40 protein-coding genes, 3 tRNA genes and 1 pseudogene (1 of these 44 running past the window's edge) are annotated in these 57,671 nt (G+C 66.4%); 11 read left to right on the top strand and 33 right to left on the bottom strand.

Annotated elements, in window-relative coordinates:
• A protein-coding gene (locus EII35_RS07145) for a DUF222 domain-containing protein (protein ID WP_125227777.1) crosses the window boundary here: on the top strand, positions 1-931 show its 3' portion. 410 nt of this gene lie to the left of the window's left edge; the window shows 931 of its 1,341 coding nt (coding positions 411-1,341); the start codon falls outside the window, past its left edge; its stop codon occupies positions 929-931.
• A 256-nt stretch (positions 932-1,187) separates the two neighbouring features.
• On the opposite strand, the gene EII35_RS07140 is transcribed toward EII35_RS07145, so the two are convergent.
• Positions 1,188-1,859: a DNA alkylation repair protein gene (locus EII35_RS07140; RefSeq protein ID WP_125227776.1), complete on the bottom strand. Its 672-nt coding sequence runs from the start codon at positions 1,857-1,859 to the stop codon at positions 1,188-1,190.
• A gap of 167 nt (positions 1,860-2,026) precedes the next feature.
• On the opposite strand from EII35_RS07140, the gene EII35_RS07135 reads away from it, so the two are divergent.
• Positions 2,027-2,998 carry a hypothetical protein gene (locus EII35_RS07135; RefSeq protein ID WP_125227775.1) on the top strand — a complete coding sequence of 324 codons (972 nt, stop codon included), beginning with the start codon at positions 2,027-2,029 and terminating at the stop codon, positions 2,996-2,998.
• Here the strand turns inward: EII35_RS07135 and EII35_RS07130 are convergent.
• Positions 2,991-4,217: an acetyl-CoA hydrolase/transferase family protein gene (locus EII35_RS07130; protein ID WP_125227774.1), complete on the bottom strand. Its 1,227-nt coding sequence runs from the start codon at positions 4,215-4,217 to the stop codon at positions 2,991-2,993. The two genes, EII35_RS07135 and EII35_RS07130, sit on opposite strands and share 8 nt — an antisense overlap.
• A complete protein-coding gene (gene ypfJ, locus EII35_RS07125; RefSeq protein WP_125227773.1) occupies positions 4,214-5,143 on the bottom strand; it encodes a KPN_02809 family neutral zinc metallopeptidase in 930 nt (309 codons plus the stop codon). Before ypfJ ends, EII35_RS07130 begins: the two co-directional genes overlap by 4 nt.
• A gap of 217 nt (positions 5,144-5,360) precedes the next feature.
• On the opposite strand from ypfJ, the gene EII35_RS07120 reads away from it, so the two are divergent.
• Positions 5,361-6,056 carry an NUDIX hydrolase gene (locus EII35_RS07120; RefSeq protein WP_125227772.1) on the top strand — a complete coding sequence of 232 codons (696 nt, stop codon included), beginning with the start codon at positions 5,361-5,363 and terminating at the stop codon, positions 6,054-6,056.
• On the opposite strand, the gene EII35_RS07115 is transcribed toward EII35_RS07120, so the two are convergent.
• The 13 genes from EII35_RS07115 to EII35_RS15875 all read right to left on the bottom strand — a co-directional run bounded on the left by EII35_RS07115 (position 6,038) and on the right by EII35_RS15875 (position 16,345).
• Positions 6,038-6,919 (bottom strand): Bax inhibitor-1/YccA family protein, encoded by an 882-nt coding sequence (locus EII35_RS07115; protein ID WP_125227771.1) that lies wholly within the window; start codon positions 6,917-6,919, stop codon positions 6,038-6,040. The genes EII35_RS07120 and EII35_RS07115 overlap by 19 nt on opposite strands.
• 207 nt (positions 6,920-7,126) lie before the next feature.
• Entirely contained in the window at positions 7,127-7,774 is a 648-nt protein-coding gene (locus EII35_RS07110) for an ATP-binding cassette domain-containing protein (protein ID WP_125227770.1), read from the bottom strand.
• Between the two features lie 17 nt (positions 7,775-7,791).
• Entirely contained in the window at positions 7,792-9,768 is a 1,977-nt protein-coding gene (locus tag EII35_RS07105; protein WP_125227769.1) for a hypothetical protein, read from the bottom strand.
• Positions 9,769-9,853: 85 nt separating this feature from the next.
• The gene (locus EII35_RS07100) at positions 9,854-10,195 is read right to left on the bottom strand and encodes a lactococcin 972 family bacteriocin (RefSeq protein WP_125227768.1); all 342 of its coding nucleotides are present in this window, start codon (positions 10,193-10,195) and stop codon (positions 9,854-9,856) included.
• Positions 10,196-10,428: 233 nt separating this feature from the next.
• A tRNA-Leu gene (locus EII35_RS07095) sits at positions 10,429-10,502 on the bottom strand.
• On the bottom strand, positions 10,493-11,413 hold the full coding sequence (locus EII35_RS07090) for a Ppx/GppA phosphatase family protein (protein ID WP_125227767.1): 921 nt from the start codon (positions 11,411-11,413) through the stop codon (positions 10,493-10,495). Before EII35_RS07090 ends, EII35_RS07095 begins: the two co-directional genes overlap by 10 nt.
• Entirely contained in the window at positions 11,410-11,907 is a 498-nt protein-coding gene (locus tag EII35_RS07085; RefSeq protein WP_125227766.1) for a DUF501 domain-containing protein, read from the bottom strand. The genes EII35_RS07090 and EII35_RS07085 overlap by 4 nt, the downstream gene beginning before the upstream one ends.
• Entirely contained in the window at positions 11,904-12,521 is a 618-nt protein-coding gene (locus EII35_RS07080; protein WP_125227765.1) for an FtsB family cell division protein, read from the bottom strand. The genes EII35_RS07085 and EII35_RS07080 overlap by 4 nt, the downstream gene beginning before the upstream one ends.
• Before the next feature lie 30 nt (positions 12,522-12,551).
• Positions 12,552-13,829 (bottom strand): phosphopyruvate hydratase, encoded by a 1,278-nt coding sequence (gene eno / locus EII35_RS07075; protein ID WP_125227764.1) that lies wholly within the window; start codon positions 13,827-13,829, stop codon positions 12,552-12,554.
• 72 nt (positions 13,830-13,901) lie between these two features.
• On the bottom strand, positions 13,902-14,201 hold the full coding sequence (locus EII35_RS07070; RefSeq protein ID WP_125227763.1) for a hypothetical protein: 300 nt from the start codon (positions 14,199-14,201) through the stop codon (positions 13,902-13,904).
• The gene (locus tag EII35_RS07065) at positions 14,191-15,762 is read right to left on the bottom strand and encodes a TROVE domain-containing protein (protein WP_125227762.1); all 1,572 of its coding nucleotides are present in this window, start codon (positions 15,760-15,762) and stop codon (positions 14,191-14,193) included. The genes EII35_RS07070 and EII35_RS07065 overlap by 11 nt, the downstream gene beginning before the upstream one ends.
• A gap of 114 nt (positions 15,763-15,876) precedes the next feature.
• Positions 15,877-15,935, bottom strand: a tRNA-Ser gene (locus EII35_RS15880).
• Positions 15,936-16,192: 257 nt separating this feature from the next.
• Positions 16,193-16,345, bottom strand: a tRNA-Ser gene (locus EII35_RS15875).
• Positions 16,346-16,820: 475 nt separating this feature from the next.
• On the opposite strand from EII35_RS15875, the gene EII35_RS07060 reads away from it, so the two are divergent.
• Positions 16,821-17,702, top strand: a complete 882-nt coding sequence (locus EII35_RS07060) for a type IV toxin-antitoxin system AbiEi family antitoxin domain-containing protein (RefSeq protein ID WP_125227761.1) — start codon at positions 16,821-16,823, stop codon at positions 17,700-17,702.
• A 103-nt stretch (positions 17,703-17,805) separates the two neighbouring features.
• Here EII35_RS07060 and EII35_RS07055 read toward each other — a convergent pair whose 3' ends face one another.
• The 14 genes from EII35_RS07055 to EII35_RS06990 all read right to left on the bottom strand — a co-directional run bounded on the left by EII35_RS07055 (position 17,806) and on the right by EII35_RS06990 (position 46,210).
• Positions 17,806-18,438, bottom strand: coding sequence for a nucleoside triphosphate pyrophosphohydrolase (locus EII35_RS07055; RefSeq protein ID WP_125227760.1), 633 nt, complete (start codon positions 18,436-18,438; stop codon positions 17,806-17,808).
• Positions 18,438-18,923, bottom strand: a complete 486-nt coding sequence (locus EII35_RS07050; RefSeq protein ID WP_125227759.1) for a hypothetical protein — start codon at positions 18,921-18,923, stop codon at positions 18,438-18,440. Before EII35_RS07050 ends, EII35_RS07055 begins: the two co-directional genes overlap by 1 nt.
• Before the next feature lie 52 nt (positions 18,924-18,975).
• Entirely contained in the window at positions 18,976-19,707 is a 732-nt protein-coding gene (locus EII35_RS07045; protein WP_125227758.1) for a thioesterase II family protein, read from the bottom strand.
• Positions 19,704-20,345, bottom strand: a complete 642-nt coding sequence (locus EII35_RS07040; RefSeq protein WP_260465051.1) for a GNAT family N-acetyltransferase — start codon at positions 20,343-20,345, stop codon at positions 19,704-19,706. Before EII35_RS07040 ends, EII35_RS07045 begins: the two co-directional genes overlap by 4 nt.
• A gap of 8 nt (positions 20,346-20,353) precedes the next feature.
• Positions 20,354-22,057, bottom strand: a complete 1,704-nt coding sequence (locus EII35_RS07035; protein WP_125227789.1) for an ABC transporter ATP-binding protein — start codon at positions 22,055-22,057, stop codon at positions 20,354-20,356.
• Positions 22,057-24,555: an ABC transporter ATP-binding protein/permease gene (locus EII35_RS07030; RefSeq protein ID WP_125227756.1), complete on the bottom strand. Its 2,499-nt coding sequence runs from the start codon at positions 24,553-24,555 to the stop codon at positions 22,057-22,059. The genes EII35_RS07035 and EII35_RS07030 overlap by 1 nt, the downstream gene beginning before the upstream one ends.
• Before the next feature lie 45 nt (positions 24,556-24,600).
• Positions 24,601-26,106 carry a (2,3-dihydroxybenzoyl)adenylate synthase gene (locus tag EII35_RS07025; protein WP_221739696.1) on the bottom strand — a complete coding sequence of 502 codons (1,506 nt, stop codon included), beginning with the start codon at positions 26,104-26,106 and terminating at the stop codon, positions 24,601-24,603.
• Positions 26,107-26,216: 110 nt separating this feature from the next.
• Positions 26,217-28,877 (bottom strand): SDR family NAD(P)-dependent oxidoreductase, encoded by a 2,661-nt coding sequence (locus EII35_RS07020; RefSeq protein ID WP_260465050.1) that lies wholly within the window; start codon positions 28,875-28,877, stop codon positions 26,217-26,219.
• A 301-nt stretch (positions 28,878-29,178) separates the two neighbouring features.
• The gene (locus EII35_RS07015; protein WP_221739695.1) at positions 29,179-30,495 is read right to left on the bottom strand and encodes a beta-ketoacyl [acyl carrier protein] synthase domain-containing protein; all 1,317 of its coding nucleotides are present in this window, start codon (positions 30,493-30,495) and stop codon (positions 29,179-29,181) included.
• Positions 30,496-30,512: 17 nt separating this feature from the next.
• Positions 30,513-31,313 carry a thioesterase II family protein gene (locus tag EII35_RS07010; RefSeq protein WP_125227753.1) on the bottom strand — a complete coding sequence of 267 codons (801 nt, stop codon included), beginning with the start codon at positions 31,311-31,313 and terminating at the stop codon, positions 30,513-30,515.
• The gene (locus tag EII35_RS07005) at positions 31,310-37,222 is read right to left on the bottom strand and encodes a non-ribosomal peptide synthetase (RefSeq protein ID WP_125227752.1); all 5,913 of its coding nucleotides are present in this window, start codon (positions 37,220-37,222) and stop codon (positions 31,310-31,312) included. Before EII35_RS07005 ends, EII35_RS07010 begins: the two co-directional genes overlap by 4 nt.
• On the bottom strand, positions 37,219-40,713 hold the full coding sequence (locus EII35_RS07000; RefSeq protein WP_125227751.1) for a non-ribosomal peptide synthetase: 3,495 nt from the start codon (positions 40,711-40,713) through the stop codon (positions 37,219-37,221). The genes EII35_RS07005 and EII35_RS07000 overlap by 4 nt, the downstream gene beginning before the upstream one ends.
• Positions 40,710-45,077, bottom strand: coding sequence for an AMP-binding protein (locus tag EII35_RS06995; RefSeq protein ID WP_125227750.1), 4,368 nt, complete (start codon positions 45,075-45,077; stop codon positions 40,710-40,712). Before EII35_RS06995 ends, EII35_RS07000 begins: the two co-directional genes overlap by 4 nt.
• Before the next feature lie 2 nt (positions 45,078-45,079).
• Positions 45,080-46,210, bottom strand: coding sequence for an acyl carrier protein (locus EII35_RS06990; RefSeq protein ID WP_185744218.1), 1,131 nt, complete (start codon positions 46,208-46,210; stop codon positions 45,080-45,082).
• Positions 46,211-46,322: 112 nt separating this feature from the next.
• Here EII35_RS06990 and EII35_RS06985 point away from each other — a divergent pair, with 112 nt between their 5' ends.
• From EII35_RS06985 to EII35_RS06975, 4 genes and pseudogenes are all read left to right on the top strand, one after another.
• The gene (locus EII35_RS06985) at positions 46,323-47,681 is read left to right on the top strand and encodes a SidA/IucD/PvdA family monooxygenase (RefSeq protein ID WP_125227748.1); all 1,359 of its coding nucleotides are present in this window, start codon (positions 46,323-46,325) and stop codon (positions 47,679-47,681) included.
• 60 nt (positions 47,682-47,741) lie between these two features.
• A pseudogene (locus EII35_RS16705) lies at positions 47,742-47,936 on the top strand (hypothetical protein); the annotation flags it as partial.
• A gap of 21 nt (positions 47,937-47,957) precedes the next feature.
• Positions 47,958-48,389 (top strand): 4'-phosphopantetheinyl transferase family protein, encoded by a 432-nt coding sequence (locus EII35_RS16485; RefSeq protein WP_260465047.1) that lies wholly within the window; start codon positions 47,958-47,960, stop codon positions 48,387-48,389.
• Positions 48,373-49,629, top strand: a complete 1,257-nt coding sequence (locus EII35_RS06975) for an MFS transporter (RefSeq protein ID WP_125227747.1) — start codon at positions 48,373-48,375, stop codon at positions 49,627-49,629. Before EII35_RS16485 ends, EII35_RS06975 begins: the two co-directional genes overlap by 17 nt.
• Before the next feature lie 147 nt (positions 49,630-49,776).
• On the opposite strand, the gene mfd is transcribed toward EII35_RS06975, so the two are convergent.
• From mfd to EII35_RS06960, 3 genes are read right to left on the bottom strand one after another with little or no spacing between them, the layout of a single operon-like run.
• A complete protein-coding gene (gene mfd / locus EII35_RS06970; RefSeq protein ID WP_125227746.1) occupies positions 49,777-53,256 on the bottom strand; it encodes a transcription-repair coupling factor in 3,480 nt (1,159 codons plus the stop codon).
• Positions 53,257-53,290: 34 nt separating this feature from the next.
• Positions 53,291-54,199 (bottom strand): proline dehydrogenase family protein, encoded by a 909-nt coding sequence (locus tag EII35_RS06965; protein ID WP_125227745.1) that lies wholly within the window; start codon positions 54,197-54,199, stop codon positions 53,291-53,293.
• The gene (locus EII35_RS06960) at positions 54,199-55,005 is read right to left on the bottom strand and encodes a sugar phosphate isomerase/epimerase family protein (RefSeq protein ID WP_260465046.1); all 807 of its coding nucleotides are present in this window, start codon (positions 55,003-55,005) and stop codon (positions 54,199-54,201) included. Before EII35_RS06960 ends, EII35_RS06965 begins: the two co-directional genes overlap by 1 nt.
• A gap of 66 nt (positions 55,006-55,071) precedes the next feature.
• Between EII35_RS06960 and EII35_RS06955 the strand changes: the two genes are divergently transcribed.
• The 3 genes from EII35_RS06955 to EII35_RS06945 all read left to right on the top strand — a co-directional run.
• Positions 55,072-55,710: a VOC family protein gene (locus EII35_RS06955; protein ID WP_125227743.1), complete on the top strand. Its 639-nt coding sequence runs from the start codon at positions 55,072-55,074 to the stop codon at positions 55,708-55,710.
• 37 nt (positions 55,711-55,747) lie between these two features.
• Positions 55,748-57,124, top strand: a complete 1,377-nt coding sequence (gene radA / locus EII35_RS06950) for a DNA repair protein RadA (protein WP_125227742.1) — start codon at positions 55,748-55,750, stop codon at positions 57,122-57,124.
• 150 nt (positions 57,125-57,274) lie between these two features.
• A partial coding sequence (locus EII35_RS06945) for a WGR domain-containing protein (RefSeq protein WP_125227741.1) occupies positions 57,275-57,671 on the top strand: 397 nt, incomplete at its 3' end.

Genomic DNA, 57,671 nt, shown 5'->3' with positions numbered 1-57,671 from the left:
GAAACTCGCCGTCGCTCTCAGGTTGTGGTCGTGGCAGCGGATCCGCCGCAACCTGGAAGCATGGATCATCGCCGCCGACCCAGATGCGGCCCGGGAACGAGAGACCCGGCAGCGGGAGAACCGCTACGTGGCAGTCGATACCGTCAAGAACGGCCACTGCGCGTTGTACGGGATCCTGGATCCCCGCGACGCGATCGACTTCGACCACGCCCTCACCGAGGTCGCGAAAACCCTCCCGGCCGAGACCGGGGATCTGAAACAACGCCGCGCCGCCGCCGTCGGAGTCCTCGCGAGACGGGCGGGTGGGCAGGACATGCTGCCCCAAGCCACCCTCATCGTGCACATCAACGCCGACGACCCCGCCCTTGATCCGGATGCCGATTCGTCGGGTGTGGTTGAGGTGGAGCGGTGGGGCGCCTTCCTCACCAGCCAGCTTCCTCGATTCTTGAAGGACTCGAAAGTCACCGTCCGACCGATCGTTGACCCACTCCGTCATGCACCGGAGGATCTCCACGACCCCTCGCTCGGGCTCCGCGCCGCGGTCACCGCATTGATGCCGGTGGATGTGTTCCCCTACGCCTCCCGGGCCTCCCGCAGTTGTGATGTGGATCACACGATCCCCTACCGGGACGGCGAAACCGGGCAGACCCGCTGGGGGAACCTCGCACCCCTGGCGCGCAGGTCACATCGGGCAAAGACCTTCGGCGGCTGGACACTCACCCAACCCGCGCCGGGCTGGTTCCACTGGAAGTCTCCGGCAGGGTTTGAGTATCTGGTGCATGCCACCGGCGGCACCATCCACCTGCGAACCCCCGAACCAGTCGTGCGGGTGGAGGAGCCACCTCCACCCTGGCTCGACCCACCAGAACCCCCAGAGACCAGACCGGTGGAATCCGAGGCCTGGGAATGGATCCAATACGCCCTCCACTGAACACCCTCTTTACGCACCCCGTTGACCGAGGTCGATACCCCCTGCCTCCGGCTGAAGAAGCGTCGGTGAGGATCCTCTTTCTCCACGCTGGTCGAGCCGAGGGGTCCCTCTTCCCTCCGTTGGTCGAGCCGGGACCCGGAACGCAGTGGAGGGACCCGTGTCGAGACCCCGTGACCGTTCGCAGGGACTGTTGCGGAGGTCTCGACACGCTCGCTTCGCTTCGCGGCTCGACCAGCGGAAGAGCGTCTCCCGGGCGCTAGCCCTCAGCGCGACGACGCAGCATCGTCGGGACCCAGACCGGGACGTACGGAGAGACGCAGCCTGCCGAGGTGGGGTGATCCCTCAGGATCCCCAGCCGCAGCCCCATCTCCAGCACCCGCTCCCGCTTGTCCTCATGCTCGATGCCGATGTTGCCGAGGCAGGTGTTCATCGCCCACTGGAGTCGCTCCGGGGCGGCCTGGATGCCCGCCTCGATCCGGTCCAACAAGTCATCCAGATCCAGCACCTCCGGCTTCTTGACGACCCGGTCCGTCGCCAACGCCCACCCCGCGGCCGCCACGTCCGGCGACTCGTCGTCCATCCAACACTTCCGCAACGCATCGGCGTGAACGGACTTCGCGACGAGGTAGCTCACGAACCAGTCCCGCTCCTTGTTCGTGGCCGCCTCCCTCAGCCACCGGTCCAGCTCCTCCTCCGAGAACTGCTTCGGCCGTGCGACAAGGAGCGCGACCAGCCTGGCGTTGGGTTGCCGCGTCGCCCAGAGCGCCCGCGCCAGCTCCGGCTGGGCCCCCAGTTGCTTGGCAATCCCACGCACCTTCGTCAGGTTCACCGAATGGGTGTTCCCATGGCGAAGGTTGATGGCGAGCGCCTTCGGATCCTCCAGGGATTCCAGCTCGGCCAGCACGTCGGGAAGGACAGGTCGAATCACGCGTCCATCCTAATCAGCCCGCGATTTCACGCCCAGCCCGGGGGCAGGAACCGTGCAGACGAAATTGAAGGTTGAGACAAAACGTTGAAACAAATCTGCCCGGAAGGACGACGCGGTCGACGTGCAGGAGCCGGGGAGCGGCCCCCGAGGTCTCCTAGAATGACCGGGTGAAGCCGACCCGAGCAGCCGCCATGACCCTTCTGGTGCTGCTCGCAGGCTGCGCCCCCGGCCATCCCGGGGCCCCTGGGAGCCCGTCCACCAGCCCCACCACGACCGCGTCGGAGACAGCTTCCCCGTCGCCGACCCCCACCACCCCGGTGCCGATGCGCCTGACCAAGGAGCTCACCCACGGCGGGGCGGAGCAGGTGCTGAAGCGGATCGCGAAACTCCACGGCAACCTGCCCGCCCTGAAACTCGACGTCTCGGAGACGGAACTGACCGTCACCCTCCTCACCCGGCAACAGCAACCGTTGACATTGCGGTGGCGCGACGAGCAGATCGTCGAGGTCGACTCCGACGTGCAGTACCTCGGGCAGAGCACCTTCCACCCCACCGATTTCGCGCTCGGCAACATCGACGGGATGTTCACCACTGCCGAAACCCTCGGGGCGAAGGGCGGCGACAAGGTACTGCAGATCGTCGAGTACCGGCCCGGCGAGGTCTTCATGACCGTCACCACCAGCCCCGAGAGCAAGACCGTGTTCTTCACCCGCGACGCGCAGCCGGTGCGCAACCTCGGTTTCTCCTCCGTCGCCGACATCACCCAGGGAATCACCGACGTCGTCGCCGGGGCCAGGTCCGCCGCCCAGGTCGGCTTCGCCCCCGACATCGGCTACTGGCTCGACCTGCCACCCAACGCGGGCGTCACGGAACGTCGTTCCCGCACCGGGGCCCTGCCCGTGTTCGTCACGCGACGCAACGAAGCCACGGACCGTCCCTTCTTCGATCCGGCGGCGATCGACCCCCTCGTGCTGGCCCGCGGCATCGAGAAGTACAGCCCGGACCCGGCGAAACCGTGCCGGGTGGAGATCGACTCCCGATTCACGAAGGTGGCGCCGACGGTGCGTTTCGACTGCGACGGCAGGATCCACTGGACGGATCTGATGGGCCAGGAGTACGCCGAGGCGGAGCTCAGCTGAGCAGACCCATCCGTTGGGCCTCCGCGGTGAGTTCGTCGCGGACGCGGGGATGCGCCACCTGGATCATCCCGAGCGCCTGATCGCGCTGGCTCGCCCCGAAGATCCGGGCTGCTCCCTGCTCCGTCACCACCCACGACGGCTGCAGTGACGTCGTCGACTCGCTGAGTTTCGGCACGATGGTGGAGCGGTCGGCCTTGGGGTGCCACGACTTGAGGGCGATGATCGACTGCCCGCCCGGGGAGTGGATGGCCCCGACGACGAAATCCGCCTGGCCGCCCGTACCGGAGATGATCCGGTCATTGACCCGGGTGGCGTTGACCGCGCCGAACAGATCGACCTGCAGGGCCGTGTTGATGCTGGTGACCGCAGGCTGCTGGGCGATCATGCCGGGGCTGTTCGTGGTCTCGCAGCGCAACAGCCGCAGCTGCGGGTTGCTGTCCGCCCAGGCGTACATCTCCGCCGACCCGTAGGCGAAGGTGGCGGTGATCGGGTGATCCGGGTCGAGGACCCCCGTCATCGCCAGGTGGTGGAAGCCGTCCGCCATGAGCTCGGTCCACACCCGTAGGCGTTTCGCCCCGCGGAGGGCCTTCAGCACCGCCCCGGGCAGGGCACCGATCCCCATCTGGAGGGTGCCGCCCTCGGGGATCATCGCCGCCAGTCGCTCACCAAGGGCCGCCGACTCGTCGTCGATGGGGACGTCCCCGGCGACGGGAACCGGTTCGGCGATCTCCACCGCCAGGTCGATGTCCGCCACGTCGAGCACCCCGTCGCCGTGGATGAAGGGCATCTCCTCGTTGATCTGGGCGATGAGCACTCCGCCGCGGGCCTTGAGGGCCTCAATGGCCCCGGGGATGATCTGCACCTCGATGCCGAGGCTCACCTTGCCGTCGACGACGCGGGAGGTCTGAACGGCGACGACGTCCGGGGGCAGGGTCATGGCGAACAGTCTCGGAGTGACGGACAGCCGTGCCGGGTAGTAGTCGACGCGTGGGTTCCCGCGGAGACCGGAACCGACGAAGCTGGTCTCGATCCGCACCCCGTCACGGTCAGGCAGCCGCCCCAGACCGTTGACGATGAACAGTCGATACTCGGGCACGGCGGCATCGAGGAGGTCGAGCAGGGCACGGGGAGTGCCGAAGCTGCCCTGGGTGACGATGCGGGGATTGGCGGGCAGGGCGGGCAGGGCCTGCCCCAGCTGTTCCGGGCTGACGATTCTCACAGGTCGGCATCCGAGACGGAGAAGGTGTCACAGGACCTGGGGTTGCCCGTGTCGAAGCCGATACTGACCCAGCGCTGCCGCTGCTCGGAGCTGCCGTGGGTCCAGGACTCGGGGTTGACGAAGCCTCCCTGCTGCCGCTGGATGTGGTCGTCGCCGACCGACTTGGCCGCGTCGGCGATCCGCAGCAGGTCATCCTTGGAGACGGCCGCGATGGGCGATTGGGGGTCCTTGACGGTGTTGTGGAAGAACACCCCCGCGTAGCAGTCGGCCTGGAGCTCGAGGCGGACCTGCTCCGAGCCATCGCCGGAGTCGCGCTTGATGGAGCGGATGATGCCATCCAGGTTCTGGATGTGGTGTCCGTACTCGTGGGCGACGATGTACAGCTCGGCGGCGTCGCCACCGGCGGCACCCAGCTGGTTCAGCAGCGTCCCGACGAAGGAGTCGTCGATGTAGACGGTGGAGTCGCCGGGGCAGTAGAACGGCCCCATCTGGGTCTGGCCCATGCCGCACGCCGTGCGGACGGTGCCGGAGTACAGTTCCATGTCGGCGTACTTGTAGTCGCGAATGGCCCCGGACCAGTACTTCTGTACGGCGGTCTCGTAGTAGGCCCACCGGCAGTCGCGGTTCTTCTTCGCGTCCTGGCCACTGCACTCCGTCTGGTAGGAGCCGGGCTGGGCGTTGGAACCGCCCCCCTGACCACCCATGAGATCACCGACGTTGAGGCCGAGCGAGGGGCCGAGGAACAGGGCCAGGAGCAGGATCAGGACGCCACCGATGCCCCCGCCGACTGCCATCGGGCGTCCACCCCGGCCACCGCCCAACCCGCCGCCGAGGCCACCGCCGAAGCCGCCGCCGGAACGGCCACCACCCCCACCCGCTCTGCGGGTGCGGGTACCGGAAAGGTCCGCGCTGTCGCGATAGTCCACGTCTCCTCCTGAGAACGACCTACCCCAGCCTATCCGAGAAGGAATAAGAGGGTGCGTGGATAGGGGGGTCGTCACGAGGATCGTCACGGTGACCTCATGGCAAGGCGGACGACGAAGAGCGCACTGGACCGTGCGTTCGAGGAGGACAACACAGCCGGGGGGGCACCGGGGCGACCGCAGTAGATGCGCCTATCCGCGCACCCTCTAAGGTTGACGGATGCGCATCCTCGGCTTCTCGGACGACAGCTGCCTCGTGACGAGCTTCGAGGTCGGCCACGGCCAGCACCCGAGACACACCCTGTTCCGCCAGGGCTGGGTGCCGCTGCGCCCCTTGTCAGCCCGGCTCATCGACGAGGACGTCGAGGTGTCGTTCCGGGTGCGGCCGGTGCGGGGCAGGGACCGGGAACCGCTGGTCCGTCCGGTGCATCACGAGGAGCCGGACAGCCCCGAGATCCCGACGGTGCATCAGCGCATCGGGGCGTACGCGGTGGTGCTGTCCCCCATGGGGCTGCTCGGCACCGTGAACTCCAACCTCACCCGGGCGCCCGGGACCTGGACGCTGCCTGGCGGCGGCCTCGACGCCGGGGAGGCCCCGGAGGACGGGGTGCAACGCGAGGTGTTCGAGGAGACCGGTCAGCGGGTGCGGCTTGGCGAGCTGCTCGCACTCCAGTCCGATCACTGGATCGGCAGGGCGACGAACGGGGTGCTGGAGGACTTCCACGCCCTGCGCATCATCTATGCGGCGGAATGCGGGACACCCAGCCGTCCCGTGCTCCACGATCTGGGGGGATCGACGGAGCGGGCCGACTGGGTGCCGTTGGAGTCCTGGCGGGATCGCCGCTGGACGAAGGCGGCGCGCCGGGTGCTGAACCAGCACCTGGAGCGCGTCGCGGGTCAGTCCTGCTGGAAGTAGGACAGGATGCGGAGGATCTCGACGTAGAGCCAGACCATGGTGACGGTGATGCCGAAGGCAGCACGCCACGACTCGGAGGCCGGGGCCTGGGCCTCGATGCCACGCTCGACGAAGTCGAAGTCGATGACGAGGTTGAACACGGCGAGGCACACGGCGAGGACCGAGACGCCGATGGACAGCAGACCAGCGCCGGAGCCGACCTCACGCAGCCCGGTGTTGATGCCGAGCATGGCCAGAACGAAGTTGACCAGCATCACGCCGGCGAAGGCCATGGTGGCGATGGTCACCATCTTGCGGAACTTGCCGGTGACGCGGATGTTGAAGAACTTGTAGGCGGCCAGCGTGGCGCCAGCGGTGACGAAGGTGGCCAGGACGGCCGACATCACGATGCCGGGGTAGAAGGTCTCGAACACCTTCGAGATGCCACCGATGAAGACACCCTCGAGGATGGCGTAGACGGCCAGACCCACCGGGCTGATCTTCGCGCGCATCCCGACGATGAAGGCGGCGGCCAGGGCGGCGAGGCTGCTACCGATGGCGACGGGGATGGCGAGCTCAGCCGGCACCACCATGAACGCCGCGGCGGCGACCGCGAAGACGATGAGGAGCGAGATGGCGGTCTTGGCCAGGACGTCGTCCAGGGTCATGACGCCGCCGACACGCTGCGGCTGGGGCTGCTCGTAGCCCATGGGGGCGCCCGGCTGTCCGTACGGGGCCTGACCGGGCTGCGGGTAGCCGAAGCCCGGCTGGGGCTGTCCGTACCCCTGCTGCGGGTAACCGTAACCCGGCTGGGGGTAGCCGTAGCCGGCCGGCTTCGGAGGACGGTTGAACGCCTCACTACGGGAGAACACGGGGTTGGCCATGCTTGATGCCCTTCACATTCGTTTGACTCTTGCCCTCCAGTCTAGACGCCAGCGGGGACAGAACCCAGACCTCTCATCGTATGACCTTGCGGGAACAGGGATCCGGCACGACGGTCGCCCTGCGTCGTCGTCGACGCGAGGGAACACAGCCCCTGCGGGGCATCCACCATCGGCCTTAGAGGGTGCGCGGATAGGCGGAGTTGACCTTCAGGAAGCCTTTCGGTCTCTACCAATCGGCGAGCTGTTCATCTGATGATGCTGGTGGCAGGCCGCGATCATCTCATCGTCGTGGGTGGCGATGACGACCGTGGCCCCCTTGGCTGCGAAGTCGGCGAACAGCTCCACCACCAGGCGACGGTTCGCCGCATCCAGCGAGGCCGTCGGCTCGTCCACGAAGAGCACATGGGCGTCACGATGGATGGCGCGGGCCAGGGCGAGGCGCTGTTTCTCCCCACCGGAGAGATGGCTGGCCAGCTCGTCCTCCCGTCCCGCCAGGCCGACGTGTTCCAGCACGGCCTTCAGCTCAGCGGTTTCGCCTCTCCGCCGCAGGATGACGTTGAAGGCCACCGACTCATCATCGATGATCCCGTAGTCCTGCAGCACGAAGGCCGCGTGATCTCGCCAGAAAGCACGGCAGGATCGCGCACTCCCCCCTGAGATCACCGCCCCATCCGCGGTGACCTTGCCCTCGCTGGGCGGCAGCAGCAGTCCGAGGGTGTGCAGCAGGGTGGTCTTGCCGGACCCCGACGGCCCGATCAGAGCGGTCATCTCCCCTGGCACACATCGGACGGACTCTCCCACGATGATCTGCTTCTGGTCGATCCTGACTCCGACGTCATGGGCTTCGATGAGCATGGGTCTCCGAATCCTTCCTAGAGCTTTCGATGCGTGATGCGGGCGAAGATCGTCGCGGCGGCGGCGGCATGGGCGAGGTACAGCACAGCCAGCCCCACAATCCCCGCCACCGCAGTCGCCAGCAGTGCAGCGGGGGTTTGCAGCTGGAGGAACAGGGCCACGGCCACCACCACGGCGCCAAGGATCAACTCACGGCGGGCGCGTGGCCGTGTCACCTGCTCCCAGGTGGCACCACTCAGTCGCATCGGGAAGTCACGGCGGGTGTTGAGCAGGGCAGCAATCACCGCGTTCACTCCGGCCGCGACGAGGAAGGCAGCCGTCATGGCCACCACGGCGACACTCAGGATGCGCGCCAAGTGGGCTGCGAACTGGGCGCGCAGGATGCCCTGCTCCGCCGCATACAGCGGAAGGATCGCTCCCTCCACCCCCAACTCGGCCAGCCCGGCCTCATCCAGCCCGGCCTCGTGCAGCAAATCATTCGTCTCAGCCACCCCAGTCAGCAGGACATTTCCGGTGGAGGCGAGGCTGACGAGATTCGATGGATTGAACACCGCCTGCACCGTCGGCGCCTCGATCACCAGGACATCAGTCAGGAAACTCAACTGCCCTGGCCTGCCGCCATCAGCCACCGGGTACGCCACTCCCTTTGCCGGAACATGCAGCCTGAGATCCGCCAAGACCTCTTCTTCAGAGCGAGTGCCTCTGCTCCAGATCTCCCAGGACTCCCCCAGGCCTCGTTGGATCACCGGCCATTCCTGCTCCATGGAAACCGGAACGAGCGCATCCTTGCCAACCGACGTCGAGACGAGATTCATCCACCCGGAGTTGACAATGGAGATGGCGGAGTAAGGCCCGAAATCAGCAGACCAGTCCGACTCCTTGATGGTGTAGGACATGACGACCTGTCCTTCGGATTCAGCACGGGAAACCGCCTGCTGGACTCGATTCGCCACGACATCGAGATGATCCGGGCCGACTTCGAAGCCCAACATGACCTGATCAGAGAACTCATACCACGTGGCAAGCTGTTGGGCGGTCTGCTCCGTCTCCTGAACGGCCAGCCACGCTGGCCCTGCCGAAGCAACCAGGGCGAACAGCGTCAACGCTTGGACGATGCGTGCTGGTCGCTGCAGCATCGTCACCGCGGGCTTCCGAGTGGCGAACAGTGCGGCACTGGGCCAGGCCACCACCGACAGCAGGAGGATCACGACCCCACACAACACGAAGGCGATGATCTCGAAGGAGACCATCGCCTGGGCGAAGAGCGGAACGTGAAGCCAGCCACGAGAGAGCCCGACGAGCCCGCAGCACAGCACCCCCACCAGCACAGCGCTGCCCAGCAGATACAACAGATATCCTCCGATGTCCTGGGCCTGGATACGCCACGGCGAGCCTCCGGCCAACACTCGCAACGCGCGGGACCTGGCCCTGGCGGCAAGCCAGAACACCGTGAGCGCCGCCACGAGCAGGGCGGCTGCCGCCACCGGAGCCATGAAACCGCTCTGCGAGGCTGAGACCAGCGACCGTACCGTGTCAAGCACGGAGGCCTCCGTCACGGTGACCCCGATCCCCTCTGCCCTCAGCGCGCTGACTGCCTCACCCAACCGGGCCGGATCCACCACGAGGTAGGCCCCATCAGGCTTGGAGTTCGCAAGCCGCTCCGGGGCCACCACCTCGGAGTCCCGCTGCTCCCCGAACCACTCCACACTGCGCAGCGATTGCCCGTTGATGGCCACGAACACCTCACGCCCGGTGTCCTCGAGGTCGGGGGCCACCTTGTACAGCCCGAGGTGGTACTCCTCCCCAGTCCTTCGGAGCAACTCCCGACCTGCATCAGCTGCGATCCCGGTCTGGCTGAAGTCAACCGTGATCTGAGCCTCCACCCCCAGGCTCTGCGGCCAACTGCGGTCATGGAAGTCGGCAACCATCGCCGCCATGAATCCCAGCAGGCCGAACAGCACGACCATCGTCGCGGCAACGACCTTCCTCTGCACGAAACCTCCCGAAATCCTTCAGCTCACCTTGTTCCTGACGGGCGTGGCGCAACGTAATCCATTGCACCACGCCCGCGGAGAACGGTCAGCAGACCCTGTAGTAGTACCTACCCTCCAGCCCTCGGGAGTTGAGCGTCCAGATCTCAGCGATCGACTTGTTCCCCGGACTCGTGTCGATGCTCCGGGCCGTCTTCTGGATATTCCCGTAGATCCTCTTCTGCACGGTGCTGCCGTGGCACTTGTTGACCGTGTAGTACGAACGCATGAAGAGCTCGTAGTAGCCGTACTCCCACTTACCCCCTGCGCTCGGGTACTGCGTTCGCATCCCCGGCGACTCCCACGCGCCTGCACCAGCGACCTGTGCTCCTGCGAACAGCCCCACGGCGACCACCGTGACCGCGACTCGCTTCCCCAAGTTCCACTGCATGACGGACTCCTCTCCGTACTGTCGACCACAGCGACAGGTGTCTGGTCAGCGCCGTCGCCTTCCCCTGTGGTCCGGGTTTTCAGGTTGTCCCCGGTGGCCCCTGTGCCCACCGGGTGAGCAGGCCCGCTCATCCTTCATGTTTCCGGCTTGCTCCAAAGTGTGACACGAGTTCGCGACATTTTCGGCACATCGCTGGCCGGTTCTTCCGCTCCCCCTGCACAAGGACTGCTCGGTGCCCCCGACGGGATTCGAACCCGTACTTGGGCGGGTTTAAGCCGCCTGCCTCTGCCAATTGGGCTACGAGGGCTGGTCCAACAGTTCCAGGGCGATGCCGTCGAGGATGTCGGTCTCGCTCACCAGGACCTCACCCGACGGGACCCTGGCGCTGATCTCGTCCAGGATGAGGGTCCCCGCCCCGATCACCCCGGCGCGCAGCGGATGCATGCACGGTTCCTGCTCGATCTCCGCGACCGGGGTGGTGTTCCAGTGCCGGACCGCTGCCTCGATCCTGGCCCGGCTCAGCACCGATCCGTGGACGGCCTCGCGGGAGTAGGCCGAAAGCCCCAGAGCCCTGGCCGCCGTACTCGTCACGGTGCCCGCCACCCCGACCGCCGTCGCGATGGACGCGAACTCCACCCCTGAGCCGTCGAACATGCCGCCGATGAAGCGGCGTGCCGCCTGGAGTTCCGACTCCTGTGGGGGGTCCGAGGGCAGCAGCCGCTCCCTGACCCGCACCGCGCCGACGTCCAGGGACACCGCCCAGGTCACCGCGCCGTCGTCGTCGAGGACCACCAGCTCGGTGGACCCTCCCCCGATGTCGAACACCAGCACCGGCGCGGGCGCATCCACCCCCGACAGCACCCCGGCGCTCGACAGCCGGGCCTCCTCGTCACCGGAGATGATGGACGGCTCCACCCCCAGCCGCTGCCGCACCCCGTCGACGAACAGCTGACGGTTCGTCACGTCCCGGGCCGCAGAGGTGGCGACGAAACGGAGCCGCTCCACGTCATGGTCGGCGATGATCCGGGCGAACTCCTCCACGACGACGAAGGTCCTGGCCAGGGCGTCGGGATGGAACTCCCCTGTCGCGTCGACCCCCTGACCGAGACGCGCCAGCCGCACCTCCCGAGCCAGCTCGCGCAGGGTCTCGCCGTCACGTCGCAGGATCAGCAACCGCACGGAGTTGGTGCCGCAGTCGATGGCGGCGACGGTGGTCATGGGGCGACCTCGCAGCAGATGTCCCCGATCCGCTCGCGGATGAGTTCGAGGGCCTCGTCGCCGAGCGGATTCACCCCCGGCCCGGCGGCGAGGGCATGGCCGACGAGCACGTGGAGACACTTGACGCGGGTGGGCATGCCCCCGGCGGAGATGCCCTCGATCTCGGGCACCATTCCGAGCGCGGCCCGATCCGCGAGATAGGCCTCATGGGCCAGGCGGTACCGGGCGGCGAGGTCGTCGTCCTCCAGCAGCCGCCGCGACATCTCGGCCATCACTCCCTCCGCCTCGAGGGCGGAGCAGGCCGTCACCAGCTTGGGACAGGTGAGGTAGTACACGGTCGGGAAGGGGGTGCCGTTCTCCAGCCGCGGCGCCGTCTTCACCACGCCGGGCCTGCCGCAGGCGCACCGCCACGCGATGTCGACCACCCCGCGCGGGGGCCGACCGAGCTGCGCCTCGAGGATCTCGAGATCCTCCCGGGAGATGGTGGGGTTCATGGGGTTCCTGACGGGCTCGGCATCGGAATGGACGGGACGGTGTCCTCCTGCCCCTCGACGGGGCTGTCCGCGACCTTCACCGACCCCCACAGACCCTCCCACCACAGGCCGCCGCCATGGCGGGTGGGGGCGAGGACCGTCGAGTCGCCGCCGATCGGTTTCCCGTCGGCGCCGATGACCCGGTAGCCCGTCTCGCCGGGCAGCACCCAGCCCAGCCGCTCCCGGGCCTCGGCCTTGATGAAGGCGGGGTCGCGCCAGCGTTCCAGCTGGTCCTCCAGCTCACCGATCCGCTCCCGGGTGGCGTGGATCTCGGCACGCTTCGCCGCGATCTCCTGTGCCTGCGCGAAGTACACGCGGAGGCTCTGCGCCAGGGTGACACCCAGGGCGGCCAACACGACGGCGAGCAGCAGCAGCCGCCACGTCACCGCGAGGGCACGATCCGAGCCCCGGGGGCGACGGGGCGACTCCTCGATGTCGTCGGCCTCCTCGACGTCCACGGGACGGGGCCGGGTACGGCCCGAGACGCGTTCGCCACGACGAGCAGCGGTCCGGGACCGTGGCGAACCACGACCCGGACCGCTGCTCATCGGCTTGCTGCGAGGTGCTCCAGGCATGCAACCAGTGTGACGGATCCGTCGGTGGGATCAGCCCTTGAAACGCGGGAACGCGGAACGACCGGCGTAGACGGCCGCGTCGTCCAGGTTCTGCTCGATGCGCAGCAGCTGGTTGTACTTGGCGACACGGTCGGTGCGGGCCGGGGCACCCGACTTGATCTGACCGCAGCCCAGCGCCACCGAGAGGTCGGCGATGGTGACGTCCTCGGTCTCGCCGGAACGGTGCGACATCATGGTGCGGTAGCCGTTGCGGTGCGCCAGCTCCACGGCGTCGATGGTCTCGGACAGCGAACCGATCTGGTTCACCTTGACCAGCAGGGCGTTCGCGGTGGCGGTGTCGATGCCGCGCTGCAGCCGCTCGACGTTGGTGACGAACAGGTCGTCGCCGACGAGCTGGACCTTGTCGCCGAGACGCTCGGTCATGGCCTTCCAGCCGTCCCAGTCCTCCTCGTTCAGCGGGTCCTCGATGGACACGAGCGGGTAGGCCTCGACGAGTTCGGCGTAGTAGTCGATCATCTCGGCCGCCGACTTCACGGCACCCTCGAACTTGTACCCGCCGTCGCTGTAGAACTCGCTGGCGGCGACGTCGAGGGCGAGGGCCACCTGGGAGCCGGGCTCGTAGCCGGCCTTCTTGATGGCCTCGACGATGAGGTCGAGGGCGGCGCGGTTGGACTCGAGGTTCGGCGCGAAGCCGCCCTCGTCGCCGAGGCCGGTGCTGAGCCCACGCTCCTTGAGGACCTTCTTGAGGGCGTGGTAGACCGCGGCCCCCATCTCGACAGCCTCGGCGAAGGTCTCGGCGCCGATCGGGGCGATCATGAACTCCTGGATGTCGACGTTGGAGTCCGCGTGCGAGCCACCGTTGAGGATGTTCATCATCGGCACGGGCAGGATGTGGGCGTTGGGGCCGCCGACGTACTGGTACAGCGGCAGTTCCGCATCCTCTGCGGCCGCATGGGCGACGGCGAGGGAGACGCCGAGGATGGCGTTGGCGCCGAGCTTGGCCTTGTTCGGGGTACCGTCGAGCTCAATCATGGCCAGATCGATGGCGCGCTGCTCACGGGCGTCGAAACCGAGGAGTTCCTCGCCGATGACGTCGAGGACGTTCTTGACGGCGGTCTGGACCCCCTTGCCACCGAAGCGCTCACCTCCGTCACGCAGCTCGACGGCCTCGAAGGCGCCGGTGGAGGCCCCGGAGGGGACGATGGCACGCCCGGCGGCCTGGGAGTCGAGGACGACCTCGACCTCGACGGTGGGGTTGCCGCGGGAGTCGAGGACCTCGCGGGCGTCGATGAACTCAATAGCTGCCATGGGGAGCCCTTCTGTTGTTGTGGCGACGAGAGTGTCTGCGAGCCCAGCCTACCAACGCGCGCACCTCGCCCATCAGCGGCCCGGGCTCCTCCGCTTGACCACCTGGGCAACGAGTTCCCTGCTGCACCCGACGGCCGCGGCGATCGCCCCGTAGGACCAGCGTTCCACGTCCTCGGCCCGGAGCCTGCGGATCAGGTCGTCGCGCTGTGCCCGCAGCTCCGCCGCCCGGCGCTCCGCCTCGGCCGCGCGTTCATGCATCTCCCTGGCCCGGGCCGCGGTCACGTCCGACACCCCGCCGACACGGCGAGAGGCGCCGCCCCTGGCACCGGTTGGTGCCGGGACGACGCCACTGAGGGGATCGTCAGAGCCCACGCGAGAACTCCGAGATGAGGTTCGGAACACTCAGGTCGAAGCCCGCCACGTCGAGCATGCCGGGATCCTCCGGGTCGGCGATGGTGAACTCCGTGGCGGTCATGCCCACCACGATGAGCTTCGCATCGATCCCCGTCCGCTCGCGGTATTGGCGCAGCGCCTGGTGCGGGTGGATCTTCCCGCTCCAGGTCTCGTTGTCGGTGTGGACGATGAAGGTGTCGACCATCAGGTTCCGCTTCTCGGCGTACAGCATCGGCTGCGCGCAGTCCGTGGTTCCGAACGGCAGATCCTCCATCCGACGCAGCACGTCGTCGAGACGCTGCTTCGGCGAGATGTCCAGGGGGACGAACAGGTCCTGGAAGGCCATGACCTGCACGGCGGGCTCGGTGGCGAGCTGCACGAGGCTGAGCGCCGCCGACGCCTCCCGCGGGGAGAGCGGCGTGCCCGCGAGTCCGCCCCAGGTCATCGACCCGGAGACGTCCAGCCCGATGAGGGTCCGCTTCCCCGCCGGGGTGACCTGCCCGAAGGCGGCGTAGAAGGCGGCGTCGAGCGCGTCGCTCACCTTGGCGGTGGGCTCCCACGTGGCCGTCCCCCGGAACGACCGCCCGGCGGTGTAGGTGCGGGCGGCCGCGAGGATCGCGACGGGGTGGACCCGGGCGCGACGGAGCCGCTGCGGGTCGGTGAGCTGCGCGCACACCTCGTCCGTGCGGCCGCCGAGCCCCGGCAGCATCCCGAGCCGGGTGAGGCGCGGCAGTTGCCTGAGCAGCGCGGTCTGCGGGATGCCGACGTCCAGGAGCGCGTCCCAGACGGCGGTCTCCTTGAGGGCCGCGTCGGGCAGCATCTCCCAGGTCAGGTGATGCCTGCGGATGAGCTCGGTCCACGAGGCGACGTCGGTGGCCGCCTGGGCCTCGACGAAGCCGCGGATCAACGCCGGGGTGTGGTCGTCGACCGCGGCCCGCGTGATCCACTCGAACGTGGAGCGCAGCTCCGGCACCACCGTCGCCGGGTGGGACAGTCGCAGCAGGTCGCGGTGGCTCCAGCCCTCGCGCTGACGGTACTTGACCGCTTGGTAGGCCAGGGCGTCCGCGCCCTTGTCCAGGTACCAGTTCCCGACGGCCCGCCTGAGTCCTCGGCCCCAGCCGCGGAACTGCTCGACGTAGCGGGCGAAGGCGAACAGGTGGGTGCCGGTCCGGGCGACCCGGGGCAGGGCCGCCAGCGCGAGCGGGGCCGCGTCGGCGACGGAGGTGGCGTAGGCCAGGGCGAACAGCGCAGGCCCCTGCTTGGGCGCGATGCCGCCCTCGGAGACTTCGACGATGGCCTCGACGAGGCCGACCGGGTCGGCTGCCGCCATCCGGGCGAGCACTTGGGCGTTGTCCAGCGCGAGTTCCCGCGGGGAGGCGTAGTAGGTGCCGCCGTCGACGCCCAGGGTCAGGAAGCGACGCAGGCGTGCTCGATCGTCGAGCTGGAAGGTGTGGCCGCCCGCACTGTTGGGGACCTGACGCGAGTCCGCCGGTTCGTTCTGCGGCGTGGTGCGGGTGCTGATGCTGCGAAGGGGATCCATGACGTCGCCTCCTTTCTGGTTGCCATGGCAGTCATGGGGTGCTGGGGCCGGGCGGGCGTGGGGTGAGGGCCGGATGGGGCTTGCGCCCGAGTGTTCTGGACCGCTGAACTACCCCGAAGGGGGCGGGATTCGAACCCGCGTCTCTTCCGTGAGAGGGATAACCGACACTCTTCGGCCCGCCCGGGCCGAGCACGAGGGCTGCCCGGGCGTGGGGTGGCATCCGGCGTCAGAACGCCTGGGGCGTTCTGACGGATCATCGGGTGGCGATCCGTTTGGGGACTTGAACCCCATCTCCCGAGGATTTGCTCCAAGGGATTTACCGATAACCGAACACCGTCGGCCCGGGCAGCAGGTATGGAATTGTGGTGGGCCGGGCGGACGTGGTGGCGAGGACCGGAGCAGGGCGCTCTGCCTGGTTGAGCCACACCAACGGTGGCGGGATTCGAACCCGCAACCTCCCTGTCCCTGAGGTAACCGACCCTCATCGGCCCACCCAGCGAAACGAACATGAAGTTGTGGGGCCGAACGGACATGGTGTGAAGACCGGCTGGCTTTCGCCGACTGCTCTACCAGCTGAGCTACCCCCGAGGGGGGCGGGATTCGAACCCGCGACTCGTCCATTATCAGTGATAACCGATCTCCTCCGGCCCGTTCGGACCAGCTGTGTAGAACAGTACACACCTGTCAGAGGCATGTCAACCGGGTGCTGCGTCGCCGCCCTTCACCCCGGTTCGCCGCCCTTCACCCCGGCTCGCCTGCCTTGACCCCGGCTCGCCTGCCTCCGCCCTCTCACCACCCGACGCCCACCCACCCGCTCTGACGCCGTTGGCCCCGACGCCCCCCTGCCCTCGCCCGTCGCCAACCTCGCCCGTCGCCAACCTCGCCCGTCGCCAACCCTGAGCACGAATCGCCGCCCTGCTTCGATGTCAGCGTTGACATCGAAGGCTCGGGTAAGCAACCCGGCGGTTCCTGCCCACGACGCCCGTGGGTTTTTCCACAGTTCACGGGAACGAGGGCGCGAGGTGACCGATCGCGGCTGATGCTGCCCATGAAGAAGTATGAGCATCTACCTGAGCAACCCTGGTTTCGGCATCATCACGCGACAGGAGGCCCTGCGTTCCGGCATGTCGCGTCGCGAGTTCGACGCCGCCGTCGCCGTCGGGCATCTCACCCGGCTGGATCGGTGTCATTACGCACTCCCCGAGGCGGATGCGGACGTGGTCGCGGCCGTCACGGCGGGGGCGTCGCTCGCGTGCACATCGGCGCTTCTGTTGCACGGAGTCGACACCTGGAACGACGCGGATCTGCACCTGCAGCTCCCGCGATACAGCCATCGCACCCGTCCGCTCCCCGAGAGGGCACGCCTCTGTGAGCGCAGGGACGACCCGTCACGCCACGTGGCGCAGTCCCTTGACCACGCCCTGTTGTGCCAGGCCCGCCATCACTCGACGGAACAGCTCGTCGTCTCCCTGGACAGCATCCTTCATCGAGGGCTGAGGACCCGGGCAGAACTCCACTTCCTCCTCCAAGGAGCCGGGGAACGGATCGGCACGGCATTGTCGCTGGCGACCGCTGCAGCCGAGTCACCCCTGGAAAGCGTGCTCCGTTTCCGGCTGGCCCGGAATCGCCTCCGAGCGGTGCCGCAAGTGGTGATCCCCGGCGTGGGCCGGGTGGACCTGCTCGTGGCGGGGAGGCTGATCGTGGAGGGGGACAGCAAGCAGTGGCACGACAACGAGGACAGCTTCGAGACCGATCGCCGTCGGGACCGCGAGGCGATGATCCGCGGGTACGACACGATCAGGGTGACCCACCGCCAGCTGGTGGACGAATGGCCGTCGACCCTGCACGCCATCCAGTCCGCGCTCAAGAGGAACCGACGCCCCGTGCCCGCCGGGACCGCGTCGCCCCGCTGTACACGAATCGCCGCTTTGCTTGGCTGAGACGCGGTTTGAAACGTTCCAAACGAAGCAGAACGGCGGTTCGTGCACAGGCTCGAGCGGGGGCCGGGCAGGCTCTGATCGCGGAGCAGCCCTCGGTCGCGGGTCAGGTCTCGGGCGTGGCTTTGCCCTCGGCCTCGGTGATACGGGACTCGAGCTGCCGCAACGCCGACCGGACGGCCGCGTCGGCGTCCACGCCGCTCGCCTGTGCCCTCGCCACGAGCGCCTGGATCTGCTCGCCGACCTCCTCCGCCGTGATGGCACCGTCGGGGAGGTCGACGGGGACCGCATGGGCCCGCGCCCGCGAGATCACCTTCTGGGTGCGGGCCAACGAACTCAGCGACCGGGCGATGCCGTCCAGCGACGAGGTGCGTCCCTTCTCCGCCCGCTTCATCTGCTCCCAGGTGGCCCGGAGATCCTCGGGGACCTCCTCGGCCTCGAACACCCACGGGTGGCGGGAGATGAGCTTGTCAGCGATCCCCGCGGCGACGTCGTCGAGGTCGAAGCGCCCCTGGTCCTCCGCGATCCGGGCATGAAAGTAGACCTGCAGCAACAGGTCGCCGAGCTCCTCACGCAGTTCCTCATCGGAGCCCGCCTCGATGGCGTCGACGACCTCGCAGGTCTCCTCAACCAAGTGCGTGACGAGACTTCGATGCGTCTGCTTGGCGTCCCACGGGCACTCGACCCGCAGGGTGTCGGTCACCTCACGCAACCGCGCGAGTTGCCCCCGATCGGCCACTACTTCTCCGAGAGCACCGACAGGGAGCCGCCCTCCGGATCCCAACCGTCCCTGAGGTCGAACTTCCCATACCTGGGGTTGAGCTCGACGGGGATCTGGTCGAACACCTCCACCTGCGCGGGCTCGAGGCTCGTCTGCATCGCGTTGAAGAGGAAGAAGCCCTGGGCGACGGGCCAGCAGGCCGTACCCTCGACCTGCTTGACTGCGGGGTCCTGACGAACGGCCTTGTCCAGTTCGGCCTCATCCACCGGGGCGCCGATCTGCTCGTACCCCTTGAGGGCCACCTCGCGCAGGGTCAGTGACTGGACGACCAGGAGTTCAGGCATCCTGGGATTGATCGTCTTGCATGCCTCGAGCGCGGCGTCGACCTGACCGCGGGTGATGGTCGTCCCGGCCACCACGGCCGCCGTCGACGAGGAGGGCGCGCACCCGGCGAGGGCGGCCACGGCCAACACGGGAACAGCCAGACGGACTGCGAGCTTCATGCGTTTCTCTCCTTGCTACTCGCCCCGAGCATATCCCCTGTGTGCGCTTCGGTCAGGCCGTGCACCACGTGACATCGGAGCGGAGGGCAGCGGCCACGGCGTCCAGTGACGTCGTGAAGTAGAAGTGCCCTCCCGGGAAGGTACGACTCCGGAATCGGACCGAGGTCATCGACGCCCAAGCACGCACATCCGCCGCAGGAGCAACCGCGTCCACTTCCCCCGCGTAGGCCACCAGAGGAACACCAACGGTTCCTTCCCGACAGCGATGGGTCTCGGCGGCACGCAGATCATGACGCAGCAGCCTGATGAGGTGATGCCTGAACTCCGGGTGCTGGAACAACCCCTCCGGAACGGCCCCCATCTCCTCCACCTGGCGCACCAGTACGTCATCATGTGCACGATGCAGGCCGCGGTCCAGAGACCCCTGCGTCGGCGCTGGATGTCCGGAGACGATGAGCCCACGAAGCTGTTCCCCCAGGCTCAATGCAGCCTCGAACGCAACGATCGCGCCCATGCTGTGTCCGAACAACACGACAGGCTCCTGCAGTCCTTGAACCTGCTCCACCAGCGAGGCAGCCAGAACACCCAGCGACGGTGAATGAGGCTCCCGGATGAGACGTTCCCGTCCCGGATAGTTCACTGCACACACCCTCATCCCCTCCCCCAGAGCAGCGCCCAACCCGCGATAGAACGCTGGCCCTCCCCCTGCATGGGGACAGATCACCAAGGTGGCCCCACCCACCGTCGAGGGGCTACCCAATTCCACCACCCAAGATGCCTTCATGCGAGCAGCCCCCGGTTCGCAGGATCCAGGTGTGCAGCAGTACGGTGGAACAGCCTGATGCGACGATCAGGACGGGTCTCGATCTCGGCACCCCCCTGCCAACCATGGCGGGACAACGCCCGATGCATCCGGACGTTGTCCACATCCGGGTCTGCCACCACCACCTCACACGAGCGATCGGCCACCATCAGGGCGTCGGCCAGAATCGGTAACAGGGGCGAGAACCGTCCCCGTCCCGTCAGCTCAGGTCGCCCCACCGCGATGTGGAATCCCATGTCGTGTGGCTCCGAACGATAGCAGCGTCCCACCTCATCTCGAGCTGCCCGATAGATCTCCACATACCCCACCGGAGCCCCCTCCCAGAGCACGATCGCAGGAACCGAATAGGTTCCGGCCAACTGGGCCTCGAGGTGGCTCATCCACCGCTCCGTCGGCCAGGCCTGTTGCCAGGTCTCCGCCAAATGCGGCAAGGACATCCACGCCGCTACCATCTCGGCATCCGTTGCATGGTCAGCACACCTCAGCGCTACAAGGGCATGTCCCAAGCGCGTCGCAGTGAGACCCGGCAGGTCCGGGATCGGTGGTGGTTCGGCAAGAACCCACTCCGGTGGGAGGTCAGCTCTCAACCGGGGCAACACGGGCCAGCTCACACCTGCCACTGAGCAGCCGCCCTCCACTCGTCCCTCATTCGGGCGTACTCTCCTCCCGCCATTCCCAACACGGCAGGAGGCCCTTGCTCCACAACGCGTCCCTCCTGCATCACCACAACGACATCCGCAAGTTCGACCATCATGGGACGGTGCGTCACCACGAGGGTGGTGTACTCGTGACGTACCTTCCTGATGCTCTCCACGATGGCGCGTTCGTTCTGGGGATCCAACGCCGACGTCGCCTCATCGATCAGGAGCAGTCGCGCCCGTTTCGCCAACGCCCTGGCGATGCCCACCCGTTGCCTCTCCCCACCTGAGAGTTCGGATCCACGTTCACCCACTGGTGTCTCCCAACCCTTGGCGGAACCGAGAAGAATCGGGGTCAACATCGCGGCCTCCGCGATCTTCTCGATCTCAGGCTGGTTCAACTCGGGGTTGACGAGAAGCAGGTTCTCACGCAGTGAGGCATCGGCGAGGACGGTGTCCTGGAAAACGACAGCGGCATTGCGACGTAGCAGATGCACGGTTTCCTGACTCGTTCCCTCGATCCCTGCAACGGAGATGGCTCCTGCGTCGACCTCCTGCAGCCCGGCCAGCACCCGAATCAACGTGGACTTGCCCGAACCCGAAGCCCCAACCACCACGGTCACGGTTCCCGGCTCGAGATCGAGATCCACATCAACAAGACCCAAGCCGCCATCGGGGTAGGTCGCCTGAAGGCCACGGAGCCGAATGTGCGGGGGCTGATTCAGCAACTCCGCTTCCAGTGGCTGAGGAGCCCTCAGGATCTCTCGCACCTCTGCGAGACTCCTGCTCATGGCACCCACCCCTGCGACGGCGCCTGCCACAACACCGACCTGTTCCAACACCCGCAACAGGACGATGACCAGCATCGCAGCGCTGACAGCGTCGACGGCCCCTCGGGAAAAGGCCAGCCAGGCCGTGGCACCGAAACCGAGCAGCACCAACTGGAGCACCAGGCTGAAGAGGAACTCGCCGGGGATCTGCCAGAGAAGCAGCCGCAGGACCCGGCTGCGGGTGCTCCTGATCGCCTGTTCCACGAAGCCACGTCCCGCGGAGAGACGACGTGAGGTCCGCAGGGAGGGCTGCGCCCAGGCGAACTCGAAGAGACGATCATCAAGCTCCGCCGTGGCTTCCGTGTAAGCCTTCTGAGCGCGGGCCTCAATTCGAGTGCTGGCACACAGGGCCAGCAGGGCCAGGGCACCACCGATCAAGGTCACCACCGCCACCGGAACGGAGACCGTCATCAAGCCGACACCCAACAGCACGGTGAAGGCGATGGCAGTCACGACAGGGGTCACCAGAAGGATCACTCCTGAGGTGGCCTCGGTGGCCCCGGTGGACAGCAGACTCCGAAGTGCGGCGGCGCGCTGTGCCCCGGGGCCTGGAGTGTTCATGACCGCTTCCGGGACCCGTTGCTGGATGACGCGCATCACCTCGATACCGAGACGCAGGCCCCGCCTGGCGCTGAGGACGTCCACTGCCCACGCCGCCACGATGAGCCCCAGCAACAGAGCCACCCAGACACCAGCGGTTGCCGGCGTACCCCCGAACAGTGCTCGCCCCAAGGGAAAGAGCACCAGGACGGCTGCTACCTGAAGCCCGGCCGACGACACTGCCAGCACGAGATAGCCCCAGAAGTCTCGAGCACTCGTGACAGCACGCAGATGAACCAACATCACCGTTCCCCCTTTCCCACACTTGCCTGCCACAACTTCACATACACGCCGTCACGCTGCAGCAACTCCGCATGGGTTCCCGACTCGGCGACCTTCCCCTGTTGGAGCACCACGATCCGGTCCGCTTGCTGCACGGTGTGGAGCCGATGAGCGATCATCAGCACGGTACGGCCCTTCAACAACGCGTCCAGGCCCTGCCGAATGGCCCATTCCGAATCGGGGTCGGCAGCAGCCGTGGCCTCGTCGAGGATCACCACCGGAGTGTCTGCCAGCAGGGCGCGGGCGATCCCGATCCGTTGCCTCTCCCCACCCGAGAGCCGACCGTTGTCGACGACGGTGTCGTAGCCCTGCGGCAGCCGCATGATGCGCTCATGGATCTGGGCCGCTGCGGCCGCCGCCCGGATCTCGTCATCCGTGGCCTCGGGACGGGTCAGCGCGATGTTGTCCCGCACGCTCGCACGCAGTAGCTGCACGTCCTGCAACAGGATTGCCACTTTTCCGTACAGCTGGTCCGAGGTCATCTCCCGCAGGTCGACCCCATCGATGCTGATTCCGCCTTCCTGTGGATCCCACAGCCGGGCCAACAGGGCAGCCACTGTTGACTTTCCGGCCCCGGAGGGGCCCACCAGGGCCGTCACCGTTCCCCGTTCCAGTTCGAGGTCAAAGGAGGAGAGCACCTTGGGTTCGGCTCCGTACCCGAACCCCACCCCGGAGAAGTGGACATGTCCCGAGGGCGCACGACGCCCCGTCGCATGCTCGAGCTCAGGAGTGCTGAGAAGCCACTCCAAGGCGTCCCTCGAGGCGAAGGACTGGACCAGGACATTGATGCTCGAGGTGATTCCGAGGAGTTGGGAGCCGCACGAGGTACCGATGACAAGGAAGATGACCAGGTCGCTCGGTGGCATCCAGCCCGCGGTCGTGAAGGCCCACCCCGCCAGAACGAGCAGTCCCAGTGTCGTCATGGGGCGGTTGATCATCACGGCTTGGATCTTCATGAGGCCGGTCTCCGCCTGCCACTGGGCAACGAAGTCACCCGAACGTCGCAATGTTCCCGGTAGGTCCACCACCGCCTTCGATCCATAGACCCGGGCCTGATCGAGGGTGTTGAGAAAGGTCTGTGCCTGTCCCGAGGCAACCGCAGAGTTCTGCTGCACGATCGCGGTCTTCTCCGCATCCCGCCGCGAGATGCGGACCATGACGAAGAGGAACACGCCCAAGGGAACCAGCAGCACCAGTGCGAGACGCCACTGAACGTAGAAGAGATAGATCAGCGTGGCCACGGGCGCGACGACGGCAGCCACCAGATCGAGAACCGCATGGGTGACCACGTAGTGCAGGGCCGTGACGTCATCACTGACGAGCGACTTCACATCCACAGTTCGTCGACGTGCGAACCACCCCAACGGCAACGACGACAGCTTGTCCATGAGCCGTCCGCGCAGAGCAGCAGCGAAACGGGCATCGTAGAGATGCATCCCGAAGAGCAGTCCGGTGGTTCCCAGAGCGGCGACGCCCATGACAATCACGGCGATCAGCCCGAGGGTCAGGAACTCGTCCACGTCCGCACCACGGAGGAAGGCGCGCGCCACCTCGGCGAAAAGGATGAAAGGAACCAGTTGGAGCAGGGACAACAGACCCTGGATCACCCCGCCGATGGTGAGGGCGACACGGGTGGGGGCGAGTATCTTCTCCGACGCCACCGGCTGCGGGGACACTGGTTTCGCCTCCTGCTCCTCCGCAGCCTCCTGCAGGACACGCGACTTGCCCATGGCCCGCCCCTTGACCCAGTAGGCCTGGGCATGAAGGGTGGCCTTGTTGAGTTCATGTTCCCGCTCCAAGGGGATGCGGGCCCGCCGGGTGGCCAGCGATTCGGCTGTCACCCAGGCATACCAGCCGGTCCAGTCCTGCCCGGCGATGGCCTGAGCCAACCCCTGCCCATCAGGGAGTTCCTCCACCCATTGAGCCGTGATGTTGGGCCCTTCCGGGAGCGGCAGCCCGACATCCCGCTCATCGTGTTGCTCGAGATAGACCACGACGGGGTGTTCGGGGGGAATGGATGTGGCCAGGGCATGGATCGCCGGATACGAGGCCAGATCCCCGAGAAACAGATACCCCTTGGGTGCCGGGTCGAGCAGGGCAAACGGTTCCTCCCCGAACCTCATCGCGACGATCTGGTCCCCTGGTTCACAGGTGGTGGCCCAATAGGAGGCGGGCCCCATGGGGTGGTGGACGACGAAGTCGATGGCGAACTCCCCGGTCGCAGGGGAGGTCCAGGCCAGGGTGTAGCCCCGCTGGAACTGCTTGCCCCCGCCGTCAGGATCCGGGAACCACGCACGCACCCAGTTTCCGGGGGCCTCCCCGTCGGGGTTGAGCAGGGAGTCAGAATGCAGGAACACCCGGATGAAGTGCTCCGCCCGCTGCTCCCGCCCGGTCACCGTGAGCACGTGCTCCTTGGCCCCGAGTGTTCTCAGCACCGCTCCCTGGAGCCCCTTACCCACGGTTCGCCTCTTCCTGTATCCGGTTCTGCGTCCTCACAGCATGCCTCACCGTTGCTGCTCCTTGTTCACCTTGCCCACTGCGGTCAGCGGAAACTCCTCAACCACGAACAGCTCATCCGGAACCGCGAAACCGGCAATCCCACTACGCCTGACCTTCGCGATCAACTGCCGGGCAGTTGAGTGTTCCGTCCCTTCCGCTGACCTCCGAAGGATGACATGGGCCACGATACGTTCACCCCAGCGTTCATCCGGGACTCCGACAACGGAGGCGTCATGAACCTCGGGTAGACCCAACAGGGCGCTCTCCACGGTTTCCGGGGCAACCTTCTCACCACCACGGTTGATGATGTCATTGACCCGACCGGTGACCGTCAGGTAGCCACGGCTGTCTCGAACCACGAGATCACCCGGGACATAGAAGCCATCCGGGGTGAAGCATCGGGCGTTGTGATCCGGTGCCCGGTAGTAGCCTCGGATCGTGTAGGGACCACGGGTCTGGAGCAGCCCCTCCACACCATCGGGGACGGGGTTGCCCCGTTCATCGACGACCCGGACCTCGTCATCCGGGGACAGGGGACGTCCTTGGGTCCCCATGACGGTGTCATGGTCATCATCCAGCCGGGTGTAGTTGCACAGGCCCTCTGCCATCCCGAAGACCTGCTGCAACCGACAGCGCAACGTCCCCTCGACACGTTCGGCAATCACACGACTGAGTTTCGAACCGCCGACCCACACCACCCTGAGCGCGGTGTGCTGTGACTCCTCGGCCTGCACGGAGTTCAACCAGCTCAAGAGCAACGGCGGGACCAAGGCAATGTGGGTGACACCTTGCTGCTCCAGCAGGGCGAAACCTGTCCCCGGCGATGGATCCGGGGCCATCACGACCCTGGCCCCCACCGCCAAAGCCCCGTGCAGGCCGGGCGAGGACAGCGCAAAGTTGTGCGCTGCGGGAAGCACGACGGCCATGACATCACCGGGACCAAGGTCGCTGATCTCGGCAGCCGCACGGGAACAGTAGTCGTACTCCTCATGGAGCCGAGGAATCAATTTCGGGTTCCCGGTGGTACCTCCGGAGAGTTGCAGCACAGCCACATCCTCGGGGGAGACCTCCGGTAGCTCAGCAGGATCAGGTTCCGGAAACCTGCTCCACGGAGGATCATGGGCCACCGGAAGATCCAGAACCTGGAGCCTCGGCAGTTCCTGTTGAACCTGGTTGGCGACGCTGCTGTAGTCGACGACACCAACCCGTCCGGTGGTGATGATCGCCGACGCCTCGGCCTTGCGTGCCACATGCGTCAATTCGACACGGCCGTGCGAACTGAGAACCAGCACTGGACGGGCTCCGGCTCGCAACAGACCAAAATAGCTCTCCACCCAGGTGACGCTGTTGGGAAGGTAGAGCACGACATTCATCCCCGGTCCGATTCCACGCTCAGCAAGCCAGGCAGCACAGCGCACACTGGAGCGCGCCAGTTCCTCGAAGGTGAGGCATCGGGAGGAGTCCGAGACGAAGAGGGCCGACCCGAAGCTCTCCGCCGACCTGTCAAGCACCTGTGGCAAGGTCAACCCTCTCCAATGACCGGCTTCCCGATACCTCGCCACCATGTCTGACGGGTAGGGCACCAACCCCGGATCGTTCAGATGTTGTTCATGGTTCATGGTCACTCCTTCACAGCTACGGTGATCAGATCGTGCAGGCTCGCTCCCCTGAGAATGTCCGCTGCGGTCACAGCATTTCCCGTGACAGCCGCAAGCGCACGCTGCAGTGAGAGCGCCTGTGTCGAGTCAATCCCCAATGAGACCAAGGAAGTGGAACGCTCGAGTTCGGCATCAGCCGAATAACCGAGTGTTTCGCGCACCACTGCCTCAATGGTCGTTGCGACCTCTTCAGCACCCGAATCGGACACGGGTTTCCCCTGCTGCTCCTGGCGATGCTGAACCGGTTCTGCCCGGACCTCTTCGGCTGCGAGCCTGTTCGACGGCGGGGTCACCAGATGTTCGAACAGCATGTTTGCACCGATCAAGGAGAACACTCCTGCCAACTGCTCCCAGTGGGCGGCGGCGATGCTCACGAGACCCGGAGGGGAGGCCAGGGCAATCGCCACCGCCGTGGACGGGTCCATGGGCCTCAAACCAGATTTCTCGATGTCTTCCAAGCTCCTGACCACAGCCCCTGTGTGTCCATGGTGTGGCCACAGCCCCCAACGAATCACCGTGGTCCGGTCATTGTCCGCAAGGGAGAGGACCTCGAGAACCCGATTGGTCGCGGCATAGACCGCATGATTGCGGGCCCCGATCCCTGCGGACAGGGAGGAGAACACCATCAGACGGTCCTCCGGGCGCAGGAGGTGCTCCCGAATTGCTGGCACGGCCCCCGACTTCGCCTTCAGAGCCGCCTCCCAGTCGGAGTCGGCAACCGCCTCATAGTTCACGACGCAGTGGACGACGAGGCGGGCACCAGAACATTCTGGCAGCGAGGATGCAAGATTCTGGATCGCCGCAGGATCCGTGACGTCGCACCTTTGATGCACCACCTCAGTGCCGTTGGCGTTGGAGATGGCCTGCAGTGCCGCTGCGGACAGACCTTGGGGAGTGCGTCGCGACACGACCACCAGCCTCCGACACCCCTGCTCGGCCAATCGTCGGCAGATCTCAAGCCCCACCACACCGGTTCCTCCCAGGATCACCGCCTCTGCATACTCCTGACGGTCGGATAGAGCCTGATCGATGACGAGACGCCTACTGTGGAGTTCGCCCTCGAGCACGGCAAGGCTCCACTCACTTCCGATGTGGGCTGCCGTCATGATGTGGCGGGATGCGGATGCGAGGTCATCAGTGGCCCCGACATCCAGGTGCCGCAACTGCCTGGGGTGGAAGTCGGCGGCCATGCAACGTGCCATCGCTGCTGTTGCCGCTGCGATGGGATCTGGAGCCTCACCCCCGAGGTGACGTCGATCCTCCGCCCCCCTTGTGACGATGAGGAGATCCGAGGCGGATGATCCACGCAACGTCTCCAACTGACGATGGAGGTCGGCCAGCGTGGAACTGAGGCGGTGTCCCTGTCCCCCGCCGGGTTCCACCATGACCACGAGGACATCGGGCTCCTCCGCCACCACCTCCGCCCCCAGACGCTCCGCCGCCTCCCTGAGTGACCGGACCCACTCCTCAGAGCCGCAGTGCAGGAGAACCCTTCTGGGGGCGGGAAGAAGGTGGCCTCCCAAGGGCTGCCAGCTCTCGCCCAGGCACTGCGGAACAGCGCCGATCCTTCCCGGAGTGCCGCAGGAGGAGTCAGCCGGCGCCCACAACACCTCGGGTTCCCAAGAGGTGGGCGGAAAGTGCAACGGCACGGAAGGAGTCCGATCCGGACGCCAGATGGCGATCTCCCTGTGACTCACGAGTACCTCGGCGAGACGATCCGCGAACCCGACCGCGACCGGTTCGTCACGATGCCCGCTGCTGGTGGTGAGGATGTCAGGGCGGTTCGCTGTAGCCGCCGTCTCGGCAACGCTGACGAGCAGAGCGGGGTGAGCGGACAATTCGATGAAGGAGGAGGCCCCTTGCTCCAGCGCGTTTTCAATCGCAAGATCGAACCTAACCCGATGTCTCAGGTTGGCGAACCAGTAGGCCCCTTGGAGCCACCCCTCTGGGATGGGCCCTCCCAGGGTGGAGCTGATGAACGGGATCTGGGGCTCCCTGAAGGGGCGATGACCGAAACTGGCTTCGAGGAACTGGCGGCTCGGGTCCATCAGGTGGGTGTGGCTGGGGAAATCCACCTCGATCCGTCGCAGAAAAAACTCTTCCTCGGCGAGCATCTTCTCCAGAGCCCTCACCGCACCCAGCTCTCCCGTCACCACATGCTGTGAGGGCGAGTTCACTGCGCACACCTCGGCCCAGCCGGGGAGGGTGGGTAGGAGCCTTTCGATTCGATCCCGCCGAGCACCAATCAGCAGCATCTCGTAGCGTCCCTTCAACGCATACTCCCTGCTCACTCCTGCCCGCCCGACGATGACCTGAGCGGCCTCCTCTTCGGTGACGAGTCCTGCTGCGCAGGCAGCCGCCACCTCGCCTTGGCTGTGTCCCACCACCATGGCGGGGGTCACCCCCCACTCCCGCCACAAGGCGTGGAGACCCAGCATGTGGCTGAAAAGCGCGGGCTGGACGAGATCGGAGGGAACCGCATCCAGCAGATAGGACCGAATCGACATTCTCTCGTCGAGACACTGGGCATCAATCCGGTCCACGGTATTCCGGTACGCCGCGCTGAACTTGTACAGTTCACGGCCCATTCCGGGATGTTGACCTCCCTGTCCGGGGAAGATCATCGCTGGGCTTCGGCTCTCGGCGTGACCGACATGGACCGAAACCTCGGGAAGGACCTGTCTCCCCCCACCGCTGGCCACCCACTCCAGCCCTGTGAGCAGCCCCTCCCGTCCTCTCACCCGCAGTAGTGCCCGCCAAGGTTGGGCAGAGCGGGTGGCAGCCACCAGTTCACTGAGCTGAACAGGAGTGACGGCAGGGTCCCGACGAACAAAACCCGCCAACGCGGTTGCTTCTCTCCGCAACCCCGAGGCAGTCCGTGAACTGATCAACACCGCCACAGCGCCATCGGGAAAATAAACCCTCTCAGACATGATGCTCCTGACGAACCTCGATGATCGCGTGCGCGTTGGTTCCCGAGACCCCGAAACTGGAGACCGCCGCAAGCCGCGGCCCGTTCCATGACTCAACGGCCTCAGGAACCCGGATTCGATGGCTCCCCCAGTCGATCACCGGGTTCCAGGGATCGGAATGCAGGCTTGGCGGTATACAGCCATGCCAACCCGCGAGGATCACCTTCGCCAATCCGAGGAACCCAGCCGCTGCCTGGGCATGTCCCAGATTGGACTTCACCGAGCCGAGGAGGAGTTCGTCATCCCGCTGATACCCGTACACAGCAGCGATGGCCCTCAATTCTCTGGGATCTCCGGCAGCAGTTCCCGTACCGTGTCCTTCGAGCAGGGCGATCTCCTGGGGAAGAACACCCGCATCTTCCAGAACCTGGCGGTACAGCTTTTCTTGGGCGTTCTGGGAGGGAACAGTCAGGTGGGCTCCGGACCCGTTGTGGTTGACCCCCACCGCCCGCACCTCCGCCAGGACCCGATGCCCCAGTTCCAGCGCCCGACTGTTGCGTTCCATCACCACGACCACAGCACCCTCACTCCAGATGGTGCCAGCCGCCGACGCTGAGTAGGGACGGCAAAACCCCGACGGATCAAGGGCCCGGTGACGGGAGAACTCAACATATGAGCCTGTGGTGGCAATGACGCACACGGCACCGGCCAGCGCCCACTCACACTGCCCCAGGTACAGCGCGTTGCTCGCCTGCTGCAGGGCCGCCAAGGACGAGGCGCAGGCCGCATCCAGACTCACAGCAGGCCCGGAGAGATCCAGCAGGTTCGAGATTCGACCAGCCACGGAGGAATTCAGGTATCCGGTGAATCGCCGCCCGGACAACAGCGGATCGGGGATGTGCACCGCAGGACCGTAGGCATTGGGCGAGACCCCCATGAAGACCCCTGCCCGGTGTCCCTCACCGATCAGTGAGGCGGGATCGATCCCTGCCTGTTGCAAGGCCTGCCACGCCGTCCTCATGGCAACCCGTTGTTGCGGATCCATCCCCTCGGCCTCACGTGGCGTGACCCCGAAAAAGGGGGCGTCGAAGCGGGTCGCGTCATGCAGAAAACCACCGGAATCCGGCACCGGGCCCCATCCCATCCGGTGTGGCAACTCAAAGATCCGATCCAGGTCCCAGCCCCGATCCCGCGGCAGAGGCTCCAGCAGGGATCTTCCCTCCTCGAGGGCGTCCCAGAAGGCTCCCGGTCCGAGGATTCCCGCTGGCGCCTCGACACCAAGTCCGACGATGACCACTGGGTCCTGAACCAGGCGGGCACCGCTGGCCACGGTACCTTGCCTCGAACTCAACGGCACAGTACGTCCACCTCCTCGGCCACTCTTGCCGCCACAGGGCCGACAGCGTTCTTGATGAAGAAATGGTCTCCTGCAAACATCACCACATTGAGCGGTCCAGTGGTTCGCGCACCCCAGCCACGCAATGCGGCTGGGGTGACCCCCGGGTCATCCCAGCCTCCGAGGGCAAGCACCGGGACATCCAGGGAGCCGGAGTCGTCGTCGGCGTAGCTGTCGAAGGCGGCGTAGTCCGCCTTGAGAGCAGGCAGTACCACCGAGAGCACCTCCGGATTCCGCAGCACCTCAACCCCGGTACCCTCCAGACCTGCCAGGTGTTCCAGGAGTCCTTCGTCGTCGGTGGGGTGCTGCGGCACCGCCTCGGTCAGCTGAGGGGGATGGGTCGCAGAGACCACGAGCAATCGAACAGGCAGAGCGCGACGTCGCAGCAACCTGGCCAACTCGTAAGCGATCAAACCACCCATGCTGTGTCCCAGGATGGTGATGGGTCTCGGTTCCGCTGCGGCACGGATCCGATCCTCCGTTTCCGGAAGCAGGCCCTGAGCGTAGCCCAGGACAGTTCCGGGGGCAGGGATCGAGGATCGGTCCTGTCGTCCGGGATAGTGGGCAACGACAACCTCTGCAGGGCTGTCCCCAGCAGCTGGGTAGGCCTCCAGCTCACGGACGAGGGCCGCTGCCAGGCCCCGATAGGCGGTGGCCCCTGCCCCGGCATGGGGACACAGCAGCAGCAACGGCGCATCAGCTGTTGCCGCCCCGGTGAAGCCACGAAGCCAGGAGTTCACGTCGTCGGTCATCTGTCTGCCTCTCTCACCGTGGGAAGTCGGAACGCCTCCAACGCCAACTGGTCGAAGTCATCGATCAGCTGGCACTCCTTGATCAGCGCATCAGGTTGTGCGGCCATGGTTGTCAGGGCGGCCACGAAGACATCGAGCAGAATTCGACTCTGCTCCTCGTCGAGGACGTCGGGAGCGGTGTGAAGGGAACACCGGAACACCTCGTCGCCACCCACCGACCCTGCTGGGAAGACCATGAGGACCGCGCTGGCATCGGTACTTCCTCCGGGACGAACCTGCTGTAGTGGCAGGCCTGCCGCACGCAGCGTGTCAGCCAGCTCCTCGTGATGCGGCGGATAGGACTGGAAGACGTACAAGGTGTCGAAGAGCTTTCGGACCCCTGCCATACGGTGAGCATCCACCAAGGACAGGTGTTCCCAGCCGAGCACCCGACGACGCAACGCCACCAGGTTCTTCACCGCCTGCCGCCAACTCCCCGCGGGGTCGAGATCGACAAGCCCCGGAACGGTGTTGGCGTAGCAGCCGATCGACTCCTCGATGCCCGGCAGTTCCAGGGTGCGTCCCGAGACCACCTCACCGAAGACCAGTGATCGTCTCCCGGTGAGGCTGCCCAAGGCATGCCCCCAGGCGAGCTGGCACAGCGTGTGGAGGGATGTGTTCTCCTGGGCGGCAAGTTCGGCCAACTGACCACAGCGGTCCCTCGGAAGCTCCGCCATGACCAGATACGGCTCCATCACACTGCTGCGGGGACCACCCAAAACCAAGGGTTCGACGGACTCCAACACATCAGCCCACACCCTCCGTGTCTCCTCAGCCTTGTCGAGGAGCAGCGCCGAAGCCCTCAGGAAGGTCCCGGGATCACCGACGACACAATGGCGCGCCTTGTCCCTGTCACCTTCGAGCAGCGCAGCCAGGACCCGGGCGAGCTCCAGCATCAGCAGTTGCCCGGTCCAGCCGTCAGTGATGAGGTGATGGCAGGTGATGACCAAGTGGCATCGATCGGGTGTGCGGAGCAGCGCGACGCGAAGCAGGGGCGGAGCTGACAGGTCAAAGGTCGAGCGGGCGTCCTGTTTCAACCACTCCGCAACCGCTGCCTCCTCCATCTCGAGTTCGATGGCAGGAACCTGCAGCCCCGAGGTCACCACCCCGACCAGATCCGACCCGGAAGCGGCTGGGGCGATACCCAGGCCAGGATGGTGGCCCACCACGATGCCTGCGGCATCAGCGAGCACTTCGGCGTTCAGCCGTCGGGAGTCGTCATGAAGTTCAAGGATCGACTGCACGATGTAGCCGTCGGCGCCTCCTGAGGCCAACGACGACAGGGCCAGCGAGCGTTGGAGCGCTGTCAGCGGGAGTACCTCCTTCACTGGGTGGCCGAACCTGGTGGACCAGGTGTCGACTTCTGCCTGGGTGATCTGCTGGACCACGAAGTCAGCGGGACAACGTCCCGGGTCCGTTGCCGCCAGCTCCACCAGATCCCTGAGCTCCTCCTGCCAGATCCTGAGGAAACGCTCAGCCTGCTCCACACTGACGTGACGTCCGGCAGCACGCAGAGTTGCTCGGAGCTCCGAACCCTCCGGGCGCTCATGCAACTCCGTGGTCAGGTCGAGCACCGAACCCAACGGGGTGTCAGGGCTTGCCCACCCACCAACTGCTGGCAGGCCCGGAAGAGGTTGCCATGCCCTGTGGGATGAGCTGTCGGTGGTGGTGAACACCCCGAGGTGATTGACGCAGAGTTCCGGAAGCGGGTGGGGGTGCTCCAGACGCAGCACCCCCGGACGTGCGGTGTCCTCGGGAAGGTTGTGCCGCGCGGAACGGACCGCTTGCAGGGTGGCGCGGGAGGATTCCTTCCGGGTGACGGGAAGAGGCCAGGAAGCCGTGAACCAACCGACAGAGTTCTCGGCGCGGACCGCCTCCGCGACCGGATTGTCCCTTCCGTGTCCCTCGACCGTCACTCCCGCCCCTGCCCCGGGGATGACGTCACCGAGAGCTGTCACCGCTGCCGCCAGAATGAGATCCAGCAGGTCACACCCCAGGGCTCGGGAAGCATCGATCAGATCAGCGCACATACCAGACCCCAGGACGATCCGGTGGGTGGATGCGGTCCGTTCAACATCCAACCCCGCCTCCAACATCACCCGCCCTGACACCTGCTCCATGATTGTGAGCCAATCTCGGTCCTGCCCTGCAGCAGACTGTTCGGCCAGCATGGCCGCCCATCTCAGGAAACCGTTCTCGGGATCGGAGACCTCGGATGCGGCCAGTTCGCGCTGGATCACCCGCCAACTCACCCCATCCACGACGAGATGACTCGCCACGATGACCAGACAACGGTGGTGAACCGGCCCATAGACACCCGCCGTCATCATTCTTCCCTCGGACGGGGCCAGGGCTTGGGCCAGTTTCACGACGACTGGTTGCAGGGAGTCTGAATCGGTGATCCGGATCTCCTCGGCTACGTCGATCCGGCAACCGGGGACTTCACCGGGCAATTCCAACCAGCCATCTGGAAGCAGCCGTGCCGCCAGGACGGGGTGCTGCCGCAGCACCCCGTCAAGACGCGCCGTCACCTCGGTCAAGTCGATTCCCGCATCGAGCCTGAGGACCGTGAACTGCACCAATCCGACGCTCTGCTCGTCCAATGTGGTCAATGGCCCCCCCAAGGGCGGCACCGGGGCACGCCTGGGACCCCATTCCCCGGTCTTGGGGACGCCCCGGGCGTCGCGGCACCCCTGGGCCAGCTCCGCGATGTCTCTTGCGGCGAGTACGGCCCGGGCGCTCACCTCCAGTCCAACCCGACGCAGCCCTGCAACCACGCGGATGGCTGCGATCGAATCCCCTCCCAGGGAGAACAGGCTGCTTCTCGGGCCAGGAGGTTCACCGAGGCCGAGAACCTCAGCCATGACCTCGGCCACACGTCGCTGAGCCCCTTCAAGTTGACCGTCGTCTCCCCCGGCAAGTTGGGGTTCCGGAAGGGCGGCTCGGTCAAGCTTGCCCTGAGCGGTCAACGGCAAGTCCTCGAGTTCCACCAAGAGCTCAACCACCATGTAACTCGGTACCCGGCGTCCCATGATCTCTACAACATCGTCGAGGAGAAGATGAACACCAGGTGCTGGCACCACGTACCCCACGAGTCGCCCAGCCCACACGGCAACTGCCGCCTGATGCACCCCCGGCACCTCGAGCAGGGCTGCCTCGACCTCACCGAGCTCCACCCGGTTCCCACGGATCTTGACCTGCTCCCCGGTCCGACCGTGGAAGACGAGTTGTCCGTCGCGCCGCCAGGAGGCGATGTCACCAGTGCGGTACATGCGTTCCCCACCGTCCTGCTCCACCGGGCTGATCCCGAAGGCCCTGCTCGTCTCCACCTCACGATTCCAGTACCCAGCGGCCACCTGAGCACCGACGAGACAGAGTTCCCCGGGTACCCCCACCGGCACCTCGACATCCCCCGGCCCCAGGATACGAACCGTGACGTTGTCCTCGGGACGACCGATGAGGCTCTCGCCAGCAGCCACCGCCAGTTCTGGGGTGAACTCGACCCAGGTCACGTCCATGGCGGCCTCGGTCGGTCCGTAGAGGCTGTGGACCCGGCACCCCAACAATTCACGAGCACGCAGGGCAAGATTGCCCGGTACCGCCTCCCCACCCAACAACAGATCCTCCAGGCAACGCATTCCTGACAGGTTTTCGACGGTGTCCAGGATGACCCTGAGGTGACTCGGAACCAGGGAGAGCACCTGAATCCGCTGGTGCGCCACCATTCGGGCCAGCGCTTCCACCTCCCCCTCCCACCAATCAGCAGGGGGAATCACCGTCGTGCCACCGCTGGAGAGAGGGTTGAGTAGTTCCGCAAGTCCGACGTCGAAGGTCACCGGCGCCTTCTGCAGCACTCTGCAACGACGGCCTCGGAGGAAGGTTCTTCCGTACCACTGCAAATGATTCGCCACTCCACGATGGAGGTTGAGCACTCCCTTGGGACTGCCCGTGGATCCTGATGTGTGGATCAGATAGCACGGATCCTCCCCTGACAGGGGACGCGTCAATTCCCCCACCGTAACCGATGCCGCGCTGCGGGCCCGAAGCTGCGCCTGGGTGCTCACGTCGTCGAGGTCGATCACGACGATGTCGCCGTAACTCCCGGGGTCACGGGAGGCAATCCCGGCGACCAGCACCAGGCTGGGGCTGGCATCCATCGCGACCTCCCGGATCCGCCGCGGAGGATGCCTGGGATCCACTGGGACGTGACATGCACCGGCTCGCAGCACCGCCGCCATGGCGATCGGCAACCACACCGACCTCCCCGTCGCGACGAGCACCCGATCACCAGTGGCAACGCCTCGAGCCAGCAGTTCCCGGGTGAGACGGTTGACCTCCGCGTCGAACTGTGCATAGGTCAGACGTTGCGTTTCCTGCCCCTGGGCATCGCACACAACGACGGCCGGGTTGTCGGCACAGGATTCCGCCGCATCCCGCAGCATCCCATCAACCGTTGCCGGTTCGATCTCGCGGCGTGCTCCACGGGCATGCTGGTCCAGGAAGGATCGATCCCTCCTCCCCAGCACCAGGAGCTCACGAAGGGGACAACTCGAGGTGGCCGAGGCGATCACCGTGTCCAGGATCTCCGCCACAGAGTCGACCAGATCAGCGGAGAGTCGTCGCTGATGGGTGAACTGCACCTCTGTGTGGCCAGGGTGGTGGAACACCTCCAACGCCAAGGGGTGGAGGGCGGCCTTGTTGTCGATGAGTTCCCAGTTGCAGCTCACACCCGGGAGCTGGGGGCCGGCGATGTCCTGGGTCAGGAAGAGCACCATGGTGGAGAACAGCTCCTCCCCGGCGGAACGGTCGATCCCGGCGGCAGCTGCGATCTCAGCGGTGGGAAGCGTCTTGTGCCGGAAAGCATCCGAGATCACCGTTGTGGTTGTAGCCACCAGATCGGCGAAGGTGGTACCCAAAACAGCCGACCCGTCCAGGAGCAGCGGAATCTGGTTGCTGAAATTGCCGAACAGCTGATCCTGCCCGGGTTGCTCGCGATTGGCCACCGTGGTCCCGATGACCGTCCGGACCTGCCCGGTGACGACTCTCAACGCCAAGTGAAACGCAGCGATGAACACCGCAAAGGGCGTGGTCCGGTGTTCCTTGGCCAGGGATCGAAGGTTGGCATCGGCGGCGACGCTGAGACGATGATCACGACGTGCCCCAGTTTCGCTGTCCTCGTGTTCCAAGGGCAGCGCGAGCTGGGGAACCCCGTCACGGAACACCCCCTTCCAGTAGGTCCGTGCTCCCTCATGGCCACTGGTCTGCTCCTCGGCGGCGAAGTCAGCAACCTGCCAGGTCGGGGCCGGAAGTTCTTGGGTCAGGTAGGCCGCACTGAGTTCTCGGGCCAAAACGGACATCGTCATGCCGTCCCACACGATGTGCTGCAAGGTCATCACGACCACCAATGTCTGCTCACCGACCCGCACCAGGTCCAGACGCATCGGGGTGTCCACCGCCAGATCGAAGGGACGCGCCACGGCTTCACGGGTGACGACATCAACATCGGTCCCGGGAGGGTGTTGCCGCACCTGTGGTGGGAGGAGGTCATGGACACACTGCCAGGGCTCGCCATCCTCACCCGTCGGATAGGTGGTGCGTAACACCTCATGGCGACGCACCACGGTGTGAAAGGCCTCGACCAACCGACGTTCATCAACCGGTTCCGCGCCGTCGTCCCATCTGAAGGTCAGCCTCAGACAAAGGTTGTAGGCACAGCTTGCTGGATCGAGTTGCTGCTTCGCCCAGATGTTTCGCTGGGCTGCGCTGAGCACTGGTTGTTCCGCCCTCGAGGGAGCAACCGGCGCCAAGGCCTGCCCCTCTCCCTGCCGTCGCTGTGCCAGCAGGGCCCTGACCTCATCGAGGGATCTCACGACACGTCCCCCGTGGCGACCTCCACCAACAACGCAGCCGTGTTCTCCAACTCATGAACCCGAGGATGAATGTGACGCAAGCGATCTGCCAGCTCCCGGATAGAACGATGCTCAAGAACATCAGCCACCTTCATCGTCCCCACTCCCAAGAACTCCCGCACCCGTGCCGTGTAGCTGGTTGCGAGAACCGAATCCCCCCCGAGATCGAAGAAGTCCCTCGTGGCACTGTGGACCTCCGAGTTGAGCACCTGCCCCAACAGGTAGCTGAGGGCGAGTTCAACCGTCCCTCGTGGCCCATCCTCACCGTCAGGACCAACCGGCGCCTCCCGGTGCCCCCGCGCAGCCAGTTGGCCAGCCGCCCTGCGGTCCTTCTTGCCGTTGCTTGTGACCGGCAGCGTCGCAACCTCGATGATGTCGGAAGGAAGCATGTGGGGCGGCAGCAGGGCAGCCAGTTGCTCCCTCAGCAGCGAGGTGGACAGCGGCCTGGTGATCTGCGGGGCCGGCTGGGCGATCGCAGCCAGGCGGGTGCCTTGAGAGACCACCACGATCGCTGCACTGACCTCTGCCAAGGATTCGAGCGCCGCCTCCACTTCTCCCGGCTCCACCCGAAAACCACGGATCTTGACCTGGTTGTCACGCCGTCCCAGGATCTCGACGACCCCGTCAGGGCGGTAGCGGGCCAGGTCACCTGTGCGGTACCACCGTTTCCCCGCCACGAGGACGAAACTGTCCCGAGTGCGTTCGGGATCACCTCGATAGCCCTCCGCGAGAGAGCGACCACCGATCCACAACTCACCCGTCACATGGTCCGGTGCGTCAGATCCGTCCTCACCGACCACCCGCATGGTGACGTTGTCCAAAGGCTTCCCATAGGGAACTGCCGTGGTCTCCCTCGGCAGCGAATCATCAACGATGTACGCCGTCGAGTGAATGGCTGCCTCCGTCGCTCCCCCGAGACCCACGAAGACGAGTCCCGGAACCGCGGCCCGAAACGCGTGGGCCAAGGTGGGTGGGATCCGGTCCCCACCGGTGAGCACCAGTTGCAGTGATGCCAGCTGATCGGGCCGGGCGGCCTCGAGGAGCATCCCCACCAACGCAGGGGCGCATCCCAGGAGGGTGACCTTGAACTCGGAGACGAGTTCGGCCCAGACCACGGCATCCATGGCCTGATGTTCATCCACCAGGACCACGTGTCCCCCCAGCGCAAGTGGCAGGAAAAGGTCGAGGACTGAGAGATCGAAGTCGTAGGCTGACAACGCCAAGGTGACCGGTGACCGACCCATCAGATCGAACCGGGAGATCAGGGAGTCAAGCGTGTTCGAAGCCGCCGCATGACTGACCTCGACGCCTTTCGGACGTCCGGTGCTGCCTGAGGTGAACAGCACGTAGGCGACGGCCTCCGGCATGACCGGAGCCGCCTCTGCGACCACTACTTCCAAGGTGGGGATCCCAGCGGTCAGTGCTGCTTCAACCTCCCGGGAGGTGACCAGGGTCACGGCTTGTCCGTCGACCATTACCTGGTCCCTGCGGCGTTCGGGCTGGTTCATTCCGAGCGGAAGATAGGCGGCACCGGCCAGCAACACACCAAGGATGGCGATGATCTGCTGAGGCCCCCGTGGCAGTTGCAGGGCAACCGTGTCTCCCGGGATCACACCCTGACCTCGAAGGGCGCGGGCGAGGGCGCCGGCCTGGCACAGCATCTGCTCATGGGTCAGCTCCCGGGCGAGGCCTTGTTCGTCCCGCCACCGGAGGGCAGGTGCTCCAGGGGTGCGCTGTGCCTGCTCGATGACGGCCTCGTGGAGAGTACGTTCGGGCAGTTCGAGAGCAGTGTTGTTCACCTCATCACGTACCTGACGTTGGGACGCGGGCAGATCAATCAAGCACGGCTGATCCCAAGCCTCATCCGAGGTGGCGAGCCGCCTCAGAGTCTCCATGAAGGCGGCGAACATATCCTCCGCGACCCCCGGGGGCAGTGCGTCCCGGCGAAGATCCCAGTTGAGCAGCATCCCCTTGTCGAACTCCACCACCTGAGCATCAAGGTCGACCTGAGGGCCCTGAGAGATGATGTGGATCGGAGTACCGAAGATTTCCCTCACCCTGGGAGAGAACAGATCTCCCAGGTCGAGGCCTGAGGTGTAGACGACATTCGCCGTGACCGGGTGTCCACGACGCCTTCCCAGGTCACGCAGCACCTCGAGGCCCGTGTAGGACGAATGCGCGGCGGCAGTGTGCACCTCCCGCGACAGATCCCGCACGGCCCGGGTGAAGTCCTCTCGGGAGGTCGAGGCACTGACCATCATCGAATTCGTGAAGTCCCCAACCACGAGGTCCACCTCAGGATGCACTGGTTCCCGGGCGAACAGAGGCATGTTGAGCAGCATCCGCCCCGTGTCCGACCACCGCCCCAGAACCTGGGTGAAGGCCGTCGCCACGACCATCGCCGGGGTCAGGGACCGACGGTGTGCCCTTTCCTGGAGGGCTTGGTACTCGGTGGCCGACAGGGTTGCCGCCAATCGGATGCTGCGATGCGGTTCGGTTCTGAGTTCCTCAGGTATGAACGGCAGCCCCGGAGGTTCCGGCAGCAGATCGAGTCGCGACTGCCACCACTGACGATCCTGCTCCCGACGCCGGGACTGTGCAGGCCCGGGAGATTCCAAGATCCGCTGCTGCGCGAGAAGGTAGTCGCGATAGGTCATCGTCAAGGGTGGCAGGGATGCGTCACCAGTGGTGAGTGTTCCCTGCATCAGGCAAGCCAGATCCTCGGTCAACTGTCGATAGCTCATGGCGTCCGCCGCGACCATGTCGACATCCAGATGGAAGCGATGCCTGCCGCCCGGGAGCAGTGTGAGTACCGGCAGCCACACCTGACCCGAGCTGAGGTCCAGGAGTTGATGGCTGTAATCGGAGCGCAACTCGTCGAGCCTGCGCTCGATCTCCTCCGCGGAGCTGTACCGGAGGTCGTGCACCACCAGGGGGCAGTCCTCCGGAACGGGAAGGACTCGCTGGAATCCGGTGTCCAGGACCGCCGTGCGCAGCATCGGATGTCGACGCAGCAAAGCGGATGTCGCTGTGCGCAACACGTCCGTGAAGGCCTCAGGGTCCTCGTGGCTGCCATCGAACTCGACGTACAGGTGAGCTGCAACACCTCCCAACCGCTGTTCCTGTCCCCGCCCCAACCAGTACGCGTGCTGCATGGTGGCCAACGGGAACTCGCCGTCGCCGGGATCATCCGAACGGGCCAGCTCAGGGATGGCGGCTGGGTCTGCGGCAGCGATCACAGCGAGCCAACCACCGAAGGTGGGATCCATCACCAGCTCTGAAAAATGCACCCGCACCCCCGCCCTGGCCAAGGCGTCGCTGATCGCCAGCACACGCAATGAGTCCAGCCCGAGACCGATGAGGTCAGTGTCCTCGGTCAGTTCCTCCGCCTCCGTGGGGTCAAGATCCAGTTCATCGGCAAGGCGTTCCCGCAACCATGCGGCATCGATCATCGGTCCTTCTCCTCCATGTCGTTGACACTCAGGGCCACGTTGCGGAGCCAACGTGTCGCATATTCCTCGATCTGGGCCTCGCCGAGAAGACCACGTGCACCGGCAAAACTGGCCACGAGTACCGGGCCCTCAGCCGTGGCCTCGACATGGGCCGTCACGGTCATCGAGAACCGGGCAGGCATGCCGTCCAGCTCCGGAGCACCAAGTTCAGCCAGCGCCTCTCCGGGGTCGAGGATCTGCCACGGGGTATCCACCCACGCGGAGAGGAGGTCCATCCGCCCCAAGTAGTTGAGGCAACTCGCGGCCAGGGCCTCCTCGTCCTCACTACTGGCAGCCACAGTCCGTGCGATCCAGCCAGCATCCAGAGTCTGCGGCACGGGTGCCCGACGGGTCAGCTCCGCGGTGAACCAGCCCACGGCTCGGCTCTCCTCCAGGCCTTCCCGCCCATGGACCTCGATGGTGAACCACAACTCCTCGCCAGCGGGATCACGCCGCGTCGCAGCGAACTCTCGATCCGTCCAAGCCGTGACCACCCCCAGGATGTCGTCCACACCCAGACCATCCTTCGCCATCCCCAGCACGGCGGATGTGGTGGCTGATGCGACCCGACGACACACCACCGGTTCAATCCCGACGTCGAGCCGGGGATCGCAGTGGCGGGACGCCAGCGTTGGCCCCAAGGGTCTGCGGTCAGGCAGATCACGGTTCAGCATCGCACTGCTGTCGGCGGGGACCAAGGACTCGGGCACGATCTCCAGGCCGCTTCCGAACCGTTGGATGTCCTCGGCGAGGATGTGCCAGGACACCACATCCACGGCCAGATGATGCACCGTCAGCAGCAACACGGGGGGCCTCCCGGGCGCACCGAGCCGGACGCTGGCTGCGCACAGCGGACCCCGCCAGGGATCCAGACACCTCACTCCGGCAGCACGTGCCTCTGCCAAGGAGTGACCTGCGGGCAGGATGTCGACCACTGGCGGCAGCCCCCCGGCAACCAGCTCAGATCCGTTGTCGTCGAGCCGCGCCGTCAAACTCGGGTGCGCAGCCACGAGGGCAGCCAGCAATGATTCGGTCATGTGCTGCAGTTGGGGCATCCCCTCCTCGGGAAGGGTCACGAGTTGACTCTGCGTCATGGACGCCAAGGCCTCCCCTGAGTTCGCGACGTGAGCACGAGCCAGCCGTGCCAGCACGAAGGTCGGCGAATCACCTCGGGAGTCCCCCGGGTACTGGTCGACCGACTGCCTCATGCGCAATGCGGCGTCGGCGATGCTGGGGCTCTCGACCAGATCACGCACCGAGACCTGCCAGATCCGTCCTCCGGGGACGGGATGGCGCAGCGAGGTCGCCAGATCCATCACGGCGATGCTGTCCAACCCAAGATCATCCAGTCGAGACGAGGGCGAGGGAGCGCTGCCGGTCATCCGCGACACCGCGGTGAGCAGATCCTCCAGCTGAGGGGTCATCTGGTGACCTCCCTGACCGGACTCCTGCAGCGAGGTCTGCTTGAGGTAGCGGCTGGCAGCAGCCCGATCCAGCTTGCCGTTGTGCGTGACCGGTAGTCGTTGAACGACAGCGACGACTCTGGGCAGCAGATACGTCGGTAGTCTCATGGCTGCCAGACGACGCACAGCGGCCACGGAGTGTTCCGTGACCACGAGGGCCCCCAGCCAGGGCCGCCCCTGCTCCTCCTCCGTCACCACGCAGGCATCGAGGACCCCGGGTAGGGATCGCAACACCGTCGCAACCTCATCAGGTTCCACCCGGTAGCCGTTGATCTTCAGTTGCTCGTCGCACCTGCCCTCGAAGACAACCGTGTCCTCGACTGTTCTTCGCGCCCGGTCCCCCGTCAGATAGAGTCTCCGCCCGTTCAGGCCATTAGGAAATGCGGCAGCGGTCTCCTTGTCCAGTCCAACATATCCCTCGGCCAGCTGTGCCCCCCACACAACCAGTTGGCCCGACATCCCGGCAGGAAGCGGCCTCAGACGGTGGTCCAGAACGGCTGCCGACATACCGTCGAGGGGCACTCCAATCGTTGGCCGAACGTGCTCCTCGACGCAGGCCATGAAGCACTCGACCGTTGCCTCCGTGGGCCCGTAGCAGTTCCACACCGTGCCCCCCAGGGATCGCAACCGGTCCCACAGGTCCTGAGCTATGGCCTCTCCTCCGAGGGCCAAGATGCTGGGGCGGGACTCCGCCTCGGCGAATCCCGCATCGAGCAGGCGCAGCACCATGGAGGGGGTGGTGTCGATCATGTCGATCTGGTGGTCCCTCAAGGCCCGCACCAACATCCCGGGATCATTGCGGGTCTCCTCGTCAACGACGTGGACACTGTGCCCACTCAACAGGGCCACCTGGGGTTGCCATGCCGCATCGAACCCCGTCGACCAAGCATGGGCCACCCGGATCGGGCGTCCCAACCTCCGTTGAGCGGGTCCGAGGATGTGGCGGTCATGGTGGCTCCAATAGCTCAGCAGTGCCTCATGGGAAACTGCCACCCCCTTCGCCCGGCCGCTGCTGCCCGAAGTGAAGACGACGTAGGCCAGCCGACGCTCCGGTGAGATCGGCAACTCACCGGGAGCCGGGGCTCCCTGTACTCGCCATGACACCTGTCCCAGCCGTGACGGATCCACAACACCACACCGGACATCGCGTCCCATCTGCGTCAAGGCCTCTGCCGTCGAGGGTTCGGTGAGGACCAGAGTGCTCCCGGCATCAGCGATGATCTGGGACATTCTCGCCACAGGCTGAATTGGATCGAGATGCACCGTGACCCCACCCGCGGCAGCAATGGCGAAAGGCGCGATCACGGCCCGACGATCACGTGGTAGGGCGACCGCCACGGGTTCGCCAGATCTCAGTCCGGCCTGGCGCAGAGTCCTCGCCAAGGAATCGACCCCGCTCTGGAACCCCTGGAGGTCCAGTTCCCCGAAGACATCGACGAGGGCTTGGGCGCGAGGGGCCCTTGTCGCAACCTCCTGCAGCATCTCGTCGATGGACTCCGGCAGGTCCTCCCTGCCTGGGGAACCGGCCAGATGATCCACTTCCTCGGGGAGCAGGATGTTGATCCCGGCCAACGAGGGCGCCGTCACCAGGTCCTCGAGTGCCACAGCGATCCGACGCGCTGTCCGGGTCGGGTCAGCAAAGGCCCAGCTGTCAGGGATTCGGGTGTCATGGGACTCAACTCGGACCACGATCTCCTCACCATCGACGAGGACCACCACCGTGACCGGGTAGTGACTGGGCGAATCGATGCGCAGCAGACGGGACGTGGCCCCGTCCCCGAGGCTGATGTTTCGATGAACGTCTCCGGCCGGGGTGTTCTCCACCACGAGAAGCGAGTCGAAGAGTTCACGACCGCCTACCCCCAGGGCCTGGGACACACCCGATGAACCGAGCCAATCGTGGCGCCGCAGCTGCGCAAGCCTGGCCTGCAGCTCGGCTCCCGCCTCATTGGGCGGACGATCGTCCACCCGAACCCGGACTGGGGTCGTGGTGACGAGTCCACCGATGATCCGATCCCCACCGGGGATCTCCGGGTGTCTCCCGGAGCTGGTGTTCCCGAATACGACGTCGTCCCGCCCAGCCGCGCTGCTGAGGATCCGCGCCCATGCCAGCTGCGCCAAGGTCGCGAGGGTGAGTCCCTGCTGTCGGGCATGGGTCAGGATGGCCGTGGAGTCGGCGGCCCCGATCCGCTGTTCTCCAACCACCGGAGCCAGAACACTGATCCGACGTCCAAGACGCGGCATCTCCTCCAGATCCTCAAGCTCCTCCCGCCATGCCTGTTGGGCGACAGTCGGCTCCTGAGCCGCGAGCCATGCGGCGTGGTTGCGCAATGGGGTCGGTGGCCCAAGCAGTGCCTCGTCACCCCGGATCAGGGCAACGAGTTCCTCGATGAGAAGCGGCATGCACCAGCCGTCAATCACCAGATGATGCATCGTCAGCAGCAGGATGCAATGACCTGAGCTGTCCTCCCCACCGACGTGGAGAAGTGTCGCCCGGATGAGTGGACCGTCTGAGATCGACAGTGGGCGGTTTCCTTCGGTGGCACGGAACCTTTGGGCGGCCGCCATGGGGTCGGGTTCGGTCCTGAAGTCGTACACCTGCCAAATTGGGCATCCACTGTCGAGGACCAGAAGAACGGGATGGGGCAATCCTTCACTTCGAACCCGACCAAGAAGATGTGGATGTCGCCGACACAGAGCTGCCAGGGCTGGACGCAATCGGGAGATCAGGTGTGGGGTGACACCGACCAGATCGAGTGAGATCGTCACCAGGTAGGGATCGTAGGTGAGATCCGCCCGGGAGATCGCTGTCATCCCTGCCTGGGTGGGGGACAAGGCGACCACGTCGAGGATCTGAGGCATCCCTACTCCTCGCTGACGAGCCGGTTGAGGGTCTCCGTGTCAAGCCCGGAGGCGCTCATGGGTGCCGCCGCAGCAACTTCCGGGGTTGCGGGGCGCATCCTGGAAGCAAGGGCTCTGAGGTTGGCGCTGATGAAGACGTCCCTGACCTCGATCTGCCACCCCAGGGCCCTCACGGCAGTCACCAGTTGCAGAGCCGTCATGCTGTCACCGCCCAAGGAGAAGAAATTGTCGCGCAGGCTGACGGCACGCTCTGGTCGTTCGAGAAGACGGCACACCTGATCGACCAGTAGTTGCTCCCAATCGTTGCCGGGCAGGACATCCGTGTGGTCCTCCGTCTCATGCGCACCTTGCAGGACCGCAGCCAGATCCGACGCGGGAACGGCAGTGTCCGGCGCCTCGACCCAGCTGGACGCGACCTCCGTCAGTACCGCGAGCACTCGCGAAGCTCCCACCCCGGCAATGGTGCGCACCAGCAGCTTGACCGTGGCGGCATCTCGTATTGCCGTCACCGAGCACAACTGCCCCTGGATGTCAGGTCCGTGACGTTCCAGTTCGCGACGAGCTTGATTGCTGGCGAGGGCTTCACTGAGCAGAACACGAATCATGGGCTCCCCGCCGCTCTCGATGGACCTCAGCGCGAGGCGAGGACTACAGGGCCAGGGAACAGACGGTGACACGGATTCGACACGTCCTTGGCAGGGCAGTCCGGAGATGGCTGCCACGACTCGCACGAGGACATCCTCCGGCTCTCCTTCACCCAGGGCCATGAGGTCGTCGAAGAGATCCCGGGGAAGGCTTGCCTGGGCCTGCTCGTACTCGATGGCCGTGCCCTGGCTGCTCCTCGACTGTCCTGTCAGTGCTGGCACAGGAAGACCCGAGAGCACCCGGTCCAAGATCTGGGACAGCCCATCGAGATCCATGCCTTCACCTGCCAGCGCCGTGACCAGGGCCGACCTGCCACGTCGATGAACCCTCAACCGCACCACATGTCCTTCGCCGGGCACCCCCAGGGCATCGGACCTCAGGATCTCCTGCGTCCCAGCCGACGAGGACCCCTCCTCGACCATGAGGCCAGACCCGCAGCGCGACAGGAGGGCGGCAGCGGACTCACCGTCACTCAGGGCGACTGCCACGAAGGCCCCATGAGCCACCGACTGATCACTTAGGCTAGGCATGCCTCATACAGTATGCATATATTTACGTTGCGTAAAGTCTCATCTCGGCGAAGAGTTGGAGGAGTGATTAATGCTGTCGTTGACGGTTCTTGGCGCAGGCCCCAAGGCGATCGCCGTTCAGGCCAAGGCGCATGCCCTACGTCGCATGGGGCTTCCGGCACCTGAGATCCTGGTCATCGACCCTCAAGGGGTCGGGGGCAACTGGCTGTCCGGCGGTGGCTGGACCAACGGACACCACCTGCTCGGCACCTCCCCGATGAAGGACGTGGGTTTCCCGTACCGAACCCGCATCGTTGATCCTCCCGATGCCCACGGGATCCGACCACTCAATCAGGAGGTGGACCGTTTCCTGTTCGAGGTCAGCTGGCCCCAGTTCCTCATCGACACCAGTCGCTACCCCTCATGGGTCGACCGCGGCCATCCGGCGCCACGCCACCGGGAATGGGCGGCCTACCTCACCTGGGTGGCTGAACGCACCGATCTGAACCTGCTCACCGGAACGATCCGCACGATCTCGGTCATCTCCGACCCGGGCCGCTGGTCCTTGGAGGTCCACCTCAATGACGGCCAACAGCACCATGTGGCGTCCGACGCACTCATGATCACCGGCCCCGGCACCAGCTCCCGCCGCATCGCGGAACTGCCCCAGGTCCACTCGTTGTCCAGCTTCTGGCACACGGTGACGGATGGCTCCCTACCTGAGGCCAACCGCATCGCCGTCATCGGTGGGGGCGAGAGCGCCGCCAGCATCATCAACGAACTGGTGCGTCACCCGTGCCAGGAGATCCACGTCATCTCGCCAGCGGCGACAATCTTCTCGCGGGGGGAGAGCCAGTTCGAGAACTCGTTGTACACCGAACCCACCCGCTGGCTCACCCTGGACGACACCGCCCGCCGCGATGTCATCTCCCGCACTGACCATGGTGTCTTCTCCAGGCGAACCCAGGATCTGCTCCACGTCGACGATCGTGTCTCCCATCTACGCGGCACCGCAGAGAGCGCTGCGCAGCAAAGGGAATTCATCTCAATCCGCATCACCGATCCCGTGCTGGGAACCCGCGAGGAGAACTTCGACCTGGTTGTGGACGCACGCGGCAACAGCCCCACTTGGTTCACCGAACTGATGGACGAAGAGGTACTGACCCGTCTGACCGCCGCCTGCAGGGGGGTACCAACTCCGGCGCGTGTGGAGGAACGGATCGGCACCGACCTCAGCCTGACAGGAGTTGAGCCGAAGCTGTTCCTACCGACCCTCTCCGGCCTGCGGCAAGGACCGGGATTCGCTAATCTCAGTTGCCTGGGAGAGCTGTCGGATCGGGTGCTGGCTGGTCTCGGGGTGGGAATGTCCACCCCAGATCTGGCGGATGAGGACGGCGAACCCAGGATCCCCACTGAGCTCGCCCCAACGGGTCGCGTCGAAAGAACCTGACCCTTGTCCGCCATCGATCGGATCACCGTAACCGGATTCCAGGCTCTGCTGCCGACCTTTGTGGCCGTGCACGAAACCTCAGAGGATCCCCCCGATGCCCTCCTTCTTCCCGACGAGCAGGTCCATCTCGCCCATGCCGTCGAAAAACGACGTCGAGAGTTCACCACCGTACGTCACTGTGCTCGTCAGGCCATGGGCGTCCTGGGTGTTGCGCCAGCCTCGGTGCCTCCCGGTCCACGGCGTGAGCCACTGTGGCCGGTCGACATCGTGGGCAGCATGACCCACTGCCTCGGGTATCGGGCGGCAGCAGTGGCGCGACGTCACACGACGCGGACCATCGGCATCGATTCCGAGACCAACCAGAACCTCCCGGACGGGGTTCACGACATGGTGATGAACCCCGTCGAGAGACGCACCGCGACAGCCCTGACCACCCACGACCCGCGGACCGCCTGGGACCGCCTGTTCTTCAGCGCGAAGGAAGCGGTCTACAAGGCCTGGTATCCACTCACCCACCTGTGGTTGGACTTCAACCAGTGTGCGATCACCCTCGGTCCCGGGGTGTTCCGAGCACTCGTCACGAGCCCGGAAGCCCCATCCACAGCCATCACACACTTCCACGGACGCTGGGGAGTGACGGGAGACCACCTCCTGACTGCCATTCACGTCCCCGAAACACCACGAGAGGGAAATGATGCGATCCGTTGACTGGAGAGTGGTCGCCGCAGCGGCGACCGTCATGATCGTCGAGGGCTACGACCTGAGCGTCTACGGCATGCTCCTTCCCGTGATGTCGGCTGACCCAAACCTCGGTCTGGACACGGCAGCAGCCGGTCTGACCGGATCAGCCGCCTTCATCGGCATGCTGCTCGGCGGCCTCACCGTCGGCCCGTTGTGCACGCGGTGGCGACACGACCGGGTTCTCATCAGCGGAGTGCTCCTGTTCTCGGCAGCCATGCTCGGCACCATGCTCTCTCTGAATGTCGTGTTCATGTGGATCACGCGGCTACTCGCTGGTTGCGGTCTCGGTGTGGTGCTGCCCTTGTGCATGGCAGCCGTACGCCGTTCCTGCAGCAGCGGGGCGATCCCCCTGTGCTTCTCACTGGTCACCGGAGGAATCCCCGCTGGTGGGGCGATCGCTGCGCTGGCCTCCCGCGCCACGGCGGAGCAATTCGGTTGGCGTCCCCTGTTCGGGGCCGGAGCCCTGCTGGGCGTGGCCCTGCTGCCGATGGTGAGCGTGGTGCTCCGCAGCCGATCCGTTTCGCAGATGTCGGAACGGGAGGAACGGCCTCCGGTGCCCTGGCGGAGTCTGGCCCTTCCCGCGACGGCAGGGGCCCTGGCCACTTTCTGTTTCCTCCTGTCCTTCTACGGGCTGATGACCTGGCTGACGAAACTCATGACCCAGTTGGACGTGCCTCTCTCAGGAGCCTTCCAGCTCACGATGCTCCTCAATCTCGGCGCCGTGGCGGGGTCGGTCCTCACCGGACTGACCGCCTTCCGCTTCGGGGCTCTCCCTGTGACAGTGCTCTCCGGCCTGACGGGTGCAGTGTGCCTGCTACTCGTACCCTCCCAACTCGTCAGCGGCATGAGCATGATCCTCGTCGTGGTGATGCTGGGCATGGCATCACCATCAACTCAGAACCTGGTCAACTCACTTGTCGCTGAGGCAACCGAGGATCCCTGGCGGGCCGGCCTGCTGGGATTCACCCTCGGACTCGGAAGACTCGGGGCCGTGGCCGCCCCGGTCATCGGATCCCACCTGCTGATGAGCACGCCCCCCGGGGAGGGGCTGGCCTCGCCACCGGGAGCCGTGTTCATCGCCTTCGCAGTCGCCAGCCTCGGGGGTGTGGTCTGCGCTCTCTGGCTGGGACACCTCGTGTCTCGGAGGAGATCCGAGCAGCAACGAGTCTCCGATTCCCGGCGGCTGGAGGAGACACTAGGACGATGAGACCGCCATCCCTCCCGCAGAACTCGTCGACGGACTGATTCCTCGTCGGAACAGCTCCGAACAAGAAGGGATCTACCACCGAGCACGACCAGTCGCTGATACCGCAGCCCCTCTGTTCGGGGCGAGGGCACCCATGTGGCCGATCGTTTACCCGACGATCGTGTCCAGGATGGTTCTGGCCCAGGTGACCGGGTCGTCGGTCGGTTTGGGGATCAGCAGCTGGGAGGTCGCCTTCTTGTGGACCGCCCCCGGGTGGAGCCTTCCCAGCCGCACCTGGCGCGAGTCCGGCAGCGACACCGGCTCGAAGCGAATGAACTTGCCCTGGGCGACGATCTCGTTCACCCCCAGCTCACGGGCCCGGTTGCGCAGCTCCGCCACCGCCAGCAGCTGCTCCACCGGCTCCGGCAGCGGGCCGTACCGGTCGAGGAGCTCCTCACGCACCGCGTCGACATCCGCCTGGGTCCTCACCTCCGCGATCTGCTTGTACATCTCGAGCCGCAGCCGTTCGGAGGCGACGTACTCGTCCGGTAGGTGCGCGATGACCGGCAGCTCAACCCGCATCACCGGCTCCGGTTCGGTGTCCTCCCCGCGGAAGTTGGCGACGGCCTCCCCCACCAGGCGCAGGTACATGTCGAAGCCGACGTCGGCGATGTGCCCGGACTGCTCCCCGCCCAGCAGGTTTCCCGCACCACGCAGTTCGAGATCCCGCATCGCGATCGACATGCCCGCCCCCAGGTCGGTGTGCGCGGCCATCGTCGACAGCCGTTCGTGGGCCGTCTGGCTGAGCGTCTTGTCCCTCGGGTACAGGAAATAGGCGTAGCCGCGTTCGGACGACCGCCCCACCCGGCCCCGCAGCTGGTGGAGCTGCGACAGCCCGAGCGTGTCAGCGCGGTCGATGATGAGGGTGTTCGCGGTCTGGATGTTGAGGCCCGCCTCGACGATCGTCGTGCACACCAGCACGTCGGCGCGACGCTCCCAGAAGTCGAGCATGACCTGCTCCAGCCGGGCCTCCCCCATCTGACCGTGCGCCGTCGCGACCCGCGCCTCCGGCACCAGTTCACGCAACTCCGCAGCCACCTTGTCGATGGACTCCACCCGGTTGTGGACGAAGAAGACCTGCCCCTCCCGAGCCAGTTCCCGACGGATCGCGGCCCGCACCTGGCCGTTGTCGTACGGCCCGACGAGGGTCAGGACCGGGTGCCGCTCCTCCGGCGGGGTGGCGATGACACTCATCTCCCGGATCCCCGTGATCGCGATCTCCAGGGTTCGCGGGATGGGGGTGGCCGACATCGACAGCACGTCGACGTTGACCCGCAACTCCTTCAACCGGTCCTTGTGCTCGACGCCGAACCGCTGCTCCTCGTCGATGATGACCAGCCCGAGATCCTTGAACTCGACCTCCTTCGACAGCAGCCGGTGGGTGCCGATGACGAGGTCGACGCGCCCGCTGGCCAGCCCCTCCAGCACCTTGCGGGCCTCGGCGTCGCTCTGGAACCGGGACAGCTGCGCCATGTGGACCGGGAACCCGGCGAACCGGGAGGCGAAGGTCTGGTGGTGCTGGCTGACCAGCAGCGTCGTCGGCACCAGCACCGCGACCTGCTTGCCGTCCTGGATGGCCTTGAACGCCGCCCTGACCGCGATCTCCGTCTTGCCGAACCCGACGTCGCCGCAGATGAGACGGTCCATCGGGACCACCTTCTCCATGTCGGCCTTGACCTCCTGGATGGCGGCCAGCTGGTCGGGGGTCTCGACGTGGCTGAAGGCGTCCTCGAGTTCCCGCTGCCACGCCGTGTCCGGGCCGAAGGCGTGCCCCCTCGTGGCCTGCCGGGCCGCGTACAGCTTGATGAGTTCGGCGGAGATCTCGCCGACGGCCTTCCGCGCCCTCGACTTCCGCTTGGCCCAGTCGGAGCCGCCCATCTTGTCCAGCGCCGGGGTCTCGGAGCCGACGTAGCGCGTCAGCTGGTCCAGCTGATCCATCGGGACGTACAGCCGGTCCCCGGGCTGCCCCCGCTTGCTGGGGGCGTACTCGATGACGAGGTAGTCGCGCACGGACCCCTGCACCGTCCGCTGGATCAGCTCGACGAACCGGCCCACCCCGTGCACCTCGTGGACGATCGGGTCCCCCGCCTTCAGTTCGAGGGGCTGGATGGTGTTGCGACGGCGGCTCGGCAGCTTCCGGGCGCCACGTTCCGGCCCCTGCTGACCCGACAGCTCGGCCGCGGTGATGAGCTCGACCTTCGCGTCGTCGTCGCGCCAGCCACGACGGAACCCGCCCAACACGACGTGGACGCTGCCGGCAGCGGGCTCCTCCTCCAGCTCGGAGAGGGTGGCGGGTATCCGGTGCTCGCCGAGGATTTCCAACATCCGGGTCGCGAGACCCTTGCCCTCGACGCCGATGAGGAGCCGCCACCCGTCGCGGATGCGCGACTGGATGTGCTCGACGGCCGCGTCGACGTCGCCGCGGAAGTCGTCGGAGGGGGCGACGGCGAGCTGACGGGAGTGCACCGAGTCCGCATCGAGGTTGTCGTCGGGCGCGACCTCCGCGGTGAAGGGGCTGAGCGTCCACCACTTGTGGCCGGCGGCCATGGTGTGTTCCCGCACGTCGCCGAGGTTGCGGTAGGCCGACGCCCCCAGGTCGATCGGGGAGGTGCCGCCGCTGGCCGCCGCCGCCCACGACGCGGTGAGGAACTCCTGGGAGGTCTGCACGAGCTCCGCCGCCCGGGTGCGGACCAGCTCCGGGGCGACGACGAGCACCATCGAGCGGGGCGGCAGCACGTCGGTGATGAGCTCCAGGCCGTCGACGAGGACGGGGATGAGGGCCTCCATCCCCTCCACCGCATGCCCCTCGGCAATCCGGGACAGCATGTCGGCGAGCTGCGGATGCCGCCCCAGCAGGTCCTTCGCGCGGGCCCGCACCGTGTCGGTGAGCAGCAGTTCCCGGCACGGCTCGGCCGTCACGGCTGTCAGTTGCTCGCCCGTGGAGCGCTGGTCGGCGACGGCGAAGGGCCGGATCTCGGTCACCTCGTCGCCGAAGAAGTCGATACGGACGGGGTGGTCGGCGGTCGGCGGGAAGACATCGACGATGCCGCCGCGGACCGCGAACTCGCCCCGCCGCTCGACGAGATCAACCCGGTGGTAGGCGGCACCGACGAGGTCCTGGAGCAGGGAGGTGAGGTCACGCTCCTCGCCGACCTGCACCGTCACCGGACGCATCGCGGCCAGCCCCTTCACCTGCGGCTGCAGCAACGACCTGACGGGCGCGACCAGCACCCGCGGCGGGGTCGGCGAGGTCAACCGGCGCAGCACCGCCAACCGTCGCCCGACGGTGTCGGCCCGCGGCGAGAGCCGCTCGTGCGGCAGGGTCTCCCAGGCCGGGTAGTAGGCGACGTCGTCCTCACCGATCATGCCGCCGATCTCGGCCGTGAGGGCCTCCGCCTCCCGGAAGGTGGAGCTGACGACGAGAAGCGTCCGGCCCGACGCCTCCGCCAGCAGCGCGGCCAGCGTCGCGAAGAACGACGGAGCGCAGGTGATGTCGCGGGCCTCCGCGCCGACGACCTGCGCGTCACGCAGGGTCGCCCGGATGGCGGCATCGGTCTCGAGAGCGGCACTCAGGCCCGGAAAACGCACCGGCCCATTCTGTCACGGCGTCGCCGCGGCACCGTCACCGCTTGTCGTGCAGCGCCCGGGCGTATCCCCACAGGTTCCTCGGCCGCGCCGCGATCCGCGTCGCCAGGTACGAGTACCAGCCGGTCCCGAATGGCAGGCAGGTGCGCGAGGTCCAGCCGATGTCAGCGAGGCGTCGATGCTCCAGGGGCCGTACCCCGTGGAACATCTGGAACTCGAAGGTGTCCCGGGTGCGCTGCGTCCGGTGCGCGAGGAGGCAGGCGATCTCGATGATGCGGGGATCGTGGGAGGCGAGCATCGGATAGCCGGGCGACTCCATCATGATCCGCAGGCACCTGACCAGCGCCAACGACTTCTCGTGCTCCTTGACGATGGCGACGTCGCGACCCGCCGGGTAGGAGCTGACACACAACCGCACCCTGGCGCCCTCAGCGCCGAGACGACGAACCTCCGCCTCCGCGACCCGGAAGTTCACCGGGATGGTGATCCCGAGGCCGGGATGCTGCTCCCTCACGGCCCGGTACAGCGCCATCACGGCCTCGTACTCATGCGGCCGCTGCATCTCGAGGGTGACGTGCGCGGACCGCTCCGCCGCCGCCACGCACAGCTCTCGCAGGGCGTCGCGGGCGGTGACCTTCGAGGTCCTCAAACCCAGCGACGACGGTTTGACCGAGATCTCCACCCCCGACATCCCCTCGGGAAGGGCTGCCAGCAGCTGCTGCAGGACCGCCGGGGTGTCGGACTCGGAGTCGCGCCGGGACAGATGGGTGAAGCTGAGCTCCAGGCCCTGCTGCTGCAGCCTCGTCGCCACCTCGACGGCGTCGGCGACCTCCTGCCCGGCGACGTAGTTGCGGGCCAGTTCCCAGAGGGCCTGGGAGGAGGCCGCCTGCCGGGACAACCAGGATCGCCGGATCATCCATCTCACCCAGTTCGCTGCACGGTTCATCAGCTGTCCTCCTTTGGCCGGGCGCCTGCGGCGAGTTCCTCGCGGGTCCGGGCGAGCAGGTCAGCGAGCAACGACGCCCGCTCCTCGCGGGTCCTCGCCCGCCGCGTCGACACCTCGTGGACGATGTGGCCCTCGTAGCCACGACGGCTCAGCTCCCGCACGACCTCCCACGCGTCCTGGTCCCCCTCCCCGGGCAGCAGGTGCTCGTCCTTGAAGGAGCCCCTCCCATCGGTGAGATGGACGTGGGTGAGACGGTCCCCCCACGCCGCGACGAGGTCGAGGGAACGCAGCCGGGCCGTGGAGGCGTGGCTGAGGTCGAGGGTGAGGTGGTCGTAGTCGAGGTCGGTGGGGTCCCAGCCCGGCGCGTAGGCCATGAAATCGCCGGCGAGGGTGCGCCACGGGAACATGTTCTCCACCGCGAAGGTGACCCCGCTGGTGCGGTTGAGCTCCCGGATGCCGTCGACGAAGCCGCGCCCGTACTCCCGTTGCCACCGGAACGGGGGATGGACCACGACGATGTCCGCGCCGAGCCGTCGCGCCGCCTCCGCCGAACGCTGGAGCTTCTCCCACGGGTCGCTGCCCCACACGCCGGGGGTGATGAGGAGTGTGGGGGCATGGACGGAGAGGACGGGGACCGCGTGGTGATCGCTCAGCGTGACGACGACCTCCTCGTCGCTGCTGATCTGGTCCGCTCCGACCATGAGTTCGACACCGTCGTAGCCGAGTTCCGCCGCGAGTTCGAAGGCATCCGACGTCGCCTCGGGGAACACCGCGGTGGTCGACAGGAGAACCGTGGGGGTGGGCACCTCACCAACCCTACCGACCGGACCCCCGATTGGGAGAGCGGAATGCTCAGTGGGCACAATGAGGACATGCATGTCGACCACATGATCTTCGCCAGCGGACCGGATGGCATCAGGGCGGATGCCGAACGCCTCGCGGATCTGCTCGGCGCAGACTTCAAGGATGGTGGTTTCCATCCCCGGTTCGGGACGCGCAACCACATCATCCCGCTGGCGAACGCCCGCTACATCGAGGTGGTGGAGGTCCTGGACCACCCAGCGGCCGAGAAGGCGCCCTTCGGGCAGGCGGTGCGCACCCGCTCCGAGATGGGCGGCGGCTGGCTCGGTTGGGTGGTGAGCGTCGACGAGATCGCCCCGTACGAGCGTCGCCTGGAGCGCAGCTCCGTCCCCGGGTCGCGGCAGTTCCCCGACGGCCGCAAGCTGGAGTGGCGGCAGCTCGGCATCCAAGGTCTCATCGCTGACCCGCAGCTGCCGTACTTCCTGCAGTGGGTGTCAGAGGATCTGCTGCGTCCCAGCGCCCTGACCTCCGACGTGCAGCTCACGTCGGTGCGGCTGTCCGGTTCGGCGGAGCGGCTCTCGGACTGGCTCGGGGTGCCGGTGGAACGGGACCTCGACGGCGTCGCGATCGACATGGTGGCCCCGAATGCCCACCCCGGGGTCATCGAGGTGACGTTCGAGTCGCCGCGGAAGGGTACCGTCGTCGTCTGACCTCTTGTGTCGGACCTGCTCCCTACACTTCTCAGGCATGGCGAAACAGGACTCGTTCCACTGCACCGAATGCGGCTGGACCACCCCGCGCTGGGTCGGTCGCTGCGGCGAGTGCCAGGCCTGGGGCAGCGTCGTCGAGCGCGGCGCCCCCACCCTCCGCAAGGTCCAGGCCGCAACACCGACCCGTTCGGCGCAGCGCATCTCGGAGGTCGCCACCGACGACGCCCGCCGCAAACGCACCGGCATCGCTGAGCTGGATCGGGTGCTCGGCGACGGGCTGGTCCCCGGCGCCGTCGTCCTGTTGGCCGGGGAGCCGGGGGTGGGCAAGTCGACGCTGCTCATCGACGTGGCCGCCAAGTGGGCGGGCACCGGGGAGACCACCCTGTACGTCTCCGGTGAGGAGTCGGCGTCTCAGGTGAAGTTGCGGGCCTCCCGAACCGGCGCCCTCCACGACGACCTGTTCCTCGCCAGCGAGAACGATCTGGCCACGGTGCTGGGCCACGTCGAGGAGGTCGCACCGTCGCTGCTCATCGTCGACTCGGTGCAGACCATCTCCGTCTCCGGCACCGAGGGCACCCCCGGCGGGCCCGCCCAGGTCCGGGAGGTGACAGGCGCGCTGGCCCGGGTGGCGAAGAACCGGAACATGGCCGTGCTCATCGTCGGCCACGTCACGAAGGACGGCTCCATCGCGGGACCCCGGACGATGGAGCACCTCGTCGATGTGGTGCTGACCTTCGAGGGGGACCGTCACTCCGGGTTCCGGATGGTGCGGGCCACGAAGAACCGGTTCGGCCCGGCCGACGAGGTGGGCTGCTTCGAGATGTCGGAGAGCGGCATCGTGGAGGTGCCGGACCCTTCGGGGCTGTTCACCACCGCCCACACCGACCCGGTGCCCGGCACCTGCGTCACGGTGACGTTGCAGGGGCGGCGGCCGCTGCTCGCGGAGGTCCAGGCCCTCGTCGCCCCGACGCCGGGGACGTCGCCGAAGCGCGCCACTCACGGCCTCGACTCCTCCCGGATCGCGATGATCCTCGCCGTCCTGGAACGCAAGGCCCGGCTGCCGTTGTCCCAGTTCGACGTCTACGCCTCCACCGTCGGCGGGGCCAAGGTGACGGATCCGTCGGTGGACCTGGCGGTCGCGGTGGCGGTGGCGTCGGCGGCGCTGGACCGGCAGCATCCGCGGCGCATCCTCGCGCTCGGCGAGGTCGGGTTGGCTGGGGATCTGCGTCGCGTGCCCGGCACGGAGCGTCGCCTCGCGGAGGCGGCCCGGCTCGGCTTCGAGCTGGCCCTCGTCCCGCAGGGATCGCGTGACGTGACGGTCAAGGTGCCGAAGCTGGCCGGGCTCAAGGTGGTGGAGGTCGACACCCTGGCCCAGGCCCTGGCCACGCTGGGCCTCAGCGGGTCGCGCCCCTGAAGGTGTCTTCCTTTCCGCTGGTCGAGCCGGACCGCGAGCTTGCGGGCAGTCCGTGTCGAGACCCTGGCGCACGTGCGCGGTGACCCATCCCCTGGTCCGTGCTGTGCGGGCACGGATTTTTTGTCGGTGGGGTGCTCTAAGGTTCTCCTCATGCAGCGACGCTTGAGCCTGACTGAGGGAAGTTCTGACAAGTTCTGGTACATCGACGTGGCCGGTACCGCGGTGACCGTGCGGTACGGTCGACGCGGGTCGGCGGGGACGACGAAGACCAAGGAGTACGACACCGCGGAGAAGGCCCTGGCGGAGGCGGAGAAGCAGGTCGCCTCCAAGGTGAAGAAGGGGTACACGGATGAGGAGGGGGCGTCGACGCAGGCGTTGACCCCGGTGACACCCACCGAGCCGACGCCGAAGACGGCTCCTGCTCCCGTTGCGGAGCCGGTGGTGGTGGAGCCGGTGGTGGTCTCGGATGCGGCGGCGGATGATCTGGGGCTGAGGGTGACGCCGTTCGAGTTGGCCTATGACCTGAGCCGGGAGGTCGTCGTCGAGG

This window comes from Arachnia propionica, assembly GCF_003932785.1.
Classification (GTDB): domain Bacteria; phylum Actinomycetota; class Actinomycetes; order Propionibacteriales; family Propionibacteriaceae; genus Arachnia; species Arachnia propionica_B.
Note: the sequence above shows the minus strand (reverse complement) of the source record. Positions and strands in the feature narration are given on the sequence as shown.

What these genes read in the sequence shown, in the direction of transcription:
- EII35_RS06995 (WP_125227750.1), bottom strand. Translation starts at nt 45,077, where the DNA reads ATGCCTCAGATCCTCGACGTGGTCGCCTTGTCCCCCACCCAGGCAGGG.
- EII35_RS16485 (WP_260465047.1), top strand. Translation starts at nt 47,958, where the DNA reads ATGACCCACTGCCTCGGGTATCGGGCGGCAGCAGTGGCGCGACGTCAC.
- EII35_RS07115 (WP_125227771.1), bottom strand. Translation starts at nt 6,919, where the DNA reads ATGGCCAACCCCGTGTTCTCCCGTAGTGAGGCGTTCAACCGTCCTCCG.
- EII35_RS07045 (WP_125227758.1), bottom strand. Translation starts at nt 19,707, where the DNA reads ATGAAGGCATCTTGGGTGGTGGAATTGGGTAGCCCCTCGACGGTGGGT.
- EII35_RS07100 (WP_125227768.1), bottom strand. Translation starts at nt 10,195, where the DNA reads ATGCAGTGGAACTTGGGGAAGCGAGTCGCGGTCACGGTGGTCGCCGTG.
- EII35_RS07050 (WP_125227759.1), bottom strand. Translation starts at nt 18,923, where the DNA reads ATGAAGCTCGCAGTCCGTCTGGCTGTTCCCGTGTTGGCCGTGGCCGCC.
- EII35_RS06985 (WP_125227748.1), top strand. Translation starts at nt 46,323, where the DNA reads ATGCTGTCGTTGACGGTTCTTGGCGCAGGCCCCAAGGCGATCGCCGTT.
- EII35_RS07060 (WP_125227761.1), top strand. Translation starts at nt 16,821, where the DNA reads ATGAGCATCTACCTGAGCAACCCTGGTTTCGGCATCATCACGCGACAG.
- EII35_RS07110 (WP_125227770.1), bottom strand. Translation starts at nt 7,774, where the DNA reads ATGCTCATCGAAGCCCATGACGTCGGAGTCAGGATCGACCAGAAGCAG.
- EII35_RS07020 (WP_260465050.1), bottom strand. Translation starts at nt 28,877, where the DNA reads ATGATCTTCCCCGGACAGGGAGGTCAACATCCCGGAATGGGCCGTGAA.
- EII35_RS06965 (WP_125227745.1), bottom strand. Translation starts at nt 54,199, where the DNA reads ATGAACCGTGCAGCGAACTGGGTGAGATGGATGATCCGGCGATCCTGG.
- EII35_RS07065 (WP_125227762.1), bottom strand. Translation starts at nt 15,762, where the DNA reads ATGGATCCCCTTCGCAGCATCAGCACCCGCACCACGCCGCAGAACGAA.
- radA (WP_125227742.1), top strand. Translation starts at nt 55,748, where the DNA reads ATGGCGAAACAGGACTCGTTCCACTGCACCGAATGCGGCTGGACCACC.
- eno (WP_125227764.1), bottom strand. Translation starts at nt 13,829, where the DNA reads ATGGCAGCTATTGAGTTCATCGACGCCCGCGAGGTCCTCGACTCCCGC.
- EII35_RS07010 (WP_125227753.1), bottom strand. Translation starts at nt 31,313, where the DNA reads ATGACCGACGACGTGAACTCCTGGCTTCGTGGCTTCACCGGGGCGGCA.
- EII35_RS06975 (WP_125227747.1), top strand. Translation starts at nt 48,373, where the DNA reads ATGATGCGATCCGTTGACTGGAGAGTGGTCGCCGCAGCGGCGACCGTC.
- EII35_RS07085 (WP_125227766.1), bottom strand. Translation starts at nt 11,907, where the DNA reads ATGAACCCCACCATCTCCCGGGAGGATCTCGAGATCCTCGAGGCGCAG.
- EII35_RS07000 (WP_125227751.1), bottom strand. Translation starts at nt 40,713, where the DNA reads ATGATCGATGCCGCATGGTTGCGGGAACGCCTTGCCGATGAACTGGAT.
- EII35_RS06955 (WP_125227743.1), top strand. Translation starts at nt 55,072, where the DNA reads ATGCATGTCGACCACATGATCTTCGCCAGCGGACCGGATGGCATCAGG.
- EII35_RS07080 (WP_125227765.1), bottom strand. Translation starts at nt 12,521, where the DNA reads ATGCCTGGAGCACCTCGCAGCAAGCCGATGAGCAGCGGTCCGGGTCGT.
- EII35_RS07120 (WP_125227772.1), top strand. Translation starts at nt 5,361, where the DNA reads ATGCGCATCCTCGGCTTCTCGGACGACAGCTGCCTCGTGACGAGCTTC.
- EII35_RS07035 (WP_125227789.1), bottom strand. Translation starts at nt 22,057, where the DNA reads ATGTTGGTTCATCTGCGTGCTGTCACGAGTGCTCGAGACTTCTGGGGC.
- EII35_RS07090 (WP_125227767.1), bottom strand. Translation starts at nt 11,413, where the DNA reads ATGACCACCGTCGCCGCCATCGACTGCGGCACCAACTCCGTGCGGTTG.